The 57671-nt window shown below is 60.9% G+C and carries 39 protein-coding genes (2 of these 39 cut by a window edge); 15 read left to right on the top strand and 24 right to left on the bottom strand.

Annotation, left to right across the window (positions count from 1 at the left end; translation table 11 throughout):
• On the top strand, window positions 1-43 hold the 3' end of the coding sequence (locus ACILSO_RS11865; protein ID WP_395737620.1) for a DUF1501 domain-containing protein. Its footprint begins 1226 nt before the window's first position; only the last 43 of its 1269 coding nucleotides appear in the window; its start codon lies beyond the left edge, outside the window; it ends in the stop codon at window positions 41-43.
• Between the two features lie 143 nt (window positions 44-186).
• Here the strand turns inward: ACILSO_RS11865 and ACILSO_RS11860 are convergent, their stop codons facing one another.
• The gene (locus ACILSO_RS11860) at window positions 187-645 is read right to left on the bottom strand and encodes a YhcH/YjgK/YiaL family protein (protein WP_395737619.1); all 459 of its coding nucleotides are present in this window, start codon (window positions 643-645) and stop codon (window positions 187-189) included.
• A gap of 268 nt (window positions 646-913) precedes the next feature.
• On the opposite strand from ACILSO_RS11860, the gene ACILSO_RS11855 reads away from it, so the two are divergent.
• A complete protein-coding gene (locus ACILSO_RS11855) occupies window positions 914-2347 on the top strand; it encodes a hypothetical protein (protein WP_395737618.1) in 1434 nt (477 codons plus the stop codon).
• 48 nt (window positions 2348-2395) lie between these two features.
• Window positions 2396-3310, top strand: a complete 915-nt coding sequence (locus ACILSO_RS11850; RefSeq protein ID WP_395737617.1) for an alpha/beta hydrolase fold domain-containing protein — start codon at window positions 2396-2398, stop codon at window positions 3308-3310.
• Between the two features lie 6 nt (window positions 3311-3316).
• Here the strand turns inward: ACILSO_RS11850 and ACILSO_RS11845 are convergent, their stop codons facing one another.
• Genes ACILSO_RS11845 through ACILSO_RS11835 form a run of 3 tightly spaced genes read right to left on the bottom strand, consistent with a single transcriptional unit; the run spans window position 3317 to window position 5942 of the window.
• Entirely contained in the window at window positions 3317-4660 is a 1344-nt protein-coding gene (locus tag ACILSO_RS11845; RefSeq protein WP_395737616.1) for a hypothetical protein, read from the bottom strand.
• A 32-nt stretch (window positions 4661-4692) separates the two neighbouring features.
• Window positions 4693-5658 (bottom strand): polysaccharide deacetylase family protein, encoded by a 966-nt coding sequence (locus tag ACILSO_RS11840; protein WP_395737615.1) that lies wholly within the window; start codon window positions 5656-5658, stop codon window positions 4693-4695.
• 35 nt (window positions 5659-5693) lie between these two features.
• A complete protein-coding gene (locus ACILSO_RS11835; protein ID WP_395737614.1) occupies window positions 5694-5942 on the bottom strand; it encodes a ferredoxin in 249 nt (82 codons plus the stop codon).
• Between the two features lie 92 nt (window positions 5943-6034).
• On the opposite strand from ACILSO_RS11835, the gene ACILSO_RS11830 reads away from it, so the two are divergent.
• Together ACILSO_RS11830 and ACILSO_RS11825 are read left to right on the top strand one after the other, a co-directional pair.
• Complete coding sequence (locus ACILSO_RS11830) at window positions 6035-6946, top strand: LysR family transcriptional regulator (protein ID WP_395737613.1); 912 nt, start codon at window positions 6035-6037, stop codon at window positions 6944-6946.
• A 64-nt stretch (window positions 6947-7010) separates the two neighbouring features.
• The gene (locus tag ACILSO_RS11825) at window positions 7011-7988 is read left to right on the top strand and encodes a hypothetical protein (RefSeq protein WP_395737612.1); all 978 of its coding nucleotides are present in this window, start codon (window positions 7011-7013) and stop codon (window positions 7986-7988) included.
• A gap of 67 nt (window positions 7989-8055) precedes the next feature.
• Here the strand turns inward: ACILSO_RS11825 and ACILSO_RS11820 are convergent, their stop codons facing one another.
• Complete coding sequence (locus ACILSO_RS11820; RefSeq protein WP_395737611.1) at window positions 8056-9489, bottom strand: DUF1501 domain-containing protein; 1434 nt, start codon at window positions 9487-9489, stop codon at window positions 8056-8058.
• A 123-nt stretch (window positions 9490-9612) separates the two neighbouring features.
• Between ACILSO_RS11820 and ACILSO_RS11815 the strand changes: the two genes are divergently transcribed.
• The 3 genes from ACILSO_RS11815 (at window position 9613) to ACILSO_RS11805 (ending at window position 18583) form a co-directional block, all read left to right on the top strand.
• Window positions 9613-11202, top strand: coding sequence for an MFS transporter (locus ACILSO_RS11815; protein ID WP_395737610.1), 1590 nt, complete (start codon window positions 9613-9615; stop codon window positions 11200-11202).
• Between the two features lie 150 nt (window positions 11203-11352).
• Window positions 11353-16809 carry a YHYH protein gene (locus tag ACILSO_RS11810; RefSeq protein WP_395737609.1) on the top strand — a complete coding sequence of 1819 codons (5457 nt, stop codon included), beginning with the start codon at window positions 11353-11355 and terminating at the stop codon, window positions 16807-16809.
• Between the two features lie 46 nt (window positions 16810-16855).
• The gene (locus ACILSO_RS11805) at window positions 16856-18583 is read left to right on the top strand and encodes an MbnP family protein (protein WP_395737608.1); all 1728 of its coding nucleotides are present in this window, start codon (window positions 16856-16858) and stop codon (window positions 18581-18583) included.
• 6 nt (window positions 18584-18589) lie between these two features.
• On the opposite strand, the gene ACILSO_RS11800 is transcribed toward ACILSO_RS11805, so the two are convergent.
• The 6 genes from ACILSO_RS11800 to ACILSO_RS11775 all read right to left on the bottom strand — a co-directional run bounded on the left by ACILSO_RS11800 (window position 18590) and on the right by ACILSO_RS11775 (window position 26023).
• Window positions 18590-20233: an L-lactate permease gene (locus tag ACILSO_RS11800; protein ID WP_395737607.1), complete on the bottom strand. Its 1644-nt coding sequence runs from the start codon at window positions 20231-20233 to the stop codon at window positions 18590-18592.
• The gene (gene glcF, locus ACILSO_RS11795) at window positions 20230-21480 is read right to left on the bottom strand and encodes a glycolate oxidase subunit GlcF (protein ID WP_395737606.1); all 1251 of its coding nucleotides are present in this window, start codon (window positions 21478-21480) and stop codon (window positions 20230-20232) included. The genes ACILSO_RS11800 and glcF overlap by 4 nt, the downstream gene beginning before the upstream one ends.
• A complete protein-coding gene (locus ACILSO_RS11790; RefSeq protein WP_395737605.1) occupies window positions 21480-22424 on the bottom strand; it encodes an FAD-binding protein in 945 nt (314 codons plus the stop codon). The genes glcF and ACILSO_RS11790 overlap by 1 nt, the downstream gene beginning before the upstream one ends.
• Entirely contained in the window at window positions 22421-23863 is a 1443-nt protein-coding gene (locus ACILSO_RS11785; RefSeq protein WP_395737604.1) for an FAD-linked oxidase C-terminal domain-containing protein, read from the bottom strand. Before ACILSO_RS11785 ends, ACILSO_RS11790 begins: the two co-directional genes overlap by 4 nt.
• Before the next feature lie 9 nt (window positions 23864-23872).
• A complete protein-coding gene (locus ACILSO_RS11780) occupies window positions 23873-24982 on the bottom strand; it encodes a pyridoxal-phosphate-dependent aminotransferase family protein (protein ID WP_395737603.1) in 1110 nt (369 codons plus the stop codon).
• A 66-nt stretch (window positions 24983-25048) separates the two neighbouring features.
• Window positions 25049-26023 (bottom strand): alpha/beta hydrolase, encoded by a 975-nt coding sequence (locus tag ACILSO_RS11775; protein WP_395737602.1) that lies wholly within the window; start codon window positions 26021-26023, stop codon window positions 25049-25051.
• Window positions 26024-26172: 149 nt separating this feature from the next.
• On the opposite strand from ACILSO_RS11775, the gene ACILSO_RS11770 reads away from it, so the two are divergent.
• Together ACILSO_RS11770 and ACILSO_RS11765 are read left to right on the top strand one after the other, a co-directional pair.
• A complete protein-coding gene (locus ACILSO_RS11770; RefSeq protein WP_395737601.1) occupies window positions 26173-26715 on the top strand; it encodes a hypothetical protein in 543 nt (180 codons plus the stop codon).
• Window positions 26712-27215 carry a hypothetical protein gene (locus ACILSO_RS11765; RefSeq protein WP_395737600.1) on the top strand — a complete coding sequence of 168 codons (504 nt, stop codon included), beginning with the start codon at window positions 26712-26714 and terminating at the stop codon, window positions 27213-27215. The genes ACILSO_RS11770 and ACILSO_RS11765 overlap by 4 nt, the downstream gene beginning before the upstream one ends.
• Here ACILSO_RS11765 and ACILSO_RS11760 read toward each other — a convergent pair.
• From ACILSO_RS11760 to ACILSO_RS11735, 6 genes are all read right to left on the bottom strand, one after another.
• The gene (locus tag ACILSO_RS11760) at window positions 27199-30141 is read right to left on the bottom strand and encodes a DUF1553 domain-containing protein (RefSeq protein ID WP_395737599.1); all 2943 of its coding nucleotides are present in this window, start codon (window positions 30139-30141) and stop codon (window positions 27199-27201) included. The genes ACILSO_RS11765 and ACILSO_RS11760 overlap by 17 nt on opposite strands.
• A 55-nt stretch (window positions 30142-30196) precedes the next feature.
• Window positions 30197-30829, bottom strand: coding sequence for a response regulator (locus ACILSO_RS11755; protein ID WP_395737598.1), 633 nt, complete (start codon window positions 30827-30829; stop codon window positions 30197-30199).
• The gene (locus tag ACILSO_RS11750; protein ID WP_395737597.1) at window positions 30826-32691 is read right to left on the bottom strand and encodes a histidine kinase; all 1866 of its coding nucleotides are present in this window, start codon (window positions 32689-32691) and stop codon (window positions 30826-30828) included. Before ACILSO_RS11750 ends, ACILSO_RS11755 begins: the two co-directional genes overlap by 4 nt.
• 304 nt (window positions 32692-32995) lie before the next feature.
• Entirely contained in the window at window positions 32996-34294 is a 1299-nt protein-coding gene (locus ACILSO_RS11745; protein ID WP_395737596.1) for a DUF1552 domain-containing protein, read from the bottom strand.
• Window position 34295: 1 nt separating this feature from the next.
• Window positions 34296-36806: a DUF1592 domain-containing protein gene (locus ACILSO_RS11740; RefSeq protein WP_395737595.1), complete on the bottom strand. Its 2511-nt coding sequence runs from the start codon at window positions 36804-36806 to the stop codon at window positions 34296-34298.
• A gap of 904 nt (window positions 36807-37710) precedes the next feature.
• Window positions 37711-39096 (bottom strand): alkaline phosphatase family protein, encoded by a 1386-nt coding sequence (locus ACILSO_RS11735; RefSeq protein WP_395737594.1) that lies wholly within the window; start codon window positions 39094-39096, stop codon window positions 37711-37713.
• Between the two features lie 79 nt (window positions 39097-39175).
• Here ACILSO_RS11735 and ACILSO_RS11730 point away from each other — a divergent pair, with 79 nt between their 5' ends.
• The 3 genes from ACILSO_RS11730 to ACILSO_RS11720 all read left to right on the top strand — a co-directional run bounded on the left by ACILSO_RS11730 (window position 39176) and on the right by ACILSO_RS11720 (window position 43639).
• On the top strand, window positions 39176-39931 hold the full coding sequence (locus ACILSO_RS11730) for a glycerophosphodiester phosphodiesterase (protein ID WP_395737593.1): 756 nt from the start codon (window positions 39176-39178) through the stop codon (window positions 39929-39931).
• 382 nt (window positions 39932-40313) lie between these two features.
• Window positions 40314-41660, top strand: coding sequence for a hypothetical protein (locus ACILSO_RS11725; RefSeq protein WP_395737592.1), 1347 nt, complete (start codon window positions 40314-40316; stop codon window positions 41658-41660).
• Window positions 41661-41737: 77 nt separating this feature from the next.
• A complete protein-coding gene (locus ACILSO_RS11720; protein ID WP_395737591.1) occupies window positions 41738-43639 on the top strand; it encodes an ABC-F family ATP-binding cassette domain-containing protein in 1902 nt (633 codons plus the stop codon).
• 51 nt (window positions 43640-43690) lie between these two features.
• On the opposite strand, the gene ACILSO_RS11715 is transcribed toward ACILSO_RS11720, so the two are convergent.
• Together ACILSO_RS11715 and ACILSO_RS11710 are read right to left on the bottom strand one after the other, a co-directional pair.
• Window positions 43691-44104 carry a hypothetical protein gene (locus ACILSO_RS11715; protein WP_395737590.1) on the bottom strand — a complete coding sequence of 138 codons (414 nt, stop codon included), beginning with the start codon at window positions 44102-44104 and terminating at the stop codon, window positions 43691-43693.
• 48 nt (window positions 44105-44152) lie between these two features.
• Window positions 44153-44794 carry a DUF1080 domain-containing protein gene (locus ACILSO_RS11710; protein WP_395737589.1) on the bottom strand — a complete coding sequence of 214 codons (642 nt, stop codon included), beginning with the start codon at window positions 44792-44794 and terminating at the stop codon, window positions 44153-44155.
• A 182-nt stretch (window positions 44795-44976) separates the two neighbouring features.
• Here ACILSO_RS11710 and ACILSO_RS11705 point away from each other — a divergent pair, with 182 nt between their 5' ends.
• Window positions 44977-45339 (top strand): hypothetical protein, encoded by a 363-nt coding sequence (locus ACILSO_RS11705; RefSeq protein WP_395737588.1) that lies wholly within the window; start codon window positions 44977-44979, stop codon window positions 45337-45339.
• Here ACILSO_RS11705 and ACILSO_RS11700 read toward each other — a convergent pair.
• From ACILSO_RS11700 to ACILSO_RS11680, 5 genes are all read right to left on the bottom strand, one after another.
• Window positions 45286-46656 (bottom strand): c-type cytochrome domain-containing protein, encoded by a 1371-nt coding sequence (locus ACILSO_RS11700; RefSeq protein WP_395737587.1) that lies wholly within the window; start codon window positions 46654-46656, stop codon window positions 45286-45288. The two genes, ACILSO_RS11705 and ACILSO_RS11700, sit on opposite strands and share 54 nt — an antisense overlap.
• A gap of 579 nt (window positions 46657-47235) precedes the next feature.
• On the bottom strand, window positions 47236-51507 hold the full coding sequence (locus tag ACILSO_RS11695) for a hypothetical protein (protein WP_395737586.1): 4272 nt from the start codon (window positions 51505-51507) through the stop codon (window positions 47236-47238).
• Window positions 51508-51510: 3 nt separating this feature from the next.
• A complete protein-coding gene (locus ACILSO_RS11690; protein ID WP_395737585.1) occupies window positions 51511-53625 on the bottom strand; it encodes a DUF1549 domain-containing protein in 2115 nt (704 codons plus the stop codon).
• An 80-nt stretch (window positions 53626-53705) separates the two neighbouring features.
• Complete coding sequence (locus tag ACILSO_RS11685; RefSeq protein WP_395737584.1) at window positions 53706-56156, bottom strand: serine protease; 2451 nt, start codon at window positions 56154-56156, stop codon at window positions 53706-53708.
• Window positions 56157-56160: 4 nt separating this feature from the next.
• On the bottom strand, window positions 56161-57525 hold the full coding sequence (locus ACILSO_RS11680) for a DUF1501 domain-containing protein (RefSeq protein WP_395737583.1): 1365 nt from the start codon (window positions 57523-57525) through the stop codon (window positions 56161-56163).
• Window positions 57526-57662: 137 nt separating this feature from the next.
• Here ACILSO_RS11680 and ACILSO_RS11675 point away from each other — a divergent pair, with 137 nt between their 5' ends.
• Window positions 57663-57671, top strand: the start of a protein-coding gene (locus ACILSO_RS11675; protein ID WP_395737582.1) for an SDR family NAD(P)-dependent oxidoreductase. Its footprint extends 747 nt past the window's final position; only the first 9 of its 756 coding nucleotides appear in the window; its start codon is at window positions 57663-57665; its stop codon lies beyond the right edge, outside the window.

The raw sequence follows: 57671 nt of genomic DNA, 5'->3' as shown, positions 1-57671 counted from the left end.
CGGCGTCAAAAAAGAAGAAGTGCTGCAGGGCCTGTGGGGCTGATGCTTCAGGGCATGGCGACACGATGCCTGAAGAAACGCCGGGTGGCGATGTTGTCACGCACGATTCTTTTCATGGGCAATTCCGAGAAGGCCATGCTTCCGCGCGGCTGTCACGCCTGCTCTTCCACCCGCTGGCCGGCTGCCTTATTCCACGGCCACTTTAATGACCACCTTGAAGACCTGCTCCGGTTTGTCCCACTCAACGCAGGGCGCATGGGCATCCTGAGGGTAGAGAATGGCAAAGTGCCCGCCGCTCATGTGCAGCGGCGTCACATCAGGAATGAGCTTCCAGAGGGCCGCTTCTTTCTCCTCGTTGTAGGCCATGGTCTCCTCCTGCATGGCGGCGAGCGGTGCCCAGAGGATGGTCTCGCGGCCGCTGTGGATGAACTGGATGTCGATGTATTTGCGGTGCGCTTCGAACTTCGCCTTGTCCAGGGTCTTCGTTTCGTAGGTCTGCACGAGCGCAAAGCAGTGGTCGCCATCGATGTCAAAACGGCCCAGCGGCTGCGTGCCGTCCACCGTGCGGAGGTAGGCGAAAGCTTTGGCAAAGCGCGAGTTCAGAGACTCATAGCGGGCGGAATTTTCGAGAGTGTCGAGGATCATGGCGTCATGCTGTATCGGAACATCCATGTTGAATCAACTTTCAATCGCGAAGGAGATGCGTGTCCCGAATGGCACCGCATAAGGCGTAAGAAGAGTTTGAATTGACTGTGGTGACAGGACTGGTCATGCTCAGTTCATGAGGGCGGCGATCACTCTTTCCACTTTTCTAGTACTGACAACCACAGCGCTCACAGGAGCGGCCCATGGAGAGGATTCACTGCCGTTGAGACGTGCGGCCCGTCGCGCGATCGCTGACAACAATACCGCCTTGTATGCAGCCCTTTTGCAGTCGGGATTGAGCATTGATCAAAGCCTCGCGGATGTAGAAGAAAATGCCCAGGATCCAGACCTGTCCGCTCTGATGTTTGCAGTCGCCTGGGGAAAGAGCGAGATGGTCGGCTGGCTGAGGGACCAGGGTGCTTTCCCGGCCTCAGCGTCGCAGGAAAATGTCCGCCCCATTGACCTCGCGCTGGCCCTGAAGCGGGATGATCTGGCCACGCTGCTGCAGATACCCACCGACCGGCCTGAAGAAAGTGAGCAAATGCCCCGGGCTGCCATTGATCTCCTGGGTGGCTTGTTCAACATCCCTGAGCCGCTGCAGGTTTTCGTGTCGCTCAATGGTGCGGAGCCGCCGGATGAATTTACCAGGGAGATCGCCAGACGACGCGATCAGACGTTTCCGATTTCCATGACCAAGCCGGATCCGACGCGGATCATGACTCACGGCGACACCCGCGTGTGGTTTACCCACCGGATCTCCGGAGAAGCGGGCGTTCACCTTGCGGTGACTCTGAAACCGCTCGCCGACAAACTGGGGTGGGAAGTGGCATGCCTGCTCGAAGGACGTCCGGTGAAGAGTGGTACAGCGGCTGACTCCATCTCCATGCCTGTTGAAAAAGTCACGGGCAGGATGGTTCAACGCCATGGCTGGTGGGTGCTCGAAGACCGGACGCCAGCCCTGCACAACCCGGTGCCCGACCAACCCAAGCCGGAACTGCGCCGTGCGGATCTGACACCGCTGGCTGAAGAGACATGTTGGAAGGGCAGCATCACGCTGATGACCGCATTGATCGATGCAGGAGTCGATCTGGCGGCCGCCATCAATCCAGAGGATGAGTATTCCGGCACTCTGCTGGAACGTGCGGCGTGGTCGAAAAATCCACGGTTCATGGCAGCGCTGCTCAAACAGAAACCCGCCTTGCTGAACAACCGTGCCCTCCTGCACAAGGCCGCGCAGCGTGCTTTCGATGATGGCAATGAAGCAGCCCTTGCCGCACTGGAAAGACCCGTGTCCGGCGTCAAAGCCGGCGACTACCCGGTGGAAATGATCGATGATCTCCTGCGCGATGACTTCCAGGACTTCAAAGAGCCGCTTTTTTTCGAACTCAACGATGCCGATCCCGGCAAGGAGCTGATGGCGCAGATCCAGAAACGCGCGCCCACCGCGGTGCCCTTTTCCGATGCGGTGAGCGGTCCTTTCAAAGAGGAAAAAGGCGAGGTATTCGGAAGCAGCTATCAGCTGAAATCCACCGGGAAGAACGGGACAAAAATCGAAATCAAGATCAGCACGGAAAGTGACGGCACCTGGAGCTACTCAGTGCGCCATACCCGGGGATTCCTGGCCGGTGGCGGTACGAAAGGCCGCCTGGTGTCCAGTCATGGTTACTGGTTCATTCAAAACACCCAGTCATGGGATGAATGAAAATCGAATCCAAAGTAGGCCCCGGGTGTTGATGAACCGATGAACTTGATGGGTGTCCCTCTCTGCCTTCTTCTCGGCGCTTTTCACTTCGCGGCGCAGGTTGCGGCCCAGCCAGGGGCGCAGACCGATGTGCGCTACGGAAAGCATGACAATGACGTGCTGGATTTTCACCCGGCGCAGACGAAGGGCCCTGCACCCGTGCTGATCAACTACCACGGCGGAGGCTGGACGGGCGGTGACAAGAAAAGCTTCAACCCGGCACCTCTGCTGCGCGTGGGAATTTCCGTGGTGTCTGCCAATTACCGCTTCACCACCGGCACCAAGGATTCCGCCCCCTACCCTGCCCCGATGCTGGATGCGGCGCGGGTGGTGCAGTTTGTGCGCAGCAAGGCGGCAGAGTGGCACATCGATCCGCAGCGCATCGCCCTCACAGGGGATTCGGCGGGAGCGGTGAATGCAATGTGGATTGCTTATCGTGAAGACATGGCGAAGGCGGATGCCAGCGATCCGGTGGAACGATTCTCCACGCGTGTGACGTGTGTGGTGCCGGTGATCGGGCCGACGACGCTGGACCCAAAAGTTATCCTCGCGCGTGTGGGCGGCTCGCCCACGATTCATCCGGCAATGCCGATGTTCTTTGGCGTGAAGAGCCTGGATGAACTGAACACCCCGGAGATGCAAAAGGTGATTGATGACGCCAGCCCCCTGACACACGTGACGAAGGATGATCCGCCGACTTTCATGCGCTACGCGAGCCCCCTCGGTGGGACGCCTTTTCCAGCGGCGACGTCGCCCAATATCACGATCCACCATCCGGAGTTTGGCGCGATGCTGAAGGAGAAACTGGATGCGCTGGGCATCGAGAACGTGCTGCAAACCAAGGATGATGGTTCCGATCCGCAGGCGATGTGGATTTTCCTGTTCAAGCATCTGAAACCGGAGCGCGCACCGCCTGCGAAATAGCCGCGCTCACTTTCTGCGCAGCAGCGCGGCAATCGTCTCGCGCATGATCTTTTCGGACTCGGGTGCGGCAAACGCCTGCGTGGGCTCGTAGCCGCCTTCGGCAAAGGATTTTTCGAGAGGGATGTAGCCAGGGCCCCCGTCACCATAGCTGGCCGTGGCAACGAAACCGCCGGGGCGCTGCTGCTGCGCAAAGAGCTGATACTCGATGAAGGTCTCACCGGGCAGATGCAGGAGGCAGACTTCATCACCAAGATGCAGACTGGTGAACTGGATGGGCACGCTGGCGGCGCTCTGACGTGTGAAGCCCACGCGAAAGGCGGCGCTGATGCGGGCTGAGGGTGCGGTGGCGGCGTTTTCACATACCTTCAGCATGCGCTCTTCGGGAAATTCGGGGTTCGCTTTCAAAACGACCGGGATGGCGCGCCATTCGATCCGGGTCAGTGGCACGCGCTTCATCTCTTTCTCGGAGGCGACCATGGCGGCGTGAATGTTTTCACCGAGGCGCACACGGGCCTCTTTGCTGGCGTCATTGTATTTGCCCGCCGCTATGTTGCCGCCACAGCCGGTGAAGTAAAGGTGCGGCACGCCATCCGCCTGGGTGCGGCGCTCGCGCGCGGTCCCGACGAAGTCATAGGTGACCATGCCATCGCCATAGTAGCTCATGGGGTGGGTGGCATAGTAGTGCAGCACGGCGAGTTTCTTTTCACCATTCCAGAAACTGAGTGTCTTGAGCATGGGATCGACGAGGCCCTCAGGCAGATCGCGCAGCGCTGCATCCTTGGTGGCACTCAGGCGCATCTTGGCGATCTTTCCGTCTTCCCCCAAGATGCGGCGGTTGGAGGCCACCTTTTCCACCGCCGCCTCGCCACGCTCGAGATGGGTCAAAGGGGATGCATTGCGCAGTGCGTCCTTGACGCTTGCAGCCACGCCCTGGAGCGCGCGTTCGGCCCAGTCGAGATCAAGCACGGCCGGAGGGGAGGCACATGCTGCCAGCAGCCGGTGCGCAGCTCCATCTCCAATGGGTGCATTGTGCTGGTGCAGGCTGTGCACCGCCACGCGTTCCGGCGTGGTACCGGCCGCCTGCGCCAGCACTTCGCGCCAGTGCACATGATCCCCGGCACGGATCTCACACCAGTCCACGGCACAAAGCACCACAGGTTTGTCATCACTCCACACCACCACGCCCAGAGCCAGCAGGGGCTCGCTCACTCCTGCCACCGGCTTGACCAGTCCTCCGCACAAAGGTGCCCCGACGGGCGGTGTGACATCGGCACGAAACGTGGCGAGACGCAGCGTTTCGCCGAACGCTGGAAGTGCGAGCACCGAAAGGAGAAGCATGATTTTGCGCATGCTCTCACTACGAACCTGCAGAGGCAGGTCCATCACTCCGCTTTTTTGAGCATGATTTCTCCGCCGCCGGGAAGAGCATCGTATTGCGCAGCGCCATCGCGCACAGCCACCGTGGCGGAGTTCGGGCCTTGCGTTACAACGCTCTTCTTCCAATCGGCAGGCACTTTCGTCGAAAGCGTGAGCGGCAGGTCGTAGAGCGCGGGATCGGCTTTGCACGAAAGCTCCAGGCTGATGGCGTCTTTGCCAGACTTCAAGTTCTTGACCTCGGCACTGCTGCGCTCGCAGACATACTGATGCCACGACACCACATCAGTGATCCAGACCTGATCACGAACGGATTCCAGCTTGTCGAGCAGCGCGTTGAACCACTCCACCGGAGTGACGAGCCAGTCTTCACCGACGCCGTGAAAATCCAGGTGCCCCATTTCACCTTTGGCGATGGCGTCATCCACGGCTGCGACCGTGGCCTCGGCAGATTTGTAGTTGATCGGTGGCCCTGCGAATGGTGGTCTGTCGCAGAGCTGATGCTTGGCCAAAGCAGCGGCCTGTTCCTCCGGCGTGACCTTCCACGGCACCCCACCCGGCCTGCCAAAACCGAAGAGCCTCGGCTGTTTGCCTTCGGGCTTCAGCTTGTAGAGCACCTCGTTGCACTTCGCCAGCTCAGGCTCCAGTTCCGCCGCGTTGTTCACGCCTTTGTGGGTGAAGGTATGGTTGGCGATCGCGACGTAGGGACTGCGTGCGGCAACCTCCCAGCGCAGCCGCAACGCGGAATACAAACCGTTGCCGGTGACGAGATAAAAATTCCCCACGATCTTCCGCTTCTCCAGCTCCGGCACCACATTCTTGAGCTGGCTCGGCGCACTGTCGTCGAAGGCGAGCATGAAGGCGGCTTTTTTGCCATCCTTCCATTTGAGCACCTGGGTGTCGCCGTCAGCGGCGTGGGAGCTCGATGCGAAAATCAGGGTGACCAGGCAAAGAAGGCGAAAGGTGGGCTGCATGGTGCAGGACTATGCAGCCCGGAGGAGAAGGCAAGTCAGTGGCTACGCGCAAGCTCCTCCATTTGTCCGATCGACTCTGAGGGACAGCTGCCGAGGGCCTCCATGCAGAGCTGGATGTCTGCATCGGTCACGGGCTGACGGACGACAATGGTCTGGCCGATGTCGTCATCACGTCGGAAAAAGTCCGGAGCGATGCCACGGCACATGTCGCAGTCGATGCAGGTGTTGTCGACGTAGAAACGGCCGGAGGCGTTTTGAGGAAGGCGATCTTCGATGTTGGGCATGATGAATGCGGGGTTGTTCGTATCCGCGCCCATGTCTTCGCATCTCAAGGTATTTGCGTGAAATGCATAAAAACGTGGCATTATTGCAACGGATGCAAGAATACCTCGCCTCAAAACCTTTCGATCTCTACGCACTGCACCTGTTTCATCTTGTGGTGAAGCATCGGAGCTTTACGAGGGCTGCGCGTGAAGCAGGCCTCTCCCAAAGCGCACTCACACGGCAGATGCAGGCACTGGAGGAGCGGCTGGGGATGGCCCTTCTCAACCGCACCACGCGGTCGGTGGAGATTACAGAGGCCGGGAAGTTTCTGGCAGTGGAGGCCACGCGTCTCATCGGCGGAGTGGCCTCTGCCTTGGACGGGCTGCAGGCAGAGTTCGGCTCGGTGCGGCCAGAGGTGCGAGTCAGCGTCTCCCGCACTCTCGCGATGGCGCACATGCCGGGGCTGTTTCACGCGAATCATCAGCGGCATCCCGAAGTGGTGTGCCGGGTGAGCTACAATGCCAGCAATGCCATTCTCACCGCTCTGGAAGCGGGTGAGATCGACGTGGGCGTGCTGTGTCCGCCGACGCCCCTGCCGGACTCGATCAGGGTCACGCATCGCTTCAAGGATGCTTTTGAGCTGATCGTGCCTGCGAGCATGGCGGCCAAAGCACCCATGAAACGAGCCGCGCACTTCCGGCATTGGATGGCGCAGCAGCCCTGGCTGCACATCGCGGCTGAGACGAACACGGGGAAGAATCTCCGCCGATGGCTGAAACGTCAGGGACTCGATCTCACGGTCGCGATGGAGCTGGACAGCTTTGACCTTATCATCAATCTCGTGGCATCGGGATTCGGCCTCGCGTTTGTGCCACGCAGGGCGCTGGCTCTTTATCGGAGGAAAGAGTCGATTGTGACTCTCCCTTACAGCGAGCGTTTTGAGCGTGAGGTGGTGGCGGTGACGAGGAGGCATCGCAAGCTGCCGCGGCATGTGGAGGGGTTTGTGGGGAATATTTTGTTCTAGCCCCCCTCTGGAAGATCTTTAACAAGACTGGACATCGTCACGCTGTTCAGATTTACTTCATGACATGAAGAGCGTTTTGTTCATTGCCATGATGTGGGGAATGAGCGGCATCGTCCTAGCATCAACTCCGCTAGAACTCTCGATCACAAAGCTGTCGCCACCCAAACTTACCGTGGCGGTGAAAAACACTTCCGCGAGTCGCAACACCGGAATGTGGACCGGTGGATCATGGAGCGAGCAAATTTTTCATTTTGAGGTTTATGACAAAACGGGAAAAGCCATTGCCAACTACCGGCACCAGTTTTGGTCATACACCGGCAATGTCCCAATCGCCTATGAACTCAAACCGGGTGAAACACGTGCGGTGGAGTTTGATCTCAGTGACAAGGAAGCCTGGATTCAGCCGGAGAAGGTTGACCTGAAAAATGATGAAGGCCTGAGCTTCTGCGCAGTGCTGAACCAGCCTCTCGAGGTTGAAGCGCATCGCAGGAATGTTTTTACCGGGGAAGTCAAATCACCACGAACCAGCACGGCTCAGGTCCATGGAACAGGCTCCTGTGTGGAATGGAATGCCCTGCCGAAGCACGGCGGTGGCCCACGCTTTAATCCCGCCTCGTTTCTTGAGAGTCTTGGCAAGTTGCATATTCGTCAGGACCATGCAGAGGCTAATCTGCTGGAATGTTTGGATCCAAATCTGCCATGGAATCAAGCGGCCCTCATCTGCCGCTATCAAGACAGTGCCAGCCTTCTGCTTCCAGGCGCCTACGTCGTGACTCTTGATTGGGACACGCAGGAGTCTCTCAGCAATGCGGAAAAACTCCGCCTGTCCAGAAGCCTGAAGCTTCCCGAATTTGGAGATGGCGGCAGAGGGCAGCCCGGCTGGGCAGTGGCCTCGGAGGTGCTGCCCAGGCTGCCTGCGCGTGGATTGACACGAATCGTTGTTCATGGCCCTGGAACTGCGGTTAATCGCGCTTTCGATTCTTCTCTATTCCTTGAGCAGACATGGCATTTGCAGCGCAATGGAAGCTTTAGAAGAGAGTAGCCATGGCCATTGGCTCGTCTCGGCAACGCAGCCCGATCCCACGAGCTGAAGCTCCGGACTACTTTGTTCACCCCACCAGCCCTCGAATCACCTGCCCATGCACATCCGTCAGCCGCCGATCAATGCCATTGTGCCGCACCGTAAGCTGCGTGTGATCAATCCCCAGCAGGTGCATCATCGTTGCGTGGATGTCGTAGCAGGTGGTGGGGTTCGCACGGTCGAGGGGCTTGTAGCCCCACTGGTCGCTCTCGCCAACGGTCACCCCGCCCTGGATGCCGCCGCCGCAGAGCCAGTTGGTGAAGACGTAGGGATTGTGGTCACGGCCTTTGCCGCCCTGCGTGCTGGGCATGCGGCCAAACTCGGTGGTCCAGAGGATGAGGGTGTCGTCGAGCAGGCCGCGTTGTTTGAGATCGAGGATGAGGGCGGAAACGGCCTTGGCCATGCCCCAGGCGAGGGGGCCGTGGTCGCGCTCGACGTCTTCGTGGCTGTCCCAGTTGCGGCGCGGAAAGCCGTTGTCGTTGCCACTCCAGATCTGCACAAAGCGCACGCCACGCTCCAGCAGGCGCCGTGCGGCAAGGCACTTGCGTCCCATGCAGTCGGCCTCTTCCTCAGGATTGATCTCCGTGGGCCAGACTTTGCGGTGCTCCTGAATGCCATACAGGGTTTTCATGGCGGCGGATTCTTTGGAAATATCGAGCGCCTCCGGGGCGGCGAGCTGCATCTTGGCGGCGAGTTCGTAACTCTGAATGCGGCTCTCGAGGCGTGAGTCCTCCGGATGAGCGGCCATGTGTTTACGATTGAGCTGCTCCAGCAGCGCAAAGCCTTCGCGATCTGATTTCGCGCTGATGTAGCGTCCGGCTTTGTGCGGGAAAAGATCCGCGATGGGAGTTTCGGCACCAGGGTAAATAATGGTGCCCGCATGCTGCGAAGGCAGAAAGGCGCTGTCCCAGTTCTTCGGCCCGTTTGAAGCAAAGCCGCGATGATCCGGCAGCACGACGAAGGTGGGAAGATTATCGCTCAGAGAACCGAGGGCATAGCTGACCCAGCAGCCGACACCGGGGAAGCCGGGAAGATTGAATCCGGTGGCCTGCAGCAGCGTGCCCTGGGAGTGCACACCCGTCTTGCCCACCATGTTGTGCACAAAGGCCATTTCATCCGCACAGGCGCCGAGGGGGGCGACGGCATCGCTGAGCATCTTACCGCTCTTGCCGTAGTGCTTAAAATCCCACACCGGTTTTTTCCACGGGCCAAGTCCGTTTTGAAAAGCCTCCACCTTTTCGCCAAAATCCGCGTCTTCGCCGTGGTGCTTGATCAGCGCGGGCTTGTAATCAAAAAGGTCCACATGGCTGGCCGCACCTGCCATGAAGAGCTGCACCACGCGTTTAGCTTTGGGCGCCACGACCTGCGAACGGTGCGCGGTCTCGGCCCCGGCCAGAGAATGAAGCGCGAGCGCGCCGAAGCCTTGTCCGGCGGTGTGCAAAAACTGGCGGCGGGTGAACATGGCAAAAGAAGTAGTGATTCATACGCCGCTGGCGAGCGCGGCCTTGTCACGCAATCGCGCGAGGTTTGCCGGCAAGGAAATTGCACGCTCGCAGCGGCGGGGAAAAGCGTTATGTAGATACCCATGTCAGCCTGGTCTCCGCTTCGAAACTCTGTCTATCGCGCCATGTGGCTGGGAAGCGTGGGGTCAAACATCGGCACCACGATGAACGACACCGCTGCCGTGTGGACGATGACCACGATGACGAGCTCGCCCTACCTCGTTTCTTTGATGCAGACGATGTCCAGCCTGCCGCTCTTCCTGCTCGCGCTGCCCGCGGGGGCCCTGGCGGATCTGGTGGACCGGAGGCGGCTGATTCTCGTCGCGCAGACCGGAGCCTTGCTCACCGCCGCCGGCATGGCATTGCTGGCCTGGTATGGTGCGCTGACACAGACGCTGCTGCTGCTGGCCACCTTTCAGCTCGGGGTGGCCTCGGCTTTCACCATGCCCGCTTGGCAGGCCCTGATACCAGAAGTCGTGGGGCGTGAGCAGCTGCATTCTGCGATCGCGCTCAATGGCGTGGGCTATAACATCGCGCGCTCCCTCGGCCCCATCTTCGGCGGCATGCTGCTCGCAGCTCTGGGCGGCCCTGCGCCGGTGTTTGCGCTGAATGCGCTGTCCTTCATGGCGGTGATCGTCGTCATGTGCACCGGCAGCTACATCGCCACTCCGCGCAGTGCGCAGCAGGAGCAGATGCTCGGAGCCATGGCCGCCGCCATCCGCTATGCACGGCATGCCCGCGCCATGCAGGCGGTGCTGTGTCGCGGCGGCATCCACATGTTTGCGGCGGTGGCTCCCGTGGTGCTCCTGCCTGTCATCGTTCATTCACGGCAGTGGACGGCCTCAGACTTCGGCATTCTCATGGGCTGCTACGGCGGCGGAGCCATTCTCATGGCCCTGCTATGGCTGCCAAAGCTGCGCCAAAAACTTTCTTTCGATCATGTTCTCTTTGGCGCAAGCGTGGTGTCTGCGGCCATGACAGGCATCCTGGCTCTGGTGCCCGGCAAGATCGCCATGGGCCTTGTGCTCATGGTCGCAGGTGCGGCATGGATCAGCGGCATGAACACCTTCAGCGTGGCCTCTCAAAGCGTGTTTCCAAACTGGGTACGCGCGCGCAGCTCGGCGATTTATCTGGTGGTCATGCAGGGGGCCTTCGCCATCGGTGCGCTCACCTGGGGGCAGCTGGCCAGCCAACTGCAAGCGCCGGTGGCGCTTGGCATCGCTGCCGGGTGCCTGCTCGTCAGTGCCGTACTCGCCCGGCTGCTCCCCATCAGCCATGTGGAAAAGCTGGACCTCAGCCCCTCCGGCCACATGCTGCCTCACAGCGCCATCATGAACGAGCCTGCGCCCAGCGACGGCCCGGTGCTGATCACCATTGAATATCACATCGATCCCAAGGACGCGCCCGCATTCCGCGCCGCCATGCTGCATCTGCGCGAGGTCCGCCTGCGCGATGGCGCATTCCGCTGCTCGCTCTTTGCGGACCTGGAAGATCCCACCCACTACCGCGAGACTTTTCTCGTCGGCTCCTGGGCCGAGCACCTGCGGCAGCACGAGCGTGCGACAATGGAGGACCAGCGCATCGAACAGGCAGTGATAAATTTTCACCGCAGTACCGAGCCGCCCCGTGTGAAGCACCTGCTCATGGTCAATCTGCGGGACTTGAAGCCTTGACGATTCCGTTGGGGGATGGCAGGCATGCGGCCCGCCATCCCGGCCCGCTCCTCCAGGCCCGGCTTGGAATAAGATAAATGCGAATTTATCCCTGTTCGCAGTCTTCGTTCATCTGGCAGCCTCTAAATCTGGAGCAACGACCACCCAGCCATGAAAACGCGCCTTTTCCTGCTCCTCCTGATTTCTGCAGCCCCGCTGCATGCCGATCCGCAGCTCACTTCGTGGTTTACCGCCAACTCTGGCAAATACGCCCGGATCTACCAAAGCACCGCGGATGAAACCGCAGGCACAAAATCCACCACCTGGACCCGCGGCTCCGGCACCCAGTCCAGCCCGGCCTACGCCGATGTAAACGAGGTCAATTATTCGGCCAACTGGGTGTACATCCGCACGACAGGCCTGGCCTCCCACATCATGGGACCGTGGTACATTGATGCGGCAAAAACCACGAACTTTCCCAATTTTCCCTCCAATACCGCAACGGTGTACCGCATTCCGCGTGTGCCGGTGATCCCCGCCACAAAGACGCTGACGGGCCTGGGTGCCACCGGACGCATGGTCAATGGCGTCTCGATGTTTGATTCGCGCGATGCCTTTTCCTATGTGAATGCGAGCGCCACAGACGCCACCCCGGTCAATGGCCTCACCGGAGACGGCATCTGGAACCGCGACGGCTGGTTCAATGAAGGCGTCACGTTTGATCCGGCGCTCGCACATCAGGCCGGCAACAACTACCACTACCACGCCCACCCGATCGCGCTGCGCTATCAGCTCGGTGATCATGTGGATTACAATGCCACAACGAACCGCTACACCGAGTCTGCGGCTGCACCTTCCAAGCACTCCCCGATTCTCGCCTGGGCGGCGGACGGGCTGCCCGTATACGGACCGTATGGTTACTCGGACCCCACGAATGCCTCCAGCGGCATCCGGCGCATGATTTCCAGCTTCACCCTGCGGGATGGCACCAATGGCACCACGGCCATCACCGTCCGCCAGGTGCTGCCGCTCTGGGCACAGCGCATTCAGGGCAAGACCACCCTCACGAGCGGACAATACGGCCCTGCTGTGAACACGACCTACGCCCTGGGCCATTACATTGAAGATTTCGACAATCGTGCCGACCTGGGCCAGACGCAGACCACCGGTGCCACCATTCGCGACTACGATCTCAATGAGCAGAATGTGCGCTTCTGCGTGACGCCTGAATATCCTTCCGGCACGTGGGCGTACTTCACCACCATCAACGCTGACGGCACGCCGCAGTATCCTTACACGACCGGCCGCCAGTATTACGGCAGCCCCACCGGCGGTGGCACCACAGCAGCCGTGATGACGGCGGACACGCCGCTGACACAGCAGTTCATCGGCGGAGCCAATGCAGCCCTCACCATCAACACCCCGTCCGTATCCGGCACAGCGGTGACGCTGGTGTGGAATGCGACCGAAGGCGGCACCTACACCGTGGAGGCTTCAACCAACCAGTCTTCCTGGACCACGAAGACCACAGGACTCGTCGCCTCCACCAATTCCGCGACCACGAATTACACGGCGCTCAACTCCACCGGCACTGAATACGGGCGCGTCAGCCGCACTGCTCTGGCCGCCTACGACTCCAATGGCCAGACCGCAGCAACGGTATCGCAGAGCACAGTGGCCAGCTACTCGCTCACGCCCAATACGGCACCGACGATTACCGGCATCTCCGCGCAATCCACGGCCATAAACACCGCCACGAGCGCCATCGGCTTCACCATCGGCGATGCCGAAACCGCCGCAACCAGCCTCATTGTGAGCGGCACTTCATCCAACACCACCCTGGTGCCGAACGCCAGCATCGCCTTCGCCGGTAGTGGCACCAGCCGTACGGTGACCGTGACCCCAGCGCAAAGCCAGACGGGATCATCCACCATCACGGTGACCGTGGATGATGGCACCACCACCACCAGCACGGCTTTCACACTCACCGTCACCGGCACCAATACTGCGCCGACGATCAGTGCCATTTCCAATCAATCGACCTCTCAAAACACCGCCACGAGTGCCATCGCCTTTACGGTGGGCGATGCAGACACAGGGCCGGCGAGTCTGACCGTCAGCAGCAGTTCATCAAACACAACACTCGTACCCAATGCGAACATTGCCTTTGGAGGCAGTGGTGCGAGCCGGACGGTGACGATCACACCCGCGTCAAACCAAACAGGCACGGCTACGATCACCGTGACGGTCAATGATGGTGCTGCGACCGCCACCTCCAGCTTCACACTCACCGTCACCGCCAGCACGCCGACGATTGCCTCGATCACCACAACTCCTGCTGCTCCGACGAGCACGGACACCGTCTCCGTCAGCGCCAGCATCACTCCCCCCTCCGGTCGCACCATCTCGACCGCACAGCTCACCTACAACACGGGATCGACTGCGACGACGGTCTTTAATGAAACGATGGCCACCACAGCGGTGACAAACTGGGCCGGCACCAGCACCGTTTATCCCTGGACCATCACCTTCAATGGCCCACAGCAATCGCCCTTCGCTCAGAATGCCACCGCCAACCACACGCCTGTGGGACAAGGAAACCAGAATGGCATGGACATCACGAACAATCCCCCAAACATCACGGCGGCGACGATGACGACGACCAATGCCATCAACGCCACAGGAACCTCCGCCACTGTCACGTTTTGGATCGGCACCACTGGATTGTCCGGCGTGCAAGGCTGGGATTTCCAAACCAGCACGGATGGCACCACCTACACCACCCGCGCCAGCGAACTCACCGGCAGCAACCATGCCTTCCAGCAGATCAGCTACACGCTGAGCGCCGCCGAACGCGTGAGCACGCTGAAGCTTCGCTTCCGCTTCGTCGGCGGCGGCGCCAGCACCGTGCCCCATGTTTATCTTGATGACATCGTCGTCACCGTTGGTGGCACGAGCAATCCAGTCACCGTCGGCATGACGAACACCAGCGGCAGCACCTACAGCGCGAGCATTCCGGCGCAGGCCACAGGAACCACGGTGAGCTACACCATCACCGCTACGGACAGCGCAACCGCTTCCACCACCAGTTCGAGCAATTCGTACACCGTGGTCGCAGGCGCACCTGTGATGAGCGTCACCCCCTCGACCAGCCTCACCGCCATCGGCAATGCAGGCGGCGCGTTCACGCCTTCTAGCGCGACTTACACGATCACCAACACCGGCAACGCCTCCATGAACTGGACCGCTGGAAAGACCGCGACATGGCTTTCGCTCGACACCACCAGCGGCACGCTCGCCGCAGGAGCAAACGCCACGGTAACGGCGAATTTTAACGCCAATGCGAACAGCCTTGCCGCGGGGGCTTACAGCGACACGATCACCTTCACCAACAGCACGAACGGAACGGGCAGCACGACACGCGGCGTGAGCCTCACGATCAATGCAACCACCGCGCCCTCTGCTCCCGTCATCGCAGCGCTGCCCTCTTACAGCCAGGGAAGTGTGAAGACACTCACCTGGCCCTCCGTCGCAACCGCGACGAGCTACACCGTGCAAATCGCGGCGACACCTGATTTTAGCACCGTGCTCTCGACTCAGACGGTCAGCAGCGCCACCGCGTCGTTCAGCAATCTCACCAGCGGAGTGACTTATTATTATCGTGTCCTGGCCACGAATAACATCGGCTCGTCGAGTTACAGCAGCGTTGTTTCCTCTCTGCAGGACAGTGTTGGTCCGACGGTTGCGATCACCTCGCCATCTTCCGCTACCTCCACCGCCACGGCCAGCATCACTGTCACCGGCACCAGTTCGGATTCTCTATCTGGCATCAGCAGCGTGACCGTGAACGGCGTCACTGCCACGACCTCCAACAACTTCGCCACCTGGAGCATCACCGTGCCGCTGGGCTACGGAACAAATGGCATCACTGCCGTGGCCACCGATGGCGCTGGAAACACCACCACGACCGCGCCGGTGAACGTGACGCTGACCACCACCCAGACTTACAATCCCCTCATCATTCCCGAAGTGATGACAGGCACCACCTTCAATCTGAACCTGCACCAGACCACGAAGCGCTTTGGCAACGCCACCTTCCAAAACACCGCGGACACCACCACCTACGCCTACAACAACATGCTGTTTTGGGGTCCCACACTCATCATGAACAAAGGCGACTGGGTGCAGATGAACGTGACGAACAACCTCACGGACACCACCACCACACACTGGCACGGCTTCCACATCCCGGCCATCATGGATGGGGGTCCGCATCAAACCATCCCCGCAGGCACCACCTGGAAGCCGAGCTTCAAGGTGGACAACAACGCCGGCACCTACTGGTACCACCCGCACCTGCACGAGTTCACCCAGCAGCAGCTCACGCGCGGCGGCGGCGGCATGATCATCATTCGCGATCCCGTCGAGTCCGCGCTGAACCTGCCACGCACCTATGGTGTGGATGACATCCCACTCGCACTGAGCAGCCGTCGCTGGGCCTCGAACCAGTTTGTGACCACGAACATCGCCTACGGTGACTATGCGATGGTCAACGGCACCCTCAGCCCACAGGTCACGCTCCCAAAGCAGTATGTACGCCTGCGCATCCTCAATGCGGAGATCGAACGCAGCTACAACCTTGGCTTCAGCGACGGCCGGACATTTTACCAAATCGCCACGGATGGCGGGCTGGTGAACGCACCCGTCGCTTTGACACGCATTGTACTCGCCGTAGGCGAGCGAGCTGAAATTCTGGTCGATCTCAGCGGCGACACGTTAGGATCGAGCGTCGACCTGCAGGCTTTCAATTCCGGCCAGGCCAACGACTTCCCCGGTGGTGAACCCAGTTCGACCGGACCGGTCGGCAGCCTGCTGAACAACACGACCTTCAACGTCCTGCATATCAACATCGGTGCCACCACCGCCAATCCCGTCACAACCCGTCCTTCGACCCTCACCACCAACACCTTCTGGACCACCAACGATGTGACCAACAGCCGCACCGTGACCATCACCGGCGGCACGGGAGGCACGGCCTTCACCTTCGACAATCTGGCCTACAGCCCCTCGGTTTATAATCAGACCTTGAATCTGAATGCCGTTGAAAAATGGACGGTCACCAATACCTCCGGCTTCAGCCATTCGTTCCACATTCACGACATCGAGTTCACTCTCATCTCGCGAACTGGCGGCAACAATGCCGGCATCAAATCCTATGAGCAGGGCTGGAAGGACGTGTTTTTCATCGCGCAAAATCAGACCGTGACCTTCATTGCCAAGTATGACGGGTTCGCCAGCAACACGAATCCCTTCATGTACCACTGCCACTTCTCGAACCACGAGGACGAAGGCCTGATGGGACAGTTCCTCGTGGTGAACAACGCGGTGGAGTCCCTCGCCGTCGCCAGCTTCACCCGGTACGGCAACAACAGCCTCATTCAGCTCGACTTCAAGGCCACGCCCGGCACCACCTACACGCTGCAATGGTCGCCCGATTCCAGCACCTGGACCGATATCGGCTCCGTGACCAGCAACGGCACCAGCGCCACTTTCACGGAGACAGACTCCACCCGTCTGAGCGGTGCACGTGGCTTCTATCGTGTGGCCATTCCGACAATCTCGCAGTAAAAGTCGGTCCGTGCGCGGTCTGATTTCCTCATTACACTGTCCGGCCATGCACCTCAGCCGTCTGCTTGCGGTGGCGCTGCTATGCGCCACCACCGCCTTCTCCTCCACGCTCCATCTGGCAGTGAACCTGACAGCCGGAGGCGAAACGCTTCTGCTCGATTCCCTGCGCTATTCCAATGCAGCCGGTGAGACCTGGTCGATCACCCGCTGCAGCTTTCTGCTCAGCGGCTTCGCTTTGCAAAAGATGGATGGCAACTGGATGGAAATGCCGGACCAAATCGCCTGGCTGGATGCCGAGCGCCGGCGTCTCGACACCGCGCTGACAAAGATTCCCGCAGGCAAATATCAGGCCCTGCGCTTTCACCTGGGACTCGATCCCGCGGCCAACGCAGCCCCGACCGCACAATACGCACCCGACCATCCTCTCAATCCGAACTTGAACGGCCTGCACTGGAGCTGGCAGGGAGGGTACATCTTCCTCGCACTGGAAGGAAGCTACCGCGCCGCGGGCCAGCCCCCGGGCGGATTCTCCTACCACCTCGCTCGCGATCCGAACCGCACCGCGCTCACATACACTGGGGATTTCGACCTCACCGCCGATGCGGCAGCCGCCTTCACCTTTGACATTCATGCCCTGCTCAGTGGTGCACGCCCGCTCTCCTTTGCCGGGGACGGACTCTCCACCCACTCGCACGAGGGCGATCCCGTGGTGGCGGCCCTCAAGATCAATCTGCCTGCGGCGTTTACGCTGCAGCAGATTTCCAGCAGCATTCCCACCATCGCGCGGCCTTCGCCGGTCAAGCCACTCTACCTGCCCGCCAAACACACGGCTTATCGCTTCACCATGAGCAGCTATTTCCCCATTCCGCCGCTGCCACGGGACAATCCGCTGCTGGAGGAACGCGTAGCCCTGGGCAGGCGCCTGTTCAATGACACCGCTTTCTCGCGCGATGGCACGCTCTCCTGCGCGAGCTGCCACACCGAGGCCAATGCCTTTACCGATGCGCGCCGCTTCAGCATCGGCGTCGAGGATCGCGTGGGCACGCGCAACGGCATGCCCCTCTTCAATCTCGCCTGGAAAACCAGCTTTTTCTGGGATGGCCGCGCCCCCTCTCTGCGCGCTCAGGCACTCATGCCCGTGCAGGACCATCTGGAAATGGATGAGAAGCTGGAAAACGTGGTCGCCAAGCTTGAAAAGACTTCCAAAGCAGAATTCGCCCGCGCTTTCGACAGCGATGCGATCACGCCTGAACGCATCGGCCTCGCCCTTGAAAACTATCTGCTCACGCTGACGTCCTACGACTCAAAGTTCGACCGCGCCATGCAGGGCAAAGACAAATTCACTCCCGCGGAGCAGCGCGGCTTTGAGCTTTTCATGACGGAATACGAGCCGCGCATGGGCCAGCGCGGTGCTGATTGCTTTCACTGCCACGGCGGCCCGCTTTTCACCGACCACCAGTTTCACAACAACGGCCTCAGCCCCGTGGAGTCAGACACCGGCCGCCATCGTGTCACCCAGAATGACCGGGATCTCTACAAGTTCTCCACGCCAAGCCTTCGCAACATCGCCCTCACCGCTCCCTACATGCACGACGGCCGCTTTCAGACGCTGGAGGAAGTCATCGCCCACTACGACCACAATCTGCGCCGCAGCGATACGCTCGATCCCAACCTGGCCAAACACCCGGCCACTGGCATTCGCCTCAGCGCAGATGACAAAGCCGCTCTGGTGGCCTTCTTGAAAACGCTCACTGACGAGAAATACACGAAATGATCTCGGCTATCGGGCGACGGTCCATGGCATCCAGTACGCCTGGATCATGACGAGCACGCCCATGAGCAACGCCAGCGCAATGCTGTGCCAGAAGACGCTGCGCAGCACCGTGCCGGCATCCGGACTGTCGGGCTGGCCTCCGGTAGCCACGCTTGCCACGACGATGCTTTGCGCATCGATCATCTTGCCCATCACCCCGCCAGAGCTGTTGGCCGCGACCATGAGCGGCGGAGAGAGATGAAGCTGCTGCGCGGTGACCTGCTGGAGATTGCCGAACAACACGTTTGAGGCGGTATCGCTACCGGTGAGCGCGACTCCTAGCCAGCCGATCATCGGAGAGAAGAATGGAAACAAAATGCCGGTGCCGGCGAGCATGAGGCCCATGGTGGTGTCGGTTCCGGAATAGCGAGTGGTATAGCCCAGCGCGAGCATGAGAGCGATCGTGAGCAGGGAAGTACGCACACGCCACAGGCAGCGAAGATAAATGCCAGCGAGAGACGCGGGACTTCTGCCAAGAAGCAGGCCCGCCACCACTCCAGCCAGAAGCAGAGCGGTGCCGGTGGCTGAAAGGTAGTTAAAGGTAAAGGCGGCCTTTTCAGGTTCGGGCTTCAGCGCGACCGGCGGCATCTTCTGCACCGCCAGATGCAGCGGAGAAATGGGAGTGATGGGGGCCTGCCAGGTGCTGACCGCTTTGGTGCCGGGCTTGTAGCCATTGAGCCATGTCTTGGCAAAGGGTGTGGTCCACACTCCGACAAACAAGGAGAGCATGATCCAGGGTATCCAGGCGCGGAAGGGACGCTCGACTTTCGCCTCCACCGGTTTTTTCTCAGCCGCAGTCCGAGGTTTCCAAAATCGAAGCAAAATAACCATGGAGGCGAGCGATACTAAGCCCGCGGCGATATCCACAAGCCACGGACCGTGGAAGTTTGATACGGCAAACTGCACCAGGCCAAAACTGCCGCCGCAGACAAGGCATGCAGGCCACACCTCCACCATTCCGCGCCAGCCCACCTGGGCCGTCACCAGCCAGAAAGGCACGATGAAGGAGAAAATGGTGAGGTGCAGGCCCACGATCGAACTGAGGACATGCACATCCAGCCCGGTGACATCCGCAAGCGTGGTGAGCGGAATGCCGAGCGATCCGAAGGCCACCGGCGCCGTATTGCCGATGAGAGCCAGCTTGGCGGCTTCGAGCGGTTTAAAGCCAAGACCGATCAGCATCGCCCCTGTGATGGCCACCGGCGCACCAAATCCCGCGCAGCCTTCCACGAATGCGCCAAAGGCAAAGGCAATAAGCAGCGCCTGAATACGGCGGTCTCCTGCGAGTCCGGCAATTTGTTTTTTTAAAGACTCAAACTGACCGGTCTCGACGGAAATCTGGTAGATGAAGATCGCATTCAGCACGATCCAGCCGATGGGGAAGAGACCAAACACCGCGCCGAGTCCGCTCGCTGTGAAGGCGAGCTGGGCGGGCATATGAAAGACAAAGATCGCAACACCAAGCGCGACGATCAGTCCTGCCAGCGCCGCGATGTGCGCCCGCACATGCCAGAAGGCCAGCAGTCCCAGCAGCGTAACCACCGGCAGCGTGGCAACCAACGCGGAGAGAAACAGGTTGCCGAGAGGATCGTAGTTTTGGGACCAGGTCATGGAATGTGGGAGAGTGCATCACGCAAAATCTGCATCGTATGTTTCACCACGATGGGCGATCCGAGCTTTTTCAAATGCATCTGCAACTGGGTGAGGCAGCCGATGTTTCCACTAGACACGACATCCGCGCCCGTGGCGATCACCGCCTTCGCCTTCTGCTCTCCCAGCGATGACGCGATCTCCGGCTGGTCCATGTTGTAGCTGCCCGCGCTGCCGCAGCAGAGGTGGGCCTCCGCCATTTCGAGCAACTGCAGGCCCGGGATGCTCTTCAGCAAATCGCGCGGCTGGCGGCGCACGTTTTGCGCGTTCGCGAGATGGCAGGCGTCATGATAGGCGACTTTGCGCGGCATCTCCCGCAAAGGCTCGCGCAGGCCGAGCTTCGTCAGGAATGCGCTGACATCCATGACACGGTGTCGGAACCTCTCGGCTCGTGCCTCATCCGCCGTGCCGCGCAGGACGAGATGATATTCGTGCATCGCAGAGCCGCAGCCGGCAGCATTGGTGAGGATGGCATCCACATCCGACGGGAAGACATCGAGGTTTTGCCGGGCAAAGCCGCGCGCAGATTCGAGATCCCCCGTGTGCCACGCCAGACCACCGCAGCAGCCCTGCGCTGGCGGAATTACCACCTCAACACCATTACGGGTCAACACTTCGATCGTCGCCGTGTTGATGTCCGGATCCAGCACCTGCTGCGCGCAGCCGATGAGCAGCGCCACACGCCCGCGCTTTTCACCTTTCGCCGGATACACTGCCTCCCATGATTGCGCCGTAGGCAGCGCCTCGGGCACCAGCTCCAGCATGGACTGCCATCTCTTCGGCAGCACCGCCTTTGCCAGACTTCCCAGCCTCATCGCCAGGCGAAAACGTTGCGGATACGGAATCGTCTGCGCCGTGACAAAGCGTCGCATGCGCTCAAGGAGGCCGCGCTTGAACTTCGACTTCGCCAGCGCACGAAACGGGCTGATCAGATCGCGATACGGCACACCACTGGGACAGGCGGGCTCGCAGGCGAGGCAGCCCAGGCAGCGGTCCACATGCGGTTGCGCGGCCTCAAAAGTCATCTTCCCTTCCAGCACCTCCTTCATCAGCACAATGCGCCCGCGCGGTGTGTCCATCTCCTGCGCCAGTTCACGATAGGTCGGACAAGCCGCCAGGCAGAAGCCGCAATGCACACAGGCCGAGACCGCCTTTGCCATCGGTTCGCCCAGTGGGCCAAGTTTTTCGGTTGGAATGGCGTGCAGCATCAGTCGTCTAGAGTTGGGAAACGCTGCTGCGGGTCCAGTGCTTGCTTCACCGCATCTTCAACGGCGAAGCGAGTCCTTCCGCCGATCCACAGCGGTGCATCGCCCCGCAAAGTCATGCCGCGAGAGGGAAGAATTTGGGAAAAGGCCACGCTGCCACCACAGCTCACATGCGCCGTTTGGAAATCAGCGATTTGATCCGGCGTGATGTCCGTCTTGTAGCTCCAGGGCGTTTCGCGAATCGCATCCCAGATCGTGTTGGAGATGACCTCGCCGCCGACCTCCTTCGCCAGCATCTCCAGCGCTTTCTCCGGCCCGGCAAGACGCACGATCATCGCTGCACCGCCAGGCAGCACATCGAGCGCCTCCGCCTCATAACGTGAATTGGAAAGCCCAGCCATGGCTTCAGCCGAAAAGGGAAGCTGAAGAGTGAGCATCGCCTCGGGCTGCGGAAAGACTTTGAACGTCACCTCTCCGATGACGCCGAAGCGGCCGAGGCTGCCGACGAGGAACTTGGGCACATCAAATCCCGCCGCGTTTTTGACGACTTTGCCGCCGAGACGCAGCAGACGGCCCATGCCATCGACAAACCGCACGCCCAGAATGAAATCACGCACACCGCCAAAACGAAACCGCCCCGGCCCGCTCAAGCCCGAAGCCACCACACCGCCAATCGTGCTTCCTGCCTCAACGAGCAGTGGATCAAACGGCAGATACTGCCCCTTCTCCGCAAGCGTCGCGACGATCTCCTTCACCGGCGTTCCCGCAAGCGCAGTGAACGTAAACTCGCTCGGCTCATACTCGATGAGGCCACACAGCCCCCGCATCGAAATTTTCACCGCATCCACCGCCGAAAGCCTCGGCTTCGTCCCCGCCCCCACGGCGATGACGCGCGGTGCGGAAAGCACAGCCTCGCGGAGTTCAGCAAGTGACGCAGGAGATATCATTCGCGTGAGATAACGCCGGCCCTCTCCAGCGGATGCAGCCCGACGTATGACAAAGCAGGCGCTTCTTTGCCTGGAAACATCTTCCCCGGATTGGCGATGCCGAGGGGATCAAAGGCGGCACGTAGGCGCTGCATGCAATCGATCTCATCAGGCGAGAACATGTCTCCCAGAAAGTCGCGCTTCTCCACGCCGATGCCGTGCTCTCCCGTGATGGAGCCGCCCATTTCGACGCACATTTTCAGGATGCGTCCCGCGAGTGCCTCCGCGCGGTGCAGCGCACCTTCCTCACGACCATCAAAAAGAATGAGCGGATGCAAATTGCCATCGCCCGCATGAAAAACATTGGCCACACGGATGCCCGTCTCGCGGGACATCCCCGCGATGCGCCGCAGCGCTTCGCCAAGTCTTCGCCGCGGCACCACACCGTCCTGCACGATGAAATCTGGCGAGAGCCGGCCCACCGCGCTGAAGGCACTCTTGCGGCCTTTCCAAATGCTCATGCGCTCGTCCGAATCGCGTGCCGGACGCATTTCCACCGGCGCACTTGCCGCGAGGATGGCATCCAGCCGTTCACGTTCAATGGCGACAACCTCACGCGGCCCTTCCAATTCCACGATGAGCACCGCCTCGCACCCCGGCGGGTACTCCGCATGCACGGCGGCGACTGCCGCCTCCAATGCCAGCGCATCCATGATCTCAATGGCCCCCGGCAGCAAGCCGCTGGCGATCACTGCGGAGACGGCATCACCGGCTTGTTCGAGCGTTCGATAACCCGCCAGCACCGTGTGAAAACATTCGGCCTTCGGCAAAAGCTGGAGCGTGATTTCGAGAGCAACACCAAAAAGCCCTTCATTCCCCGTGAACAGTCCGCACCAGTCCGGCCCCAGTCGCTCACGGCTACCACCACCCCATTCCACGACTTCACCCGTGGCCAGCACCGCCTTGATGCCGAGCACATGATTGGAAGTCATGCCATACTTCAAACAGTGCGCGCCGCCGGAATTGAAGGCCACATTGCCACCAATGGTGCAGATGGTCTGTGAAGAAGGATCCGGCGCATAGTGCAGCCCATACGGTGCCGCAGCCGTGGTGACCTGCGTATTGATCACCCCCGGCTCCACCACCGCGATGCGCTGCACCGGATCAAGTTTCAAAATCCGGTTCAGACGATTCAGCGCGATCACAATGCCGCCTGCGACGGGCAGCGAGCCACCGGATAAACTGGTGCCGCTGCCACGCGCCACAAAAGGCAGCCGCAGCTCGTGGCACAGCCGCACGATGGCGATGACCTCCTCCGCCGTCTCCGGCGTCACCACCGCCAGCGGGCGTGTGTGAAAGGCCGTGAGCGCATCGCTCTCATACGCCGCCAGCTCAGCAGGCCGCAGGAGCAGACGCTCCGGCGGCAGCAGCCCGGCGAGACGTTCGAGCGCGGCGGACATGGCCGTAAATCATTTCAGCACTTCACGCAATGCAGTCAGCACCAGATCGACATTCCGCACCGTCGAACCATGCCCCATGAGGCCAATGCGCCAGGCCTTGCCAGCCATGACCCCGAGGCCCGCACCGATCTCGATGCCGTACTCTTCCAGCAGCCGCTTGCGCGTGCCCGCGTCATCCGCACCGGCGGGAATGCTGATGCAGTTGAGCGAATGCAGCGACCGCTTCGGAATGTAGCTGATGCCCATGGCCTCCAGCCCCGCACGCAAGCGCAGATGCATCTTCTCATGACGTGCCACGCGAGCCTCCAGCCCCTCTTCCAGCACGATGGTCAGCGCCTCATGCAGCGCGTAGGTCATGTTGATCGGCGCGGTGTGGTGATACACCCGTCCTCCTCCGCCGCCGGTGTAATATTTTCGCAGCATCGAGACATCCAGGTACCACGACTGCACCTTGGTCTTCCGTGCGTCCATGATCGCGAGCGCGCGATCCCCAAAGCTGACGGGAGCCAGCCCGGGCGGGCAGCTCAGGCACTTCTGCGTGCCGCTGTAAATCGCATCAATGCCCCATTCATCCACCTTCAATTCGTGGCCGCCGAGACTGGTGACGGCATCCACGATGAGCAGCGCGCCTTTGCTGTGCACCAGATCGGCAAAACCATCCAGCGGCTGATGCGCGCCCGTGCTCGTTTCTGCATGCACAATGCCCACCAGCTTCGCCTTCGGATGCTGGTCCAGCGCCGCCGAGATCTGCTCCAGCGCGATGACCTCTCCCCACGCGGCTTCGACGGTGTGCACCGTGGCGCCACAGCGTTCCATCACATCCTTCATGCGTCCGCCAAAGACGCCGTTCACACACACGATCACTTCGTCGCCGGGTTCGATGAGATTGACCGCGATGCACTCCATCCCCGCCATGCCGGTGCCGCTCACAGGAAATGTAAGCGCATTTTTCGTGCGGAAGACCTGCCGCAGCATCTCGCAGACCTCGTCCATGATGGTGAGATACTGCGGGTCCAGATGGCCGAGCGTGGGCGCTCCTAGCGCACGCAGCACGCGCGAGGGGACGGGACTGGGGCCGGGGCCGAGAAGGATGCGTTCAGCGGGGAATTGAGTTTTCATGGTTGGGAGATTTCCAAGTATGCAAAAAGTCGGGTTGCTTTGTCCACTGTCATCTTGCCGAGTATTTCACGGAGTTTTCAGATTTGCGTCCAGATGCAGATGAAACCAATCGGATGCCAGCTTGGTGGCCTCTTCGAATTTTTCCTTGTACACCCCATAGTGGCCGATGCCTTGGAGGACGTGATACTCGCTCTTCACACCGTTTTTCTGCAGGGCCTGGAAAGCACGCAGGCCGTTCTCCGCGTTGCTCATGAGCTCCTCCTTTTCCGCGACAATGATCATCGTGGGGACGGTGATCTTGGAGGCGGCCTCCACAGCATTGTAACCGAGTCCCTTGGCCGGGTTGGCGCGCATCTGTGCATAGGTGGCCATCTTGCCGCCGAGCTTGCCGGTTTCGATCGGCACAGGCTCCGTCTCACCACGCGCCTGCTTCACCGCCAGGTCGTTGGCATACTTCTGCGCAGCCTGCGGGCGGCCGCCGCCCATGCCTGGCACCTGGGACACCACACACTTCACGCGCGGATCATTCCCGGCCACCCACACCACCAGGCCGCCGCCATAGCTGGTGCCAAACAGGCCGATGCGCTCCGCATCCACGCACGGCTCGCCAATGAGAAAGCTGATCGCGCAGCGGATGTCGAGCGTCTGGTCAGCCATGTCCATCTGCCAGCGCACCGGCCGCGCTTTTACCGTAACCATGCCATCCGCATCCGCTCTCGGCATCGGCTCGGGCAGCGTCAGCTTGCAGTCGCTCTCTCCCCAGCCACGATAGTCAAACGCGAGCACCACAAAACCCTCCTTCACAAAGCGCCTCGCATAGAGCCCGCCATTCCCTTTCTTCACTCCTGCGGTGCCGGCACAGAACAGCACCGTCGGACGCTTTTCTCCTTCTTTGAGATCACGCGGTACATACAAGTGTCCCGCCATGCGTGTGCCATCACTCCAGATGGTGACGTGGCGGATTTCGGCATCGGCAGGCTGCTGGGCGGCGGCTTTGAGAACGAACGTCAGCAGACAAAGAGCGAGAGCGAAATTTTTCATGGGCTGGAGCACGAGACGAACAAACGTCGGATGCCATCGTTTGTGTCAATGTTCCGCGTTTCTCCTCGGTTCGCCCGCTGGTGCCGGGGCCGCAAAAAAACACCGCTCATGCGTGACAGCCGCCCCCTTGGCGCAACGTTTCGTGCCCTATGAACACGCTTGGACTCATGATACGTGGCGGCGCCAGTTTCGCCATCGTCAGCACGGCAGCCTTTGCCGTCTGGGCTTTGGGCACTCCGTGGTTTGCCCGGCTGGGAGGCGAAGCTGGCATGTATGCAGGCTGCTGCGCGGTGTTCATCCTGCTTTCGGGGATGTTGCTGCGGCCCGCGCTAAAATGGCAGGGCACTGTCATGCAGTTTTACCGCTTCTTTTTCACCGCCTTTCTTGCTTATGCCATCGCCTGGTGTGCCGGCTGGTTTTGGCTCGGGATGGGTCTGGGTGAATGGCTGGGCTCCTTGGTGGGCTGCACCGCTTTCACGGCGGTGACGGCGGCAACGTTGAACGGCTGGCGTTCCCTGGTGCCTTCCATCCTCGTGATATTCGCCCTTCATTCCGCCGGTTATTTTGCAGGCGCGCACGTGTGCTACAGCTCCCTGCATTCCGTGCCGAGCGAACTGGCCTGGGGCGCGCTTTATGGACTCGGGTTTGGAGCAGGCATTGGCTTTGCCTTCGCGCGAATGCAGCGTTCATGAATTTCACCGCTTTTCTCATTCACGCCACCGCCGGCGCGGCTTTTCTGGCCTACGCAGCTGCGCTGACCCAGCGCCTCACAAAAAACGGAGATCATGCAGGCCGCCCCTGGTGGACGGCGGCTTGCCTGCTGCTCATGGTGCATGTGGCATGCGCCTTTCAATTCGTGCACCACTGGAGCCATCGTGCCGCCTTTAAAGCCACGGCGCAGCAAACGGCAGCTGTCACCGGTTTTGACTCAGGCAGCGGTGTGTGGGTCAACTACGCCGTGCTGTCCATGTGGCTTCTTGACGTCGGCTGGTGGTGGCTGGCGCCCGCCCGCCATTCATCACGCAGCCGCAGTCTTGAGCGGCTGCTCCAGGGCTTCCTGGCATTCGTCTGGTTCAATGCCACGGTTGTTTTTGGCCATGGAATCACGCGGTGGCTCGGAGCGCTGGCCTTTCTCTGGCTGATCCTCCTGAAATGGCGACGTCAAAGGAAGCTCCTCAATCCGCAAAGCTGAATTCATTCAGATTCAAAATCACGCGGCAGGTGTTTTCCAATCCCTCGCGCTTCGCGTAGTCGAGCAACGGCGTGAGTTCATCCGCTGTCGGATTCCGTGACAGAGCCAGTTCAAAAGCGCGCCGTATCTGCGCTTCCCCTCCTTGCCTCTCCTGTGCCACGCGTTCCGCAAAGTGCTTCGCCATGGCCACCACGAGGCCGTTGTTCATCATCGCCAGTGCCTGCAGCGGGCTGAGCGACTCATTGCGCTTTTCCACACGCATGGAGGGGTCTGCACAATCGAGCACTGTCATGAAAGGCTGCTGCTGGCTGCGCACGATGAAACGATAGACGCTCCGCCGCCAGGACTTCGGGTCTTCGGGATCATGCAGCTGATACTCATAATGCGGGCTGTGCTGCGGCTTTTCGATGATGAAGTCCTGAAAGCTGGGGCCACCCATGGTGAGATCCAGCTTGCCGCTCACCGCCAGGATGGCATCGCGCACGGACTCCGCATCCAGCTTCCGTCGGTTCTGGTGGGAGAGAAGGACATTGTTTGCATCCGTTTGCTCCACTTTGCCAGAGGACTGGCGGTAGGTCCCGCTCATCACGATGAGCTTGTGCAGCTTCTTCAGGCTGCCTCCAAGGTCATCGCGGAAGGTGATGGCGAGCCAGTCGAGCAGTTCCGGATGGCTGGGCCTGCCGCCCATGCGGCCAAAGTCATTCGCGCTGTCGACCAGACCGCGGCCAAAGTGGTGCTGCCAGACACGGTTCACGATGCTGCGCCAGGTCAGCGCGTTGTTCTTGCTGCTGATCCATGCCGCCAATGCCGCGCGGCGCGCGGATTCGCCTTCTCCTGCCATCTGATAGGCATCATGAAAAGTTCCGCTGAGCGCGGTGATGCTTTGCGGCCCGACCTCCTTGGCGGGCTGCTTGATATCGCCACGCTTGAGCACCTGGATGACGCGAGGCTTTCCCCCTTCGCCACCCGTCCCTTTGAATGCGCCCGTGCCGGTGTGAATGGCACCTGCATACACCTTGCCGGGCTTGGGGAGTTGGGAGATCTCGGCATCCGCAGCCGTACGCTGGGTGCGCAGTTCCTGCAGCTCGCGGCGTGTGGCTGCATCTGCCTGCGCGAGCATGAGGGCATCGCGTTCGCGGATGAGCCACTGCTTGTCCTCCAGCGTGCGGGCCTGCGGGGCTATACCATCGGTAAGATTGGCCTTCCGCCACCGCGGTGCGGCCTCAATGCTGTCCAATGCACTCACCTTCTTTCCTGCGGCGAGATTGGGGCCGTTTTTCTCGGCATAGACCTCCATTTCCGAGAGTGCAAAGATGTAGTCGTCTTTGCGCTCAGCGAGCTTCACGGCTGTGACGCGCACATACCTGCCTTTAGCGCCGTCATCCTCCGCCGTGCCTGTTTCAAAGGGAGTGAGGCCGGGATTTTTGAAGTCGTTCATGAAGGTGGCGTCATGCCTGCGCCAGATGAGCGTGACGCCCGTCTTGAACTCAGGATCGTCGCTGGCCTCGACCTTGAAGCGAACGGGGAAGCCGAAACCGGCACCGATGCCGCCGAAGTCGTCATAGCAGGGCTTCAAGACAACGCGCTGAATGTTGGTGCTGCTGCCCAGGTCCACCTGCACCCACTTCACGGTGTTCTGCTCCTTCACGATGGCGCTGTGATAACCGAAATCGGGTTTCGCATTGGGATTAGCGCTAGAGGCTTTGTCAGCAGCGCCATCGATGCGCTTGGAGAGTGCGGTGTAGGCTTCTCCCGCTTTCTGTTTGAGCGGCTCTTCCAAACCCTTGATGTCTGCCACGACCTTCTGCCGCCTGCGGTCTAAATCCACGAAACGACGCATGGATTCATCATCGGGATAATAATTCACCTCCGTGCGGTCGATGGCGGCAAAGACGGCCTGCAGGGAGTAATAATCCTCCTGCGTGATGGGGTCGAATTTGTGGTTGTGACACTGCGCGCAGCCGACGGTGAGCGAGCAGAAGGTGCCGAGGGTGTTCTGCACCATGTCATCCCGGTCCAGATGGCGCGCGATTTTGCCATCCAGTTTCGTTTCTGGCACCTCCGCGTGGCCAATGAGATCCCACGGCCCGGCGGAGATGAAGCCGAGCGCGGTGATGCCGTCTGTAGTGCCGGGATAGAGCGCATCTCCGGCGATCTGCTCCTCGATGAACCGGGCGTAGGGCTTGTCGCTGTTCAGCGCACGAATGACGTAGTCGCGGTAGGGCCAGGCATTCAGGCGCGGCTTGTCCTTGTCGTAACCATGGGTTTCACCGTAGTGCACTAGATCAAGCCAATGGCGCGCCCAGCGCTCGCCGTAGCGCGGAGATGCCAGCAGATCATCCACCAGCTTTTCATACGGCAGAGTTTCATACCGTTTCACCTCCTCGGGTGAAGGCGGCAGGCCGGTGAGGTCAAAGAATAAGCGACGGATCAGCGTGCGCGCATCGGCCTCTGCAGCTGGTTTAAAGCCGTGCTCGGTGAGTTTCGCACGAATGAAGTCGTCGATAGAGGCAGGAGAAGTGATCTTGGCGAATGGCTTGAAGCTCCACCAGTCCAGGCGGTTCTCCACCTGAGCCACATCCACACCCTCGGGCCACACCGCGCCTTCGTCGATCCAGCGCTTGAGCAGGTCAATCTCTGCACTGCTCAGTTTCTCCTTGGGTGGCATGGTGGTCTTTTCATCCGTGCCGCTGATGAAGTGGAAAAGAGGGCTCTGCGCGCTTTTGCCGGGAATGATGTTTGGAGCATGCTCCTCGCCGCCGGTCAGGGCCACAGACCTGATGTCGAGCCGGTAGTCGTTCTTCTGCTTTTTGCTGCCATGACATTCATAGCAGTGCTTTTCAAAGATGGGCCGCACCTCGCGCACAAAATCGACCGCGCTGGCCGGAAGGGTCGCTGAGATGACGATGAGGGCAAGGAAACGCATGTGCAGGATATACGATGCACGAGGGGGCTTTTCATGCCACGCGAGCGCGGGACAGTCAGACCAGCCCTTCCTTGAGCGCCTTGGCGACGGCACCGGTGCGCGTATTGACCTCCAGCTTTTCGTAGATGCGCCGCAGGTAGGTGTCAACGGTGTGCACGCTGAGGCTCAATCTGTCAGCGATCTCCTTTTTGATAAGTCCGGTGGTCATGAGCTGGAGGATTTCCTTTTCGCGCTCGCTGAGGCCATAGTCGCGCTGCTTGGGGGCGAGTTTGGAAAACATTTCCAAAACGCGGCGGGCGATGCGGGGATTCATGGGGGAGCCGCCGGCCAGGGCATCGCGCACGGCCTGGGTGATGTCTGCGACGCTGCTGGTTTTGAGCAGGTAACCGGCTGCTCCGGCGCAGATGGACTGGAAGACTTTGTCGTCGTCTTCGAAGACAGTGAGGATGACGACGAGGGTTTTCGGTGAGCGCTCTTTGATCAGGCGGATGCCTTCGATGCCGCTCATGCCGGGCAGCCCGACATCGAGGAGGATGAGGTCGGGTGCATCTGGCTTGCCGAGTGCGGCGAGCAATTTTTCGCAGGAATCGAAGTCGCGGGTGCATTTCAGGCCGGTTTCAGCATTCAGCACGCGCAGCAGCGTGCGGCGGAAAGCAGCGTGGTCTTCGACGATCCAGAGTGTGTTCATGAAAAATCGGCCTCCAAGTGGATACAGGTGCCACCAGGTTTGCTGGTGATTTGTAGAGTGCCGGCGAGAACGGTGGCGCGGTGCTGGAGATTGGCGAGGCCGTTTCCGGCGGTGACGGCAGTGACGTCGAAGCCGCAGCCATTGTCCTCGATGCGCAGATGAAAGTGTTTTGCCTTCCAGTGCGCCTCAATGCGCACCTGGGTGGCATGTGCGTGCCGTGTGATGTTATGTGCAGCTTCGCGAAAGAGCAGGAAGACCTGGCGGTGAAATTCGAGAGAGGCGGTCTCGTTGCTATTGGGTGCAACGATTTGCCAGTCGACGTCCTTCAGGAGTGCTGCCGCGCTTTGGCGCATGGCTTCGACGAGGCTGGTCAGCGGTGGTGAGTCTCCTTCCCGCACCAGCCAGATGATGCCGCGCATGGACTCGGCAGCCTCACCAGCGAGGCGGTGGATTTCTTCAAGTGAGTCGGAGGCCGGGCCATCGCGCAGGGCCAGCTCTGACATGAGGCGGATGCTGCCGAGGTGGCTGCCGATGTCGTCGTGGAGATCGCGTGAGATGCGGTGGCGCAGGGCTTCGATTTCCTGACGACGGGAACGGCGGGAGCGCAGTGCAGCCCACCAAGCGATGACGATGATGAAAGCAAAGGCCAGCCCCGCGGCGCGAGTTTGTGCGCTTGCCTGCGCTGCGGTGCGCCGCATTTCCACGGAGGCGAGTTCTTCGGTGAGCTGGCGGCGCCGGGAGAGATCGGCGAGCCATGAGGCTTCATCGAGCAGCAGGCCGGAGCTGCTGCGGCCATCGATGAGACCAGCGCGGCTCCATGAGTGGGAGAGAGTGTCGTCAGAGCTGGTGATGACGGAATCACGGGCGATGTTTTTTCCGGAGTCGAAGGCCTGCAATTCTGCAAGGGCATACACAAAGTCGCCACTGCGTTCCCAAAGCTGCGTGGTAGTGCAGCGAATGGTTTGGGCGTGCAGGCCGGGGGTGGGAAAGGCGACGGGGGTGTCGCCGGGATTGGGGAAATCTGATGTGGTGGTGTCGAAGATGGTTTTGCCATCGGCCTCCACTTTGAAGCGGCGGGGGAAGCCGAAGCCGGAGCGCTCGGGATAGTCGCGTGGATGGGCGGGAATGAGGCGGATTTCCTCGATATTCCGCGCTGTGCGCAGATCTGCCTGCACCCATTTGGTGGTGGCGGCGGTGCTGGAGATGCCGCTGTGCCAGCCGTTGCCATTGATTTCATCTGGCTGCACCGCGAGACCGAGCGAATAGGCGCCATCGACGAGGTGACGGGGGGACCAGGTGGGGAGGGTTTCGACCGAGACGGGGGCCAGCACCTGGGCGTGGAGGGCGACATTGCGGCCGCCACTGAAGACGAGGAGTTCGCCGAGGCAGAAGATGAAGCGGTTGGTCTGATGGGGCTGGGGTGAAAGGCGGGTGGCGGTGAAGCGGATGTGGCGTGCCCGGATGCCTTTGGTGGCTACCTGCCAGGGGGCGCTGGAGGGCAGAAAATCGGTGCCGGTTTGATCGAGTTGTGTGTCGGATTCAGCAAAAAGCGGGTCGTTGGAGGTGTCGATGCGGAAGCGTTTGGGGAAGCCGTAGGCCTCCGCGACACCGAGCATGGCGGGGATGACGACGATGGCATCCAGCGGGTATTCGGCACCGAGGTCGATCTGGACCCAGCGGGTGGAGTCGGCGTGCGGGGCGAGGCCGCTGTGGAAGCCGGCATGCTCAAGCGGCTGAGGTGTGGGGAGAGCGGGGAGTTTTGACAGCGCGGTTTGGAGCTCCTGCCGGCGATGATCCAGGGTGGAGAGCTGCGGGTTTAGCCACCCGAGGAAGGATGCAAGGATGAGCAGGGCTGGTTTCAAAGGCCGGACCATCCCTGACAATGCGGCGAGTGCAACCCACGTGAAGGCGGGACAGAAGAGAGGCTTGCGGACGTTCCAGTGGCGCAGGCGGGTGATGTCCCCTCACCCCTGCCCTCTCCCCGAAGACGACCTTTGCTTTTAGCGATTTTCAGTGGCGGGGAGAGGGAGAGCCGCGTGCGGAATTGCGCGTCGCGTGCGAGGGCGCTGTGAAGGAGCTTTTAGGTGACTCGGAAGGGCTGGGGGATTGGGGAGCGCTGGTCGACAGACAGGAGTGTCTGTCGTACTTCCATGCGGCGGTGCTGAGTCAAGTCAGGCCGGTGAGGGGGCCGGTGCTGGAGCCGAACTGGTTGGACTCGACGCCGAGGTGTTGGAGGAGGGTGACGAAGAGGTTGCTCAGGGGGAGATTGTTGTCGCGTTTGAAGGCGAGGTGCTGGCCGTGTTTGAAACCGCCGCCGGCGAGGAGGATGGGGAGGTTGGTGTTGTCGTGGGTGTTGGCGTCTCCCATGTTGCTGCCGAAGAGGACCATGGTGCGGTCGAGAAGGCGGGCGTCGTCTTCGCGTTTGGAGGCGAGGGTTTGGATGAGCTTTTTGAAGAGGCGCATTTGTTCGAGATCGGCTTCGGCAAGCTGGCGTACTTTTTCCTCGGCCTGGCCGTGGTGGCTGAGGCCGTGGTATCCTTCGGTGGTGTTGTCAGCGCCTGGAAGATGGAAGGAGGGAGTGGCGAAGGCATCGACCATGAGGGTGATGATGCGAGTGGAGTCCGACTCGAAGGCGAGCTGGGCCATGGAGAGCATGAGGTCGAGCTTTTCGAAGATGAGCTTTTTGTCCTGGATGTCTTTGGGCTCGGGCTGAGGGGAGACGGGCTTGGGCTTCAGCTCCCACTCCCGGGCGGTGAGGAGGCGTTCTTCGACTTCGCGGACTGAGGTGAGGTATTGGTCGAGACGGGCGCGGTCGGTGCTGCCGACGTCGCGGCTGAGGCGTTTGGTTTGATCCATGAGCGTGTCGAGAATGCTGCCGCGCTCGTCGAGTTGCTGGAGTTGTTTTTTGACGGCGGCGGGATCGCCTTGGACGAACATGCGACGGAAGAGGGCGGGTGCGCTGTCTTCGGCGGGAAGGAGGACGCCATCGCGGGTCCAGGAGAGGCTGCGGTTGGCTTTGTCGATGTTGACGCCAAGGTTGAGCGTGGGGTAGCGCGTTTGCTGGCCGAGCTTTTCGGCGATGTATTGGTCGAGCGAGATCTGATTGCGGAAGCCGCTCTTGGTGGGGCCGCGTGCGGCGGTGAGGAAGCAGTTCTCAGCGCTGTGGCCGCCGTTGACGTCGGGGTGCGACATACCGCTGAAGAGGGTGAACTCGTTCTTCACCTCATTGAGCGGCAAAAGCGTTGGTGACAGTTCGTAGTCGCGTCCGGTGGTCTTTGGGAAAAAGGGTTTTGGGAGGAAGCCGAGGTTGTTGGAAATGATCAACAACCGACGGGGCGTTTTCACCTGCGCCGCACGGCCAAACACTGGATGCAGGCACTCCAGCATCGGCAGTGCGAGCACAGCCCCGGCGCTGCGCAGAAAACGACGGCGAGAAAGAGATTTCGCGATGTAAGGAGAGTTCATTTTATTGTCCAAGAAAGGTGTGGCTCTGCACCAAGGCATGCATCAGATCTTGCACGCGATAGCCATCCTTCGCGCAAGCATCGAGCATTGACTCGATTTCGGGACGATCTGAAAAGCGGACGGGGGTGCCGGTGGAGTAGAGGGTGAACTGGTGGAGGAGATTGCGGGCGAGCTGGCGGGGGTCTGAGGCGATGAGGGTTTTGAGTTGGCTGACGTCTTTGAAGGTGCGGCCGTCGAGGAGCTTGCCGTTGGTGTCCACGGGGGAGGCGATGGTGTAGGAGTAGCTGTGGCCGGCACGGTCGATGCCGTCGATACGCTTTCCTTCTTCCAGGCCGCGGTAGTTTGTGCGCCAGCCGCCGAGGATGTCGAAGTTTTCGAGGGCGAGGCCGACGGGATCGAAGCGGGCGTGGCAGGCAGCGCAGGATTTGGATTTGGTGTGGAGGGCGAGGAGGTCGCGGATGGTTTTGGCGCCGCGGATGTCGGGCTCGACGGCGGGAACGCTGGCGGGTGGTGGAGGTGGTGGCTGGCCAATGAGGCGCTCCATGACCCAGGCGCCGCGGACGACGGGGGAGGTGGTGGTGCCGTTGGCGCTGACTTTCAAAACGGCGGCCTGGGTGAGCAGCCCTCCATAGGGGCTGTCCTTGGGCAGGGAAACTTTGCGCATGGCGGAACCACTGAGTGGTGGAAGCTGGTAGTGGGCGGCGAGGCGGTCGTTGGCGAAGACGAAGTCTGACTGCACGAGCACGCTGGCGGGCAGGTTGTCGCGGATCATCGAGGTGAAGAAGGTGCGGGTCTCGCGCTCCATGCTTTCCACGAGGTACTCGTCGAAGCGGTACTCGGGGAAGAGGCGGATGTCGGGGTCGTCGCGGCGTATCTGGCGGAGGCTGAGCCAGCAGTCGGTGAAGTTTTTGACGAAGCGGTCAAAGCCGTTGCTGGCGATGAGGCGTTCGGTTTCTGCGCGGAGCACCTGGGGATCGCGGAGGTTTTTATTTTGCGCGAGCTGCATGAGCTGCGCGTCGGGGCGGGAGTTGGTGAGAAAATGGGAGAGTCGGGAGGCGATGGCGTAGTGGTCGTCTGCCTTCAGGGGTTCGCGGACATAGATGAAATCTCCGGAGGCGAGGAAGGCTTTGTAACCGGCGAGCATGGCTTCGCGGAAAGGAATGTTTTTGGCGAGCTGCGACTGGATGAGGGCATCGAGCAACTGCAGATCTTCCTCGGGCACAGGCTCGCGGGCGGCGAGCTTGACGAAGCGGCGAAGGAGGCGCTTGGCGTCTTGCTGCGGGTCCCTGGGCTTGGGCTCGATTCCGAGGTCGTCAAAGAGCACGTGGTGCGAGGGCGGAGGCCAGGTTTGGGATGCAATGGGGCCTTCGATTTCGAGCCACTGAACGGCGATGCCGGGCTGACCGCCTTCAGGGAACGGCGGATAGCGGTAGGTGGGGCCTGAGCCGTTGGGATTCATGGCGAGCGGCATGGGGATGCCGAGGACGCTGTACTCGATGGCCTCCCCTTCGCGGAGACGCACGGTGGTTTCATAGACGCGCTTTTCGGGCTGGATGTCGATGATACCGCCGGAGTCGTGCACTTCATTGATGATGTCGGCACCTGCGGGCTTGCGAGTGCGGAAGGTCATGGGCAGAGGTTTGACTGCCTGAGTGATCACGAAGCCTGGCTGCTGCAGGACAGCGCGGGCGGAGAAGCGCACCTTGTAGCTGCCGGCGCGTTTGGCGGTGAAGTGTTTGAGGGTGCCGATGTAGGGCCAGCTGGCGGCACGGAAGAGGGCCATTTCGATGGTGTCATCTTTGGCGAAGTCGTGTTCGGTGGATTCGTCTTTGCCTTTGTCGTTTTTCCTGCGGAACTCCATGGCCTTGTTGTCTTGGGCGAAAAACATGGCCTCGCGATTGCCGAAGGTACCGGTGCCGGGGAAGAGATCGGTGCCGACAGCGCGGTATTTGATCACTTCTGGCGGCGCAGGCTCGGTGGTCATGGCTGCGTGGAGCGCGGCCTCGGCGGCATCCAGATAGGCGACGAGCTGCACGCGGGACATGTCGAGCATCTGCGTGGTCTTGTTGAAGCGCTGGCCTTCGCGGTCTTCGGGAAGGATGTCGCGGATGTCGAGGTCGGGGAGCTGGAGGATGTCGCGGAGGTTCTGCTCGTATTCGTCGCGGTTGAGGCGGCGGAGGGGGCCGCGACCGTGGGCGAGGATGTCGGCGTGATCGGCGGTGAGAATGGATTTGGAAAGTGATTGGACGATGTCGGCGCGCTCTGACTGAGGGAGGTCTTCGGGCTTGGGGGGCATCTCGCCTTTTTCGACGCGGTCGTAGATGCGGATCCAGCGGTCGCGGGTAGCGGGGTCTTGGAGGTCAAAGGGGAGAGCGGTGAGGTCGAGGCCGCCTTTGGTGTTGTCCTTGTCGTGGCATTCGGTGCAGCTTTGTGCGATCTGTGGAGGGGCATCTGCGGCGAGCGAGATGCCTGTGGCGAGAACGAGGGCTGGCAGCATGCGGAGAAGGCGCATGGGACGAGCCTGTGCTCTGCGTCTGCGGAGACAAAGGAAAGACATGGGGGAAAATGGGGGTGCTGAAATTACAAAGGGCGGGCTTTGAATCTGTCAGTGCATGTCTCTTCCGGCCGCACAAGGATGTATCTAAAATGCACCCGGGGAAATGGGATTGATATGCAGGTGGGGGGGATGGCTTGCTGTCCGTGAGACTGACCGGCGGAAGTGAATGACGGCCCCTCACCCCAGCCCTCTCCCCGAAGTAAAATTGATTTCCTTCCTGTTGTATGCCAAGGGCGGGGAGAGGGAGAGCCGCGTTTGCCGCCTTGAGTTGTTTGCGAACATGATGCCAGAGCGGAGAGCGGGACATGCCGACCTTTTTTGCCACAGGTTATGACATGGTTTTGTGACATGCTTTGCAGCGTCGACAACCTCATGGGTGAATGTTGGGAGGCAGAATGCTTCTCGCATACCTCCGGCATGCGGCCCTGGAGGGGAATAACGTCGTGGGGCTGGTCCGGTGGTTCTCGCTCGCCAAGGCTCGCTTCACCACCGGCTAATTTCTTGGCTCCCTCCGGGAGCCGGTGTGCTTCGCGTTTCAATATCAGCGTGATTACAATGCTCAAAGCCCGGCTTCACACGCAACAGCATTCTTGGAGTGCGTGCGGCAAGCTTAGACGCAACGCCCCTTCAGAGGCTGGATGGCGAGGTAAGGACGTAGGATGCTCATCACCTCACGAAAGCGGTGTCGCCGATGCAGGCTTGCGCCGTGCATCTCTGCCACCGCAGTCCAAGACGCTGCCGCGTGGTTCGGAGGCTCACGGGTGACTCTGGCTATTAAGCATTTGGGGTGAAGCGGTGCGTTCCCTTGTTCCACAGGAACAAGGCTACTTTGCTGCGCCTGGCGGCAGCGCGTTGGGATTTATTTCTTGCCCGTGGAGATGAGGATCTCTTCGAGGACGCGGCCGTCGGGCTGGGGGAGCTGGAGGCTCATGAGTCTGGCGATGGTGGGGGCGACGTCGAGATTGGTCATGCGGTCGAGGACGACGCCTTTTTTGATGCCGCGGCCGCTGGCGATGAAGATGCCGTCGAGCTCGGGGTCGGTGTTGGGGTAGCCGTGGGTGCCGGCGTAGTTGACGGAAGGGGTGACAGTGGCGTCTCCGCCGGCGTCGTTTTTGAAGGCGTAGCCGGCTTTAGGATAGAGGACGAGGTCTCCCATGCCCTGGTTTTCCTCAGGGGTGGGCATGCCGAGGGTGTGGCCGTCTGTGCCTTCGATGACGCCATTGATGCCTTCGACTTTGGAGAACATGTCTTTGAGCTTTGGCAGGAGCTCGGCTTTGCGAGCGGGATTGGTGACATAGACGAAGGCCATTCCGCCCTGGGTCATGGAATAGGCATCGCATGTATTGATCGTGGGGCCGATGCCCTGGGCGAGTCCGGCTTTCTTGAGCTCGACATTGGGGAGGATGATCTTGGTGACTTTTTTGAAGCCGTGATCTGTGGCGATGACGAAGGTGGTGCTGTCGCGCAGGCCGCTGTCTTCGACGGCTTTGACGAGGTCGCCGACGAGACGGTCGGCGTAGGCCAGGGCGGTGTAGCTGGCAGAGGAGCCGGGGCCGTAGGTGTGGTGGGTGGAGTCGGTGTTGAGGGTGTGGTAGAGGAGGAGGTTGGGCTTGTGCGTTTTGAAAATGTGGATGGCGGCCTTGGTCCACATGTTGTCGAGGAAGGTGACGCTTTTGCGCTGGGGGCCGAGCTGCATCCAGGTGATGTCCTGGGGCTTGATCTCGCCGGCGGCGATCATTTCTTTTTCGACTTTGCCTTCGGCTTCGGGGAGCTCGGCGAAGCTCCAGTCGATGGTCTTGGCTTTGGTGACGGCGACCCAGTCGGACTCGGCGGTGGTGAGGCCGGCGTCATGGGCGACGTCGTAGAGGGTGGGGACATGGACGAGCTTGGTTTTATCGGCCCATTGCTCGATCTTCGGCGGCTTGTTGTCGCCCTGGCGGACGAGGAGGCCATTGAAGAGGACGCCGTGCTTGCGGGGCTCGACGCCGGTGACGAGGGTGGTGTGATTGATCCAGGTGATGGAGGGATTGCTGACGGTCATGGCCTTGGTGCTGGCACCTTCGGCGGCGAGCTTGCGGAGATTGGGGATCTGAAGGGATTCATCATTCCAGAGCCAGGCGGGGAAGCCATCGAGGCTGATGAGGATGACGTGCTGGTCTTTGGGATCGGCGGACGGTGACTTGGAGCAGGAAGTCAGCGTGCGGACGATGATGAAGCTGATGACGAGCAGGAAACAAAATTTCATTTGGGGCGAAGGGTTACGGATGCTTGCTTCGTTTGCTTTCTCCCTCATGAAGCTCGCCGCACTTTTCCTTCTTTCTGCCATGTCCGCACACGCTGTTGAAATCGTCGCTCATCGCGGATTTTCCGCGCGTGCCCCGGAGAACACTTTGGGGGCGTTTGAGCTTGGCTGGAAGAACCAGACGGATGCGTGCGAGCTGGATGTGTACCTGACCGCGGACGGCAAGACGGCGGTGATTCATGACAAGGACACGAAGCGGACGACCGGGGTGAAGCTGGATGTGGCGACGACGAAACAGGCGGAGCTGACGGCACTGGATGCGGGATCGTGGAAGGGCAAGGAGTGGGCGAATGAAAAGATTCCGACGCTGGAGCAGGCACTGGCGACGATGCCGAAGGGCAAGCAGCGCTTTTTTATCGAGGTGAAATGCGGGCCGGAGATCGTGCCGGAGCTGAAGCGGATTTTGGAGCCGATGAAGGAGCGTGCGCCGCAGCTGGCGATCATCGCGTTTAATCGTGCTTCGGCCGCGGAGTCGAAGAAGGCGATGCCGTGGATGAAGGTTTATCGGCTGGCGTCTGGGAAGACGAAGGAGAAGAAGCCGACGGATCTAACGCAGCTGATTGCAGATACGAAGGCGGACAAGCTGGACGGGCTGGACCTGGGAACGAGTGATTTCCCGTGGGATGCAGCGATGGTGAAGCAGGTGCGTGACGCGGGCTTTGAACTGTATGTGTGGACGGTGAACAAGGCGGCGGATGTGAAGCGGTTTGCGGCGCTGGGGGTGGATGGCATCACGACGGATGATCCGGTGATGGTGAGGGAGGCGCTGGGGAAGTGAGGGTTAGGACGGATTTAACACCGCGAGAGATTAGAAGACCGCAGAGAAGAGAGTCTGAATGGGCCTACGGAGCCGAGCGGAGCGAGACAGACGAACGAAGTGAGCCCGAAGGGGAGCGAACAGCGAATCAATACGCGGAATACACGGAACCCGGAGGGGATTGGTGGGGTTCCTGCATGAGAGAAAGGGGGCGCTGTTCTTTTGCAAAGGAATGGTGAGCAATGGAATGATTTTGAAGTGGGTCTGCGGTGATGGTGGTGGGATTGAAAACTGAGAACTGAAAACTGAGAATTTAGATTGGACGGGAGTTGGGGAAGAAGGTTTGAGAATTCACCGCCGCTTTTGGAATCGACATAGGAATTCTTTCCCGCATGATCGGCCTATGCGTTTCCTCATTGCTTTGATCACCGCGACCGCGATTGCCGCCTGCCATAAGGAGCCCGAGAAGACGGCCACGCAGCTGAGGGCGGAGATCCATGGGGCGGCGAAAACTGCCGAGGACAGTGTGAAGACTCTCGACAAGGCGGCGGCGGAAGGAGCGGCAAAGAGTGCGACGGTGGCGCTGGATCTGCTGCGGAAGATGCATGGGAAGCCGGGGGTGGCGGCTGAAGCACTCGTGGATGATGCGCTGCTGACAGAATGCGAAACCGCAGCGCTGAAGGTGGGACGATGGGCGACGCTGACGAAGGAGAAGGTGGAGCGCCGTGAGAAGCTGGGAGGATGGAAGGCGAAGGCGTATTACGCACTCGATGCGATGGTGTGGAAGGTCTTTGTACACGGTCTGGCGCTGGCTGCCGACCAGGCGGCGGCGGGCAACCTGAAGGCGCTGCCTGACAAGGTGCAGAAAAGCGCCGAAGAAGCGGTCCGCTTTGCGGAAGACTATGTGGGTCCGCAGCGGCTGGCCTCTGGCGAAGTGGACTGGCAAGGGGTGAGCCGGGCGCTGAAGGAAATCAAGGAGATGCCGGCCGACCTGCGCCTGCTTCTGTCCGTCCTGATGATGGCAACGACGGAGTTTGACCTCGCCTTTTATGAGCTGGAGTCCATTCCGGCAGCCAGTTTAAAAACAGTGGGGCTGCGTGCCACTCATCGTCTGCTGCTGGGGTGTTCCTATCTGTCCCAGGGGTATGGGCAGCTGGGCATGAATGAACTGGAGGAGGCGGACAAACTTTCGGCTGATCCGCAGCTGAAGCTGGATCCGGCTGGAAAGTGCTGCCTGCATCTGATGGTGGGATGCTATTTCATGCGTGAGAAGCGGTGGGCGGATGCGGACCGCTGCCTGGCGGCGGCGAGCCTTGCGTGGCCGGACAATCCGCTCATCGTTTATCTGACGGGTGAGCGGCAGATCGCCACGCATGAGTATGCGGAGGCAGAGAAGTCATTTGCCAAGGCGGCGCAGGGCAGCGGCTTTGAGTGGCTGGCGGAAAAGGTGCAGGCGCGGGCCAAGCGGTTGCGCGACGACCCGGCGGGCCTGGAGCCGGTGGTGTTTGACTTTAACTTCATGGCCGAAATCGCCTCGAAGTGCATCGAGGGCAAGACGCAGAAGTCGGAAGGTGTGAAGAAGCTGAGAGAGCAGATGGAAACGGCGAAGACGTACATGCGAGATCTGAAGGAAAAGCTGCCGGAGCTGAAAATGAAAATGCCGGAGTGGAAGATGCCGGAGATGAAGGAGCTGTTTCAGGGGAAGGAGAGCGGCGAGAAGACGGCGGAAAAAGAGAAGGCGGGAGTTTGAAACTGGTCCGAATGTGGGGTCGGTGGAAGGTAATGGGTGCAGTGGAGGAGGATCGTGCTATCTCAGCGGCCCCTTTTATGTCTCCGATCACTCCTGCCGTCATTTCCGCCAAAGACCTGCGCCTGCAATTTGGGCTGCAGCAGGTGTTTATTGATGCGACGATGAGCATTCATGAAGGGGAGAAGCTCGGGCTGGTGGGGCGGAATGGGTGCGGGAAGACGAGCCTGATGCGGATCCTGACGGGGACGGAGAAGCCGGACAGCGGGACGATCTCGCGGAGGAACGGGATCATTGTGAGCCATCTGGCGCAGGAGTTCACGCTGGATGAGGAGGCGAGTGTGATCGACAATGTCCGCGCGGGCGCGGCGGCGCTGCTGGAGATGGTGGCGCGCTATGAGTCGGGTGATTACAAGGGGGATCAGGAGGCGGAGCTGCTGCACCAGATCCAGCTGCATGATGGCTGGGGTGTGGAGACCCGCATCAGCACGGCGATGAACGAGCTGGGGGTGCCTGCGGCGGACCGGACTGTAAAAGGGCTCTCGGGTGGTGAGAAGAGGCGTGTGGCGCTGGCGCGTGCGCTGGTAGCGCAGCCGGATCTGCTGCTGCTGGACGAACCGACGAACCATCTGGATGCGGAGTCGATCGAGTGGCTGGAGATTTTCCTGCGCGAGTTCACCGGTGCGGTGTTGTTTGTGACGCATGACCGGTACTTTTTGGACCGTGTGGCGACACGGATCATCGAGATCGATGACAGCCGGATCTACAGCCATCCGGGGAACTACAGCGACTTTCTGGAGAGCAAGGCGATCCGCGAAAGCGTGGAGGCGAACTCGGAGAGGCGGCGGCAGAGCTTTCTGCGGCATGAGCTGGAGTTTGTGCGGGCGGGTGTGAGCGCGCGGCGGACGAAGCAGAGGTCGCGTCTGGATGAGTATGCGCGTGTGGCGGCGATGGATGCGCCGGAGGAGGAGCTGGTGATGGATCTGATTATTCCGCCGGCGGCGCCACTGGCGAACACGGTGATCGATGCGACGGACATCGGCGCGCATATCAATGACCGGTGGCTTTTCAGCCATCTGGACCTGAGCTTTGAAGCGGGGACTTGCACGGGGATCATCGGACGCAACGGGCTGGGCAAGACGACACTGCTGCGCATTCTGATGGGAGAGCAGCAGCCGAATGAGGGCAAGGTGGTCATTGGCAAGCGGACGGTGTTTAACTATGTGGATCAGCAGCGGCTGCTGCTGGACCCGGAGAAGAGCGTGATGGAGGAAGTGGCGGGACCGAACTCTGACTTTGTGCAGTTTGGGCCGGAGAAGCTGCATGTGCGGACTTACCTGCGGCGGTTTCTTTTCAGCGATGAGCGTGCGACGATGCGGGTGAAGGAGCTGAGCGGCGGTGAGCAGAGCCGCGTGCTGCTGGCGAAGATCCTGCGTCGCGGCGGGAACTTTTTGATTCTCGATGAGCCGACGAATGATCTGGACCTGCAGACGATGCGAGTGCTGGAGGAAGCGATCCTATCCTTTAAAGGATGCGTGCTGGTGGTGAGCCATGACCGGTATTTCCTGGACCGGGTGTGTGACCGGCTGATCGCGTTTGAAGGTCAGGGCCGCATCCATGAATGCGCGGGGAACTACAGCTACTACCAGGAGAAGCGGGCGGCCAAGGCTGCGGCGGAACTGGCGATGGTGCAGGCGCCGGTGAAGAAGGAGAAGCCGGCGGCGGCGGGCGGAAACGCGAAGCCGAAGAAGATGTCGCAGAAGGAGCAGCGGGAGCTGGCGGAGGTGGAGGTGGCGATGGCGACGCTGGAGGGAGAGATTGCGGCGATGGAAGCCGAGCTGAGCAACCCGGAGACGTTTGTGAAACTGGGTGCGGGAACGAATGACTACATCGCCAAGCTCGATGCCAAGAAGCATGAGCTGGAGGTGAAGTTTGCGCGCTGGGCGGAGCTGGAGGAGATCAAGGCGGCGTGTGCGGGGTGAGGGGGAGTGCTTCCTCTCACGACAAACTAGCGCACCTGGTAGATCGTGGCTCTAGCGGGTGATGCTGCGCGGTTGAAACAGGGTAAAAAGCTGCGCGGGGTTGTAGCCTCCGTAGTCGTTGTCGTAAGCGAGTTCGAACTGAACGGGGTGCTTTTCACCCTTCACCATTGCCCACCCTTCCATCCAGGTTCCGCCTCCGCCTGGGTCCCAAGTCTCGTAGGCTTTTGTGAAGGTGATTTGATAGCCTGGGGGCAGAACCGCGATCAAGCCCCGTGAAGAAGGGCGTGTGTCCAAGGCATCCCCTTTGCCATGTCCATGCTGCCCATTTTCGTTATACACGAGCCAAAGCCGAGTTTTGGACTGAACGGTACCGATGAACTGGCTGAACGGCTTGTGATGGTTCCTGCTGAGGGTGCAGCAAGGCAGCACCATCAGCAGGAAGAGGAACGCTCTGAGTGACTTCATGACGAATTTCAGGACATGCTGCCATGACGAGAGCGACCAGACCTGATCTTACTCCAGCACCTTGACCTTGATGTTGCGGTAGTAAACGGGGGCCTGGGCTTTGCCGTGGAGGCCTTGGAAGCCGATGGGGCCGGAGCGGGCGAAGTCTTTGAGGGCTTTTTTGAACTTGTTGGGGGTGCCATCGGGGTTCTTGCCGACTTCGGGCCAGTTGTCGAGATTGGCGTTGATGACTTCTTCGCCGTTGAAGACGACGCTGACCATGGGGCCTTTGCAGGTGATGGTGTAGTGGTTCCATTCGCCGACGGGCTTGGCCATGCTCTTGGCAGGGGGCATGGCGTCATAGATGGCGGCGACCATGCCGTATTTGCTGCCGTCGGCGCTGTCGTGGACTTGGATTTCGAGGGCGGAGAGGACGTCTTTGATGTTGCCGGAGCGGAGGAAGACGCCGCTGTTGGATTCTTTTTCGACTTTGAATTCGAGGTCGAGGATGAAGTCGCCGTAGGAGTCCTTGGTCCAGAGGGTGTCGTGGTCCTTGGCGACGAGGATGCCGTCTTTGAGCTCCCATTTGCCAGGGGCGACGGTGTTCGAAAGATCGGGGGTGAGGAGGTCTTTCCAGCCGGTGGTGTCGGGATGACCGGCGGCCAGGGAGAGAGACGCGATGGCGAAAAGGGCGAGGAGAGTGAGTTTCATGGGGGCTAGAAAAACGCGGATGGGACCGGAAAGATACCAGATTTTGGCGGGAAAATGGGAAGGTGGGTGAGCCTGAGAGGGATGACCGGGGGCATCAGGGATAGCCGGACTTGGATTTATAGGATTGCTTTTTTTTCCGGCTTGGCCAATTCTCCATAATTCAGACACCAAATCATCTGCTCATGAAATCCGTCCACTCCCTGCTCCTTCTGTCGGTTATCTCCGCTCTGTCCCTCACTTCCTGCGGTCAGGACTGGAGCTGGAATGGCCATGGCTACCCTCGCACGGCTCTGGGCGGCACGTATTACGGCACGAATTTTAACAATGCCCCGAGCTTCGGCGGGCACGGCGGTGGCTATGGCAACGGCTACAGCATCTGGCCGCAGCCGACGACCAACTACGGTGAAAACTTCACCTGGGAAGACGAACCCACCAACGTGGGCAACAGCTGGGATCACGGCAGCTACACCGTGCAGACCACGAAGACGAATCTAGTGACCACCCGCCAGAGCTCGTACGACACCGTCCGCACCTCCGGAAAATAAGCCTTTGCCGTCAAAGGTGATGCTGGTCTGAAGCGGAAGCACCGCTTCAGAATGGAAGTCTTGGACCTGGCCACCGCTGGTGTTCCAGAGGCGAACGTGATTGTCGCGGCCTGCGCTGAGGAGTTCTCCTTTGGGGCCAAAGACGAGGGCGAGGATGCCATTGGGGATCTTGCCGTACGTGCCTTGGGGCCGGGCCGGGGGATGGGCGTTTGTTTTGGTGATGGCTGGCCAGCCGTCCTTGGCGTCCCACCAGATGAGGAGGCCGTCTTCGCCGCCGCTGGCGAGCATTTTGCTGTCGCTGCGCCAAGCGAGGGCGCGAACGGCGGCCTTGTGCTCGGAGAGGGAGAGGAGGATGCCGCCGCCGGTGGCGTCCCAGAGATGGATGCCGCCGGCACGGTCTGAGCTGGCGAGCTTTTTGCCGTCGGGGCTGAAGGCGAGGGCGGTGATCCAGTCGGTGTGCTTGGTGAGTTTGTGGCGGAGCTTGCCATCGGTGGTGCCGTAGATTTTCACGACCTTTCCGGAGCCGCCGAGGGCGACGAGCTGCTGATCGGGGCTGAGGTCTCCGGCGAGGATGGCGTCGGTTTCATCGCCGATGGTGGTGAGGCGCTTGCCGGTTTTGACGTCGAAGAGGACGACGCTGCCAGACTGCACGGGCTTGCCGCCGGCGACCATGAGGAGGCGGCCGTCGGCGCTGAAGCGGATGACGTTGGGCTGGCCCTCTGGGAAGGCGAGAGCGCCGATCTGCTGCTGCGTGGTGGCATCGAGGAGGCGGATGTGCTCGTGGCCGGCGACGGCGATGAGAGGGGCGCGCGGGCTGGCGGCCATGGCGATGATGGGGAGCGGGCGCTTCAGCGTGGGGGGCGTGAAGGAAGGAAGCGACTCGGGCATGGGAGGGGGGCCGTCGAGCTTGATTTCAGCGGTGGGGTTGAAGGTGGTGTCGCGCTCGACGACGAGGGATTTGCTGGCGGAGGATTCGCGCAGGCCGCCCTGGATCCACTGGCGGATGAGCTCGATCTGCGGAGCTGGAAGGGGCGCTTTTTTAGGAGGCATGCGCTCGGCATCTTCTTCAGCGGTGATGGCGGTGAAGAGGAGGCTCTGGCTGGCGCGGCCGGCGACGACGGCTTTGTCTCCGCTGCCGCCTTTGAGGACGGCGGTGAAATTGGCGAGATTGAGGTCGGCCTTCTGTTCGTCATCGCCGTGGCATTTGAGGCAGTGCTCACGGAAGATGGGCTTGATGTGCTCGTCGTAGGTGATGACGGGATCTGCGGCGACGGAGGCGGTGGTGATTAGAAAGGGGAAGAGCAGAAGGGGGCGCATGTTTTTGGCAAAGGAATGGGGGAAATGGATTTCATTCCTGAATGGAATGGCGCGCGGATAAGGTCGTGAGGCGTGGGGCGTGAGTTTTGGGCGCGCTGGGATACGCGGGCAGCGGCGGTGATGCGTTGAAGTCGCTGCTGGGGAGCGCGGCGTGTGAAGGGTGCGCTGGGTTTGCTTCCCGGTCGGGTGTTGCTGAACCCAGGGTCGCCTCGCTTAGGCTCGGCTGACCCTGGGCTATGTTCCGCAGCCCCTTCAGGGCTGGTGTGTGGCGGGGTAAAGTGAGGAAAGAGAGGGGTATTCTGGGAAAGGGGCGTCTTTTGAAAGCGGTTTCTGACAAAGGGGCCAGGAGTCGCTCGACGGCGGTTGGGGGACCAACCGCCCTACCTTCACGCCGGGAATGATTGCGTGCACAGTGTGGCTGCTCGGCGGCGGTTGGAGGACCAACCGCCCTGCCTTTCTGCCGGGAATGATTGCGTGCATGGTGCAGGCCGGGATGGCCATGGGTTTTGGAAGACGCCGAGGCATACGGATTTTCTCGTGTGATGGAACGCACGAAGGGCTGGTCTGGCCGAGTGGTGTTCATTCCGAGATGATCTTCCATTTGCCCCAGAGCTGGGGGGTGAGTTCGGCTTCGCTGGGGACGTCGGCGGTGATGGCGGTGGCTTTGTTGGACCAGTAGATGCGCTGGGTGGTCTGGCCGTTGGCGCCGCGGAGGACGCCGAGGTCGGCGCGGGCGGTGTCGCCGGGTTTGGGCTGCCAGTGGAGAGTTTCCAAGGGGAGGCTGATCTCGAAGCTGCCGGTGTTGTCGGCGGCAAAGGTGAGGTGTGAAGTGACGTCTTCGACGACGTCGATGTGGATGCTGCGCCAGGGGCTGCCGAAGGCGACGGGCTGGGTTGTGCCGGGGACTTTGAGGCGATAGAGGAGGGCGCGGGGTTTGCCTTTGACGAGGGTGACGAGGAGGCGCTGGTCGGTGTCTGCCTGCAGCATGAGGTCGAGGCAGCCACCGGTTTTGAAGAGGGCGTTCGGTGTTTCGCCGCTGTTGCTGAGGAGGTCTTTTTCGGTGGTGCGCCAGGCGGCGTAGAGTTTACCACCACTGAGGGCGACGGCGGCGCTGACTTCGTAGGGGCGGGAGTTGCTGTTGAAGTTGGCCTTGATGCCGCGGCGGTCAATGGAGGCCCAGTCGGTGGTGGCGGGCCAGTCATCGAGTTTGCCATCAACGACAGGGGGCTGCGCGCGCATGACGACGCTGAGGGCGCCGCTGCCGCGTGCGTTTTGGCGTGCGGTTTCGGCGCGGGCGAACCATGCGCGGGATTTTTCGAGATCGGTGGGTGTGACTTCGAGGGTCTGATCAGGAAGGCGCTGGAGGGAGTCGAGACCATCGACACGGACGAGGCTGGTGCGACCGCCGTCGATGAGGAAGATTTTGCCGTCGGGCGTCTGGGTGATGCTGGGCCAGAAGTTTTCGTCGTGGAGGGAAACATCGGTGACGTCCATGTTGCGAGTGGCGACGGGTGCGGCCCAATTCGGGCGCAGACGGATGTCGTGGAAGAGGGTGGCCACGAAGAGGCCATCTGCGGTGAAGAGGTACATGTTTCCCATGTTTCCGTTGATGCAGAACATGGGTCCGGCTTTGCCCTGAACGAAGCCGCCAAGGAGGCGGGTGTGGCCAACGACCATGCCGGGACGATCTGAAATAGCGGCCTCGTGGCTGGCGTGGAGGCCGGGCCATGCGCTGGGGTAGCTCCAGCGGGGCTCGCCTTTGAGAATGCCGCCGAGGCCGTGAGGGGAGAAGGGCGCAGGCGCATTGGTGGTGATGGTCCAGCAGTTGTCCGCAAGCAGCGCCTGATTGCCGCCGCTCGATGGCGGGGAGCCGCCCGCAGGGCCGAGCGACTCGGGTTTCGAATCATAAACCGGCACGCCATTCGAAGTGAAGCTCGTCGGTGCAAAGCGTGCGGTTTTGTCTCCGTAGCGGGCGACGATGAAGGAGAGACCGTCCGTCACGGTGACGCCGCGCAGGACTTCGCGGGTCATTTTCACTTCATCGGGCTGCGGGCGAGCGTCATTGTTTTTGTCGAACCACACAAAGGCGGCGTGTTTTTCCGGTGAGGGATTTTCTTCGTCGGGCTTGGTGCCTGCGGGCCACAGGGAACGGAACTCGGGCGTGCGGAGAATTTGGAAATAATGCGCGTCGCCGATGCCGGCGACGAGCTTGGCGGAATCGCCATCATCACGCCAGAGGAAGGCTGCGTTGTCACCGCCGGTGGGATTGTGGGTGTAGCAACTGGTGAAGTAGCGTTTGCCATTCGCGTAGAGCGGATAGTCGGGCGAGAAGTGGCCACCGTGGGCCTCCATGAGAGGATCGGGACGGGCGAAGACGCGTTGAAGTGAATCGGTGCCGGACTGCCAATCGAGCGCGAACTCCATGCCCTTGTAGAAGAACTTCGATGCATCCTGAGGATCGAGCACGCCACCGCCGCCATATTCGGTGGGGCCGTAGAAGGTGCGAAAGAGCTTGCCGCGGTCTGACCAGACCGAAACACGGCGTGGGTAGTTGTCCGCTTCGGCCACCCAGACAAAGCCATTGTTATCAATGGCGATTCCGTTGGGGTTGTTCATGTGCATGCGATCGTATTTCCCAAGCGCGGGAGCACCGGCGGTGCCGATGGCGCGGACGAACTCGCCTTTGGCGGAGAAGACTTTGACCTGATGCGAGGTGCCGCGGTCGGTGATGAACATGTTGCCATTGCTCGCAGTGGTGATGTGGCGCGGATCTTCCAGCCCGGAGGAGATGAGGGTTTCTGTTGTCCCGTTGTCGGAGTCCACACGCAGCAGCTTCGTACCGCTGAGAACAAGCAGACGGCCGTTGTCGTCATACGTGAGGCCACGTGGATTTTCGATCTTTTCACGCCGGAGGATTTTGCCGGCCTTCGCATCCACAAACAGCAGCTCGTTTTGGCGAATCATCGAACATGCGATCACGCCATCGCGCGCGGCGATGCCGGCGAGCACATAGACTTTCAGCCCGCCATCGAAGCTCTCCAGCCCTGTGGGTGTATTCGGATCGTTCTCCTTCAGCCGTGGATCCTCACCAAGCTGAGTTTTGAAAACAGGCTGGTCTTCCAGAGAGCGCGTCTTCGCCGTGAGACGCAGCTCCCCATCCCACACCGAGCCAACGTAGCACATGTGTTCGGGAATGAAGTTGGCGCCGCTGTCCACCGCGAGTGTCGGAGCACCGGTCCACGTGCCACCGACCCAGTGCTGACCGCCGACCTTGGTGCCATCTTCACGCAGCCACTGAAGTCCGTGGCCGCCTTCCGCGACCTGCGCACCCATCATGATGAGAGGCTTTCCGTCAGCGGTTTTGTAAGGGTGAATGGCCGCCATGCTGGTGGGTGGAGTGTGGGTGGTGAGCCAGCAGCCCGTGTTGTCTGCGGTGGTCCAAGCGGGTTTGCCAGCATTGTAGATGCTGAATTCGTAATGCAGCTCCACGGGCTTGCGCCAGAGGCCGCGCACGGTGTAGGTGCCCGGCGCCACGGGACGCGTGGGGATGTGATACACGCCGTGCTTTGCGGCTTCGGGATCGCGCAGGAGATCATCGCTGCCATCCCACCATGCGGTGTTTTCACCTGCGGGGAATGGAGTCTCGCTGACGAGATTGCGCACGCGGTGATGCTGTGTGTCCTCAATGACGAGGGTGACGAGCCCGGCTTCTGGCAGTGTGAATTTTACCGGGATCGGCGGCGGTTCTTCGGCGGCTTTGGGAAGGACGAGCGAGGCGAGGGTGGAGTCTGCTTTGAGAGGCGCGAGCGCCATCACCTCGCCAAGCCAGACGCGGCGGCCATCCTTCACCTTGCTGTTGAGATGCGGGTGAGTGGACTTGGTGCCGGCGATGATGCGCAGCCGGAGGGCGCGGGTTTGAATGTTCTTTTCGAACGGGATCCAGTGCGGGCCGAGCGGCAGAGGGTAGAGAGGATCGATGCCGCTTTTGGCGGCGATGCGCTTCCAGCTTGATTCGGGTGCCGCGTGAAGACTGGCGTTGTCTGCACCGGTGAAGGTATCGATCTCGACAGCGGCGAAGCCTGCCCACAAAAGGCAGAGACCGTGGAGAGGCACGGATGCGGGCCATGTGAGGGTGACGATTTCAGGATGCTCCGGCGAGATGGGCAGCGCGGCACCCTGCTCGCCATTGTCCCAAGCCTGCCAGGTTTTGTTGCCGGATTCATCGACGAGTTTTGCCGAAGCATCATCGCGTGCCCGTGACTGCACCAGGGACTGTGGCGCGACATTGCCGAGACGTTCGGGAACCATCCATGCGCCACCCAGCACGCCGGCCATCTCGCGATCTCCTGCGGCGGGAGTGTGACTGAAGCGGAGGGCGCGTGTCTCGGTGGCCGGAGGCAGCAGCCACAAGGCGTAGTCGCCAGCCGCCACTTCTGCGTGAGATGATGCGCCATTGACCAACCGCTCCGCCGGCTGCCACTGTGTGTCGTCATTCAGATCGCCTGGATAAGTGGCGGAAGCTTTCAGCACACTGAGGGTGCCGCCGCCGCTGACGAGCACGCTGCCGATGGGGATGGGCCTGGCAAAACCGATGCGCAGATGGCGCGAGCCGGTCTCGCGGCCTTCGCCGAATTTGATGCCGCGAAAGTCCGGGCGGCTCTTCTGCGTCCATACCACAGCCTGTGGTCCGGTGGTATGATGCGACTCCTTACCCGCGACGTTTTGGGCGAAGGCGGCGTGGTCCAGAAGCGCGAAGTCGAGCGGCTTGAAATCCTGCGCGTGAAGCGCTGCGCCAAGGCAGAGACTGGTGCCGAGAACAAGCTTTTGAAAAGAGCTGAACGCTGAGCGCATGGATCAATGATTGAAGATGAACTCGGTGGAGTTGAGCAGGCTCCAGAAGATGTCCTGGTAGGGCTTGCGGTCCTTCGTGTCGCTGCCGACGAGTTCGAGGAGGGCCTTGAGTTCTTCGGGGGTGGGTTTGCGGCTGAGAGAGCGGAGGTAGAGGTCCTCGATGATGGTCTCGGGGGGCGTGCCTGCTTTGAGGTGCTTTTCGATGACCTGTCCTGCGCCGACCTGGTTCTGCACGGTGTCTCCGGCGACCATGTGGAGGGTTTGAGAGAGAGTGGGCTCAAGCTTGGTGTCGCACACACAAACGCTGGCACGGCCAGCACGGCCGAAGGTTTCGAAGAAGGGATCGCCCGTATTCGCATTCGTCGTGTCTCCGGGAGTACGCGGGTAGTGCTGGACGGCCTTGGTGCCTTTGGGAAAATAGGTGAATCCGCGTTCGCCATCGGTGGCTTCGACGATGGCATCGAGCAGGACATCGGCGCGGAGGCGACGGAGCTGGGCGCGCGAGAACTGGCGGGTGTCATCCGCGTTTGTTTTGTTGGGCTGAGCGGAGAGCTGGTAGGTGCGGGAGGTGACGATGTCGCGGATGAAGGCGCGGAGGTTGAACTTAGAATCGGCGAGGTGCTGGGCGAGGGCGTCGAGCAAGGGGCCGTTGGTGGGGGGATTGCTGACGCGCATGTCATCGAGCGGCTCGACAAGACCACGGCCCATGAAGTGGGCCCAGATGCGGTTGGCGAGGTTGCGGGTGAAGAGCTCGTTTTTGGGCGAGGTGAGCCAGGCGGCGAGGGCCTGACGGGGATCTTTGCCTTTGGGCACGCTGCTTTCGCCGCCGAGCACGGTGGGGAGCATGGGGCGCTCATCGACAAGGTGTTTGGCGGGGGCAGCGGAGAGGTCGTTGAAGACATAAAACTCCCTCGGCTCCACACCGAGCTTGCGCTGGATGCCGGTGAAGAAGCTGACCCAGCCGTAGTAGTCGTCCATGGTCCAGCGATCGAAGGGGTGGTTGTGGCACTCCGCGCACTGGATGCGCACGCCGGTGAAGAGCTGGGAGAAGTCTGCAGCGAGGTTCTTGGGGGTGACCTTCACATCATGAACGAGCATGGTGTAGAGATTGGCGGGGCCGCTGTTGAGATTGCTGCCAGTGCCGGTGATCTGATCGGCGACGAATTCATTGAGCGGGCGGTTCTGCGCGATCTGGTCGTGGATCCATTCGTAGTAAACGTCGGCGGCCTTCACATCGGTGGCGGTGGGGGCGTAGCCGCCGCCTTTGACGCGGAGCATTTCAGCCCAGAGATCGGTCCACAGATCGGTGAAGCCGTCGCTGCTCAGCAGGCGGTCGATGAGGGCGGTGCGCTTGTCTTTCGACGTGTCCGCCATGAAGGCCTGATAGTCCTTGGTGGTGGGGAGTGCGCCGCTGAGATCGATGAAGATGCGGCGGAGGAAGGTGGCATCATCGCTGAGATCCGAGGGCAGGAGGCGGAGCTTTTGCAGGCGGTCGTGGATGATGGTGTCGATGTAGTTGTTCGCGGAGGGATTCGTCCAAGCGTAGTTTTTGTCCTGTGGGAGGACGATGACTTCGGAGCCGATGGTGAAGCGGTTGAAGCGGGCGAAGACGTGGGTGTCGCCACGGCCGGTGGCGGAGACGAGGCCGTTCTTGTCTATCTTCGCGGTGGAGGGATTGTTGGTGGCGAAGAGGGCGAGATCGGTGACATCGCGCTTGGTGCCGTCGGAGTAGCGGGCGGTGACGGTGGTTTTTTGCGTGCCTTTGCCGCCTTCGAAAACGATGCGTTCAGGGGCGAGGGTGATTTCAACGGGCTGAGGGACGGACTCGGCGTCATCGGGGGCGCCGGCGACGATCCACTTTAACAGGGTCTGGTAGTATGTGGTGTCGGGCTTGAAGAGCTCGCCGCCAGTGTGGGGGACTTTGCCGATGGCCTTGAGGAGGAGGAGGCTTTGCTCGGGGGCGGCGAGATTGACGCGGCGGCCGACCATTTCCTGGGTGATGCGGTAGTAGTCGCCTTTGGCATCGTAGCCGAAGAGAGAGAGCATAAAGCCGTCCTTGCCGCGAGCGGAGCCGTGACAGGTGCCCTGGTTGCAGCCAGAGCGGAAGAGGATGGGCATGACATCGCGGCGGAAGCTGGGCGCGTCCTCAGCGAAAACAGAAGCTGCAAACACAGCAGAAACAATGAACGAACGGAACATTAGCGGGAAGCGTTTGAGGTTTGAGCGATGGCAGGATCCACACGCAGGATGCCTTTGCCCATGCGCTGGCGGATTTGCTGGCCGCGTTCGGTGACGGTGATCTCACAGCTCAGTTCTTTGTACTGTCCGAGCAGGGCTTCGCTGGTGGCGGCGATTTCGAAGATGAGCTGTTTGTCGCCGGGCTTGAACCTGGGGGCGTTCACCACGCTGACACCTTTGGGCAGGCCGAGCAGTGTGGCTTCGGCTTCGCCTTCAAAAGGTTTCTTGTGCTCGATGTCCCACACCACCTGAGCCTTCTCACCACGCCGCACGGCGGTAGGATTGCTCTTCAGCGCGATGTAGGGCTGCGCGATGGTGAGATCGAAAAATTTCGTCGAGGTGCGCGTGCGCCCCGTGCCGAGGTAATACTCACCACCCACGGTCGATGCAGTAATCGCAAGCTGATAAGTGCCTGGCGCAGCCGCCGTGCTGGCACTCAGACGCAGCGTGCCTTCATTCTTATCCGCAGGCAACGTGATGGTCGGCTCGCCTTCCACACCATTGGGCACCCAGTCGAACTGATATTCCACATCTTCCTTGAATCCCGCCTGGCGCGCGACCTTCACCGCAAGGGACAGCTCACCATTCTGTGACAGCGGAATCTGCGGCTGCGCCACTTCAATGTTGAAAGGCGGCGGCTCCATCACGGCGAGCGCGTAGTGATCCACCACAAACGAATGCCACGCGCGCCCACCAGAATGGCCGAGAAACGGAAACGACTGCTGCGAATGGCTCACCAGCGGCCGTCCATCCACCGCCTTGCATTCCAGCGAGATCAGAGCGCATTGCGGCTTCACACCCGCCTCCGCCACAAACTGCACCGGAGTCTGCCGCTGCCCTGCGCGCACCCGCGGAGCGATCATCGTCACGCCCTTGGGCAGGCCATGAGCCACTAGATCGAGTTCGCCTTTGTAAGTATTCCCAGGTCCGTCAGCGAGATTCACATTCACCGTCCACTGCCCACCCTGCGGCACCGTGATGCCGGTGAGCCGCGGGCACTCCACCATGTCGATGACCCTGGCCTGAAGAAAGGTGTCGATCTCATCCCGCACGGCCTCAACCTCGATTCGGTAAACAGAAGTCGCATCACCCAGGCCGCGCATATCTGTGATGTTGATGACATACTCACCATCTTCCTTCGGCTCCCAGACGATGGCAGGGTCCATCATCTCCTTGCGCTGAATCGCCCGGCTCATGGCATAAAGGCCGCGGTCTTCCAGCGTGGCATCGTCTGCATTCACCTCGGCAGCTTCAGCACCCACACGCTGAATGCTGATGCGCGGATCCAGCGGCGTGCCAAGCGAACGCGCAAAAACCTTCATATGCCAGCGCTCGCCCTTTTTCACGGAGACCTTGAAAGCATCGCTGTCACCTGCCGCTTCGATGACGCCGTTCAGTGCGGCAGGAAGTGACTTCACCGCTGTTTCTTCCGCGGACTTTTCTTCAAGCACATTGTCATAAGCGCTTACCCGCATGGGCAACGGCGAAGGCATCTTGTTGAAGAGAGAAAAATCACCCGCAGCGGCCGGCAGCACCACAGATTGCTTCACCTCGCCCGCCGGATCGCCCAGCAGCGTGGTCTGCAAAGATGTCCCCGCTTTGCCACCAGCAGGATACGCCACCAGCGGACGTGCATGGTCGCCAATGTGCGCGAGGTAGTAGCAGCGCGGCCCGTCTTTAAAGACACGTTGCTTGATCTCCACCAAGTAGTCGCCGTCCTTCGGCAGTACAATGCTGGCAATCGGGTCCTGCAAATGCAGCGCACTGTCATCATTGCGGGCCAGCTCTTTGCCGTTCGCATCCAGCAGACGCACCATGAGGTCAAACTCAGACTCCGCGTAATGACGCTCGGTGAGCCAGACGGAATCCACCTCCACAGAAAGATGCTGACCCGCCTTGCCGCTCACGCGATAAAGATCCACATCACTGAGCCTCACGGAATCGATGCGCCCATGCACGCTGGAACCAAGCGGCACGACTTCAGCAGAAGCGGTGGCATCATTCACACCCTGCTTCTGCTCCACCTCGTGATAAACCGGATAAGCCGTGACGGCAAAAGTGGAGAGCGTCGTCAGTTCCGTAGCCGTCCGCAGCTTCAGCGGATGCAGCCCCAGCGGACAATCCGGCGCGATCTCAAAGGTGCACTGCACCTGGTCTTCGCGGTAGCCGCCGTGGTGCAGGCTGTTTCTGCGCATCGGAGGCAGCGCCTTCACCTCCACGCACTTGATGCCAGGTCGGAAGAAAAGCACCTCGCGCGGGTCTTTGAGATAGGCCCCATCAAGGATGACCTCCACCGTGGTGCCGCGCTGGCCAGCACGCGGAGTCACGGCCTCGATGTGATGCACCATCGCGTTCACGACGGCAGGCGCTGCAAAGCACAGCAGACCCAGGATGCTTGAAAAAGTACGCATGGCCTTAAGAAATGATCCCCTTCACGACCTTGCCATCCTTCACAATCTCGATGGGTCGCGTGCCGCCAAAGGCCATGAGCTCTTCATTCGAATCAATGCCGAGCTGGTTGTAAACGGTGGCGAGGAAATCTTCGAGCTTCACTTCATCTCGCGCAGGTTCGGCGGAGGTCGCGTCCGAGGCGCCATACACCTGACCACGCGTGATGCCGCCGCCGGCGAGCAGCATGGAGTACACCCGCGCCCAGTGGTCGCGACCGTTGCTCATGTTCACTTTCGGAGTGCGGCCAAATTCGGTGGTCACCATCACCAGCGTGCTGTCCAGCATACCACGCTGATCGAGGTCCGTGATCAGGCCGCTGATGGCGTGATCCAGCGCTGGCATGAATTCCGTGCAGGTGCCCTTGATGTCAACGTGCGAATCCCACGAGCCATAGTTCACACTCACGAAGCGCACACCGGCCTCCACCAGGCGGCGGGCCAGCAGCAGGCGCTCTCCCACAGCGGCAGGCGCCCGCTGTTTCAGCTCGTAGCCACGCCCATAGAGATCGCGCATGGCCTCGTTTTCATCGGCCAGGGAGAAGGCCTTGCGCGCAGAGTCGGAAGTCAGCAGCGAGTAGGCGCTCTTGTAGAAATCATCCATCGTGTTCAGCTTGTCGATGTCGGCATCCAGCTTGCGAAGCTGGCCTTCCACGATGTCGCGCGCGGCCTTGCGTCGTTCAAACTGCTGCATCGAGACGCCATCCGGAATGCTGAAGTCGCGCACTTTAAATTCGCCCTTCGCACCCGGGTCGGCATTGAGCTGGAAGGGGCCGTATTTGCTGCTGAGGAAACCGGTGCCGCCTTCAAAGCCGCGCATGGACGGGATGGCGACGTAGGGCGGCATGTTTTGGCGCACGCCCATGAGGTGGGAGACGACGCTGCCCATCTGGGGGTAGTCGATGACGGTGGTGGGGGTGTAGCCGGTGTAGAGGTGGTAGGTGGCCTGCTGGTGGTCGGGGATCTTGCCGGTGACGGAGCGGACGATGGTGAGCTTGTCGGCGACTTTGGAAAGGCGGGTGAAGTTTTCGCTGAAGACTTCGCCGGTGCTGGTCTTCACCACGCCGAAGCCGCCGCGATACTCGGTGGGGGCCTCGGGCTTGGGGTCCCAGGATTCCTGCTGGGCCATGCCGCCGGGGAGGTGCAGATGGATGATGCTCTTGGCCTTGCCTTCCTTGAAGAAGCCGGGCTCGACGGTGGCGCGGGCTTCGTGCTTGAGGATGTCGGCCATGCTGAGGCCGAGGGCGCTGCAGAAGCCGATGCGCATGGCCTCACGGCGCTGGAGATTCATCTGGCGGAAGCCGGAGCAGCCGGAGGTCGAAGACGTTTTCATGTGAAGAGGGAAAAGGGCGGGGAAACGGGCACCTGCACCTACTGCATGAAATGCTCGTTCCTTGCGCAACCCCGAGAACTCGGGGGAGGTCGCGCATGTGTCCTTGGCATAAGCAAAACAGGTGTTCATAGTGGGGGATGAATTTG

The organism is Prosthecobacter sp., from assembly GCF_044226605.1.
GTDB lineage: Bacteria > Verrucomicrobiota > Verrucomicrobiia > Verrucomicrobiales > Verrucomicrobiaceae > Prosthecobacter.
This window is presented reverse-complemented; position numbering and strand designations above follow the sequence as displayed.

Coding starts and splice junctions, on each gene's coding strand:
- ACILSO_RS11815 (WP_395737610.1), top strand. CDS start 9,613: ATGTCAGCCTGGTCTCCGCTTCGAAACTCTGTCTATCGCGCCATGTGG.
- ACILSO_RS11695 (WP_395737586.1), bottom strand. CDS start 51,507: ATGCGCTCAGCGTTCAGCTCTTTTCAAAAGCTTGTTCTCGGCACCAGT.
- ACILSO_RS11825 (WP_395737612.1), top strand. CDS start 7,011: ATGAAGAGCGTTTTGTTCATTGCCATGATGTGGGGAATGAGCGGCATC.
- ACILSO_RS11740 (WP_395737595.1), bottom strand. CDS start 36,806: ATGCGCCTTCTCCGCATGCTGCCAGCCCTCGTTCTCGCCACAGGCATC.
- ACILSO_RS11845 (WP_395737616.1), bottom strand. CDS start 4,660: ATGCGCAAAATCATGCTTCTCCTTTCGGTGCTCGCACTTCCAGCGTTC.
- ACILSO_RS11720 (WP_395737591.1), top strand. CDS start 41,738: ATGTCTCCGATCACTCCTGCCGTCATTTCCGCCAAAGACCTGCGCCTG.
- ACILSO_RS11805 (WP_395737608.1), top strand. CDS start 16,856: ATGCACCTCAGCCGTCTGCTTGCGGTGGCGCTGCTATGCGCCACCACC.
- glcF (WP_395737606.1), bottom strand. CDS start 21,480: ATGCTGCACGCCATTCCAACCGAAAAACTTGGCCCACTGGGCGAACCG.
- ACILSO_RS11730 (WP_395737593.1), top strand. CDS start 39,176: ATGTCCGCACACGCTGTTGAAATCGTCGCTCATCGCGGATTTTCCGCG.
- ACILSO_RS11800 (WP_395737607.1), bottom strand. CDS start 20,233: ATGACCTGGTCCCAAAACTACGATCCTCTCGGCAACCTGTTTCTCTCC.
- ACILSO_RS11690 (WP_395737585.1), bottom strand. CDS start 53,625: ATGCCCATCCTCTTCCGCTCTGGCTGCAACCAGGGCACCTGTCACGGC.
- ACILSO_RS11735 (WP_395737594.1), bottom strand. CDS start 39,096: ATGAAATTTTGTTTCCTGCTCGTCATCAGCTTCATCATCGTCCGCACG.
- ACILSO_RS11745 (WP_395737596.1), bottom strand. CDS start 34,294: ATGAACTCTCCTTACATCGCGAAATCTCTTTCTCGCCGTCGTTTTCTG.
- ACILSO_RS11725 (WP_395737592.1), top strand. CDS start 40,314: ATGCGTTTCCTCATTGCTTTGATCACCGCGACCGCGATTGCCGCCTGC.
- ACILSO_RS11840 (WP_395737615.1), bottom strand. CDS start 5,658: ATGCAGCCCACCTTTCGCCTTCTTTGCCTGGTCACCCTGATTTTCGCA.
- ACILSO_RS11780 (WP_395737603.1), bottom strand. CDS start 24,982: ATGAAAACTCAATTCCCCGCTGAACGCATCCTTCTCGGCCCCGGCCCC.
- ACILSO_RS11860 (WP_395737619.1), bottom strand. CDS start 645: ATGATCCTCGACACTCTCGAAAATTCCGCCCGCTATGAGTCTCTGAAC.
- ACILSO_RS11790 (WP_395737605.1), bottom strand. CDS start 22,424: ATGATATCTCCTGCGTCACTTGCTGAACTCCGCGAGGCTGTGCTTTCC.
- ACILSO_RS11835 (WP_395737614.1), bottom strand. CDS start 5,942: ATGCCCAACATCGAAGATCGCCTTCCTCAAAACGCCTCCGGCCGTTTC.
- ACILSO_RS11765 (WP_395737600.1), top strand. CDS start 26,712: ATGAATTTCACCGCTTTTCTCATTCACGCCACCGCCGGCGCGGCTTTT.
- ACILSO_RS11705 (WP_395737588.1), top strand. CDS start 44,977: ATGAAATCCGTCCACTCCCTGCTCCTTCTGTCGGTTATCTCCGCTCTG.
- ACILSO_RS11810 (WP_395737609.1), top strand. CDS start 11,353: ATGAAAACGCGCCTTTTCCTGCTCCTCCTGATTTCTGCAGCCCCGCTG.
- ACILSO_RS11770 (WP_395737601.1), top strand. CDS start 26,173: ATGAACACGCTTGGACTCATGATACGTGGCGGCGCCAGTTTCGCCATC.
- ACILSO_RS11785 (WP_395737604.1), bottom strand. CDS start 23,863: ATGTCCGCCGCGCTCGAACGTCTCGCCGGGCTGCTGCCGCCGGAGCGT.
- ACILSO_RS11760 (WP_395737599.1), bottom strand. CDS start 30,141: ATGCGTTTCCTTGCCCTCATCGTCATCTCAGCGACCCTTCCGGCCAGC.
- ACILSO_RS11710 (WP_395737589.1), bottom strand. CDS start 44,794: ATGAAACTCACTCTCCTCGCCCTTTTCGCCATCGCGTCTCTCTCCCTG.
- ACILSO_RS11850 (WP_395737617.1), top strand. CDS start 2,396: ATGGGTGTCCCTCTCTGCCTTCTTCTCGGCGCTTTTCACTTCGCGGCG.
- ACILSO_RS11755 (WP_395737598.1), bottom strand. CDS start 30,829: ATGAACACACTCTGGATCGTCGAAGACCACGCTGCTTTCCGCCGCACG.
- ACILSO_RS11685 (WP_395737584.1), bottom strand. CDS start 56,156: ATGCGTACTTTTTCAAGCATCCTGGGTCTGCTGTGCTTTGCAGCGCCT.
- ACILSO_RS11775 (WP_395737602.1), bottom strand. CDS start 26,023: ATGAAAAATTTCGCTCTCGCTCTTTGTCTGCTGACGTTCGTTCTCAAA.
- ACILSO_RS11715 (WP_395737590.1), bottom strand. CDS start 44,104: ATGAAGTCACTCAGAGCGTTCCTCTTCCTGCTGATGGTGCTGCCTTGC.
- ACILSO_RS11700 (WP_395737587.1), bottom strand. CDS start 46,656: ATGCGCCCCCTTCTGCTCTTCCCCTTTCTAATCACCACCGCCTCCGTC.
- ACILSO_RS11830 (WP_395737613.1), top strand. CDS start 6,035: ATGCAAGAATACCTCGCCTCAAAACCTTTCGATCTCTACGCACTGCAC.
- ACILSO_RS11820 (WP_395737611.1), bottom strand. CDS start 9,489: ATGTTCACCCGCCGCCAGTTTTTGCACACCGCCGGACAAGGCTTCGGC.
- ACILSO_RS11680 (WP_395737583.1), bottom strand. CDS start 57,525: ATGAAAACGTCTTCGACCTCCGGCTGCTCCGGCTTCCGCCAGATGAAT.